This is a genomic window from Sphingopyxis sp. H053 (genome assembly GCF_001468225.1).
Classification (GTDB): Bacteria; Pseudomonadota; Alphaproteobacteria; order Sphingomonadales; family Sphingomonadaceae; genus Sphingopyxis.
This window is the reverse complement of record NZ_LNRU01000015.1, coordinates 55627-103342: the sequence shown is the minus strand read 5'-3', so window position 1 is coordinate 103342 and position 47716 is coordinate 55627. Positions and strand designations below refer to the sequence as shown.

Here is a 47716-nt window from a genome sequence, read left to right as displayed (position 1 = left end):
GCCGTTTGCCTTGCCACACGCTGCGGCCGAAATGCGCCGGTTGGGCAGCGCCCCCGCGCGCCGCCCCGGCCTCGTCCTCGGCGCTGCCCAACCGGCGCATTTCGGCCGCAGCGTGTGGCAAGGCAAACGGCAGTGAAGCAGTTTGGCGTTAGGGTGCTGAGCTAATGTTCCGACATTCGTCATTCCCGCGGACGTGGGAATGACGAAGGAAGAAAGAGCGCGGCCATGCCCGGTCTTGAGCGGCCGGACGGGTGCGCTTCCTTTGGGCCGAACGGCCGGATTCAGCCCGCCTGCGGCATTCCCTGACAGAAATATTGAATTGCAAATGACTCGCAATAACATATAAGCCCGCCGGCGCGGCTTGTCGCGCGCGCTGGAAAGGGAAGCGATGTACGCCTTTGTCGATCGCCGGGTGGACAGCCTTTGCAACAGCGGGCGATTCCTGCTCTGGGCGATGCGCGGGTGGGTTCACGCCGCCGAGCGCGGGCGATGTCCGCCGCACGTGCTCCATCGGGGCTTTGCTGCGGTCGGTGCCGCGGGCGCCCTGCCCGACTTTCACGTTGCGATGGCGCTGCTTGCCGGCGATGCGGTCGAAACCCTGCTGCTCGCGCCCCTGCCCTGTCTCCAGATTTCAGAGAATGAAGCAATTCTGCTTGGACTCTGGCGTGATTTTTCGCTTGAGAACGCCGCAAATGCCCATGCGACGCTGGCCTTGCTGGCCGAGGGAGAAAGCGCCGGCCCGATCGCCAAAGCGATGGGCGCCGCGATCGACCGGCTGGTCGCGACGGGATTCGATATGCCGGCCCTCGCGGCCGGCACCATGACACATCAGGAAAGTCCAAAGTGATGAGTGACCGTATTGCCGAAGCCGCCAAGCTGGCCCCCTCCGCCTCGCTGACCGTCGAGGAGGTGCGTTCGGTGCGCCACTGGAACGAGCATTTGTTCAGCTTCACGATCACGCGGCCGCCGAGCTTTCGCTTCCGGTCGGGCGAGTTCGTGATGATCGGCCTGCCCGGCGAAGGCCGCCCGCTGCTGCGCGCTTACTCGATCGCGAGCCCCGCCTATGCCGACGAGCTCGAATTCCTGTCGATCAAAGTGCCCGATGGCCCGCTGACCTCGCGCCTCCAGCTGATCCAACCGGGCGATCCCGTCTATCTCGGCCGCAAGCCGACGGGGACGCTCGTCGCCGACGCGCTGACCCCCGGGCGGCGTTTGTTCATGCTGTCGACCGGGACGGGGCTTGCCCCTTTCCTCAGCCTCGCCCGCGACCCCGACATTTACGAGCGTTTCAACCAGATCGTGATCGTGCATTGCGTGCGGCAGGTCAGCGACCTCGCCTTCCGCGACGAGCTCGAAAGCCAGCTTGCGGGCGATCCGCTTGTGCAGGATCAGGCGCTCCTCCAGTTCCACTATCTGCCGACGGTGACGCGCGAGCCCTTCCCCACGACGGGCCGCATCGACGCACTGATCGAAAACGGATTGCTCTTTGGCCATCCGCTGACCGGCCCGAGCGCCTTCGATCCCGCCACCGACCGCATCATGATGTGCGGCAGCATGGCGATGATCCGCGACCTCGAAGCGCGCTTCGAGGCGCTCGGCTTCAAGGAAGGCTCGAACACCGCGCCCGGCGACTTCGTCATCGAGCGCGCGTTCGTCGGCTAGGGCCAAATCCCGTCAAGGCTTGTCCGCGTAAGCCTTCACCAGATCGAACATATAATCGCGGCCGACATAGACCGAGCGCACTTCCATGCGTTCGTTGAGGCCGTGCGCGCCATTGCCGTCGGGGTCGCCCCACATGCCGGGGATGCCATAGGTCGGGATGCCGACCGCACCCAGAAAGGTCGCGTCGGTATAGCCGTTCGCCATCGACGGGATGACCTTCAGCCCCGGCCAATATTTGTCGACGAGTGTCTGCATCGGACCGAGGATCTTCGGGTCGAGCGGCGGCGCGGGCGGTGCGGGGCGTTTGGGCGGGAGCTGGGTGATCGTGACGCCCGGATCGCCGATCACACGTCCGAGTTCGTCCTTGATCGATTCGATGCTGTGCCCCGGGAAGATGCGGCAATTGATGTTCGCCCCCGCGCGCTGCGGCAGCGCGTTCGGGGCGTGGCCGCCGTCGAGCAAAGTCGCGACGCAGGTGGTGCGCAAATTGCTGTGGAGGAATGGATCCTTGTTTATGATCGCCTCGGCCGCCTTGTCGGTCGGGTTCGTCGCCAGCGCGACCATCGCCTTGCCCGTCTCGTCTCCGCGCGCGGCGCCGGCCTCGGCAAAGAAGCGGCGCGTCGTGTCGGTCATCTCGACCGGGAAATCATAATCCGCAACCTTGGTCAGCGCGCGCGAAAGTTCGTAGATCGCATTGCCGGGCACTGGCGCCGAGCTGTGACCGCCCGGATTGCGGGTTTCGAGGCGGAAGTTCGCGAAGGTCTTTTCGCCGACCTGCACCGACTGGCCGAGCACCTTGCCCTTGCCGTCGCTGTCGCCGCCGCCGCCTTCGTTGAGCGCAAATTCGGCGTCGATCAGGTCGCGCTTGTTCGCGGCAAGCCATTCGACGCCGTTGAACGCACCATTGGTTTCCTCGCCGCAGGTCAGCGCGACCTTGACCGTGCGCTTGGGCTTGTAGCCCGCCTGCTGGAAACGGATCAGCGTGTCGACCCACACCGCAGCCTGCGCCTTGTCGTCGGCGGTGCCGCGGCCATAGAAATAGCCATTCTCCTCGACCATGACGAACGGATCGCGTTCCCAGTCGGCGCGCTTCGCCTCGACGACGTCGATATGCGCGACGAGCAGGAGCGGCTTCGCGGTCTTGCTGGTACCCGGATAGACGGCGACGAGACCGCCTTCCTTGGGGTTTTCAGCGGTGGCGAACAGGGTCAGCTGGCTCGCCGGTATGCCCGCCGCCTTCAGCCGCGTGGCCATGCGCTCCGCAGCGAGCGTGCAGCTGCCCGACGAGAGCGTCGTGTTCGTCTCTACCAGCTCCTTGTAAAGGCCGCGGAACGCGAGCTGGTCGGGGCGCGGCTGCGCCTCGGCGGCGATCGCGGGCGCGGCAAGCAGTATGGCGGACGTCAGCAGCGCGGACAGCGTCTTCATCATTTTCTCCCCTGTTTTGCGGATGAAGGGAGCAGAAAGACGGCATCGCCGCAAGCCGCGATGCGCGCACCTCTTGCGCCGCGTGCGCCTTTCGCGCAATTCGGGCCATGGGAGAGGACCAAGCGTGACACGAATGAATGACGACCCGCCGGGGCTGGTGGCGCGCGCGGTGCGCAGCCTTCTGCTTTTGCTGTACCGGATGCGCGGATGGAAAGCCGTCGGCGAGGTGCCCGAACCGCGCCGCTTCATCCTGATCGCGGCGCCGCACACGAGCAATTGGGATTTCGTCAATTTCCTCGGGCTGACCGCCGACCTCAAGATCCGGCCCTTTTTCATGGGCAAATTATCGCTGTTCCGCTGGCCGCTCGGCGGCTTCATCCGCCAGATGGGCGGTGTCCCGGTCGATCGCCGCGGCGGCGGCAATGTCGTCCAGCAGATGGTCGATGAATTCGCGCGCCGCGCCGAATTCATGCTGACCGTCGCGCCCGAAGGCACACGCGGCAAGACGGCGAAATGGCGCACCGGCTTTTATCAGATCGCGATGGCCGCCAAGGTTCCGCTCGTCGTCGGCTTCATGGATTATGCCACCAAGACCGGCGGGCTCGGCCCGCTGATCTGGCCCACAGGCGACTTTCGCGCCGACATGATGAAGGTATTTGAGGTATATAAGAGCCATAGCGCTCGATTCCCCGAGCGGCAGGCGCGCTCGATCGATGACATCGTCGGCCGCGATGAGGAACGAGACATGCGCGCGTGAGTGACGCCCTTTTGCTGCTGACGATCAATTTCGGTGGATTGCTGGGCGCGATCCTGCTGCTCTGGGGCATCGCGACCCTGATCCGCGACGTGTCGTTCATCGACGCCTTCTGGGCATTCGGCATGGTGCTGCTCGCGTGGGGCACATGGTGGCAGGTCGGCGCGGAGGGCGCGCACGCCAAGCTGCTCCTCGGCCTGACCTCGCTATGGGGACTGCGGCTCGCGATCCATCTGACGATCCGCTGGGCGAGCCATGGTGAGGACCCGCGCTACAAGAAAATCTTCGCGTACTCGATGGAGAAGCGGAGGTGGAGCTGGGCGAAGACCGCGCTTGTCATGGTTTTCCTGACGCAAGCGCCCTTGCTGTTCATCACCTGCCTGCCCGCGCAAATCGGCATCTGGGCGAGCGCGCGCGACCCGGCCGCGAGCGTCGGCGTCATCGGCTGGATCGGCGCGGCGGCGGCGCTCGCCGGCATCGCGTTCGAAAGCATCGGCGACGCGCAGCTCGACGCCTTTCGGAAAAACCCCGCGAACAAGGGCAAGGTGCTCGACACGGGCCTCTGGCGCTACACGCGCCATCCCAATTATTTCGGCGACGCTTTGACCTGGTGGGGCCTCTGGCTGATCGTCGCCGACCTCGGCTGGGCGCCCGCGCTCGCGAGCGTGATCGGGCCGGTCTTCCTGACCTTCACGCTCACCAGATGGTCGGGCAAGGCACTTCTCGAAAAGGGGCTGCACAAGACGCGGCCCGATTATGCCGACTATGTCGCGCGCACCTCCGGATTCATCCCGTGGCCGCCAAAGACCAGGGTTTAGGCGGCGAGGAAAGCACGGCCGATGTGTCGGCGCTGGGCGACGCGCCGCGCATCCGCGCGATATTGATCGAGGCGGCGCGCGCGGGGCGGAGCGTCAGCTATTCCGAACTGCTCGGTGACCTCGGTTTCCGCTTCACCCGGCCCAAGATGCGCGCGGTGTGCCGGACGCTCGAGGAAGTCGACCGCCTGAGCGCGATGGACGGCGAACCCGATCTGGCGGTGCTGGTGGTGCGCGAGAGCGACCGGCTGCCGGGACAAGGCTGGTGGGTCGGCGGAACGGCTTTGCTGCTCGGTTATGACGGCCCGTGGGAGGGCGCAGCGGCGGCGCGGTTTATTCGCGAGCAGCAGCAGGCGGTGTTCGATTTTTGGGAGGGGCGGTAGGCTGATTTCGACCAGTTGCTGACATATCCATCATCGTCACCCCGAACTTGATCCGGGGTCCATGACTTCAACGCGGCGGTGGATCCCGGATCAAGTCCGGGATGACGAAAGGAGGGGATGGCAGCTAAGCACCCCGGAACCGTCATTCGCTTATTTCTTCAACCCGATCTCGCGCAGCCGCTCCTGCAGATACTCGTCCGCCGTGATCGGCGTCGGATATAAATTCGGGTGCGATGCATCGACGCAGCTTTCGAGCGTCTCGATCGGATAGTCCGAACGGAAGTGGAGGAAGAAGGGCATCGAATAGCGCGCGACGCTCGCGCGGCCCGCATCGGGGTTGCGGACGCGGTGCGTGGTCGAGGGCAGCTTGTTGTTGGTCAGCCGCTGGAGCATGTCGCCGACGTTGACCGCCATTGCGCCCGGAGGCGGCGAGACGGGGAGCCAGCTGCCGTCCTTATCGAGGATTTCGAGGCCCGCCTCTTCGGCGCCGAGCAGCAGCGTGATCGTGTTGATATCCTCATGCGCCTCGGCGCGGATTCCCTTCGCCGGGGCTTCGACGGGCGGATAATGGAGCAGGCGCATCACGCTGTTGCCGTCGGCGACGGTGTCGTCGAAGAAATCGGGCGCGAGGCCGAGGTAGCGCGCGATACCGGAGAGGAGACGCGCGCCGACGCGGTCGAATTCGGCGAAGAGCTTGTCATAGGCGGTACGAAAGCCGTCGACCTCGGCGGGCCAGACATTGTTTGGCTGCTGCGCGGCAAGGCGGTGCCCCGCGGGCAGGTCGCGGCCGACATGCCAGAATTCCTTGAGGTCGACTTCCTTCGCGCCCTTGGCGATCTCGGTCCCGAACGGAGTGTAGCCGCGCGCGCCACCGCCACCGGCGATATGATAGGCGCGCTTGGTTTCCTCGGGCAACGCGAAAAAGGCTTTCGCCTTGTCCCAGGCTTGGTCGATCAGCGCGGGGTCGATGCCGTGATCGGTGATCATCGCGAAACCGAAGCGTTCGAACGACGCGCCGAAATCCTTCGCGAACTGGTCGGCGGGGAGCGACATCGAAATGGTGGGAACTGCGGCAGTCATCTTATCATCCATATTGGGCGAAGCTTAGGCCTTCGCGACTCTGTTCCCGCATGTAGGACCGTCGACGAGGCAGGGAAAGAGGCTCGCTCTTTTCAAACCGGCGATGCTTGCTAAGAGAGCGCATGGCAAAATCATATTGGCTGATGAAATCCGAACCCGACGCCTATGCGTGGGAACAACTCGTCAAGGACGGCACGGGGATGTGGGACGGGGTACGCAACCACACCGCCAAACTCAATCTGATGGCGATGAAGGTCGGCGACGAGGCGCTCTTCTATCACAGCAATATCGGCAAGGAATGCGTCGGGATCATGGAGATCACCGAAGAAAGCTTTCCCGACCCGACCGCCGAAAAAGGCGCGCCGTGGGTCGTGGTGCGCGTCGCGCCGGTGCGTGCGCTTGCCAACCCGGTGACGCTGGCGGCGATCAAGGCCGATCCCAAGCTCGCCGACATGGATTTGATCCGCCAGTCGCGCCTGTCGGTCGGGCGCGTAACGTCCGCTGAGTGGAAGCATATCTTGAAGAAGTCCGAGAAGCCCGAGGGCTGAGCCGGCTTACTGGCCGCGCAGCTTGACCTGCAGATGCTTCGCCACCGACGGGTGAAGCGGGTTGACGAATTCGCAACCATAATTGTTGCCATCGGCGCGGCGGACGACGGCTTCCAAAGGCTGGAGCCCGGGCAGGTTCACCCAGATATGCTTGCCGATCTGCGGCCGGAAAAACGTCACCATGCGAAAGCCCGTCGACGACAGGTCGAACAGTTCGACGTCGAAGGGGTTTAGCCCCGGTTCGCGGAAACGCGCGCGTGCGGTCACGGGTGCGCGCTCGGCGCCGCGCCCGGCGGTGGGCGCTTTTCTGGTTTCGATGGTGCGATTCCCCAACACGGATTCGGTCCCTGCATGTCATTCTTGGTCGAACTGCTTTTAGGCAGCCGTTGGTTACCCCAAAGTGAAGCGATATGGTGAAAATCGGCTACACCGGCGGGGTGTCGCCAACCGCCATCAACTGGCTGGGAAAAGGGACCGCGAGCGCCACGGCGGCGCGCCATTCGCCGCTCAGCCAGGTGGCATAATCCTCAGGGTGAAGGATCACCGGCATACCCTTTGGCTGATGGTGCGCGACGAGCCGGTTCGGCTCGGTCGTAAGCATCGCGAAGCAGGGCCAGTCATCGCCCTGCCGATGGATTCCGGCAAAGGCGAAGACCGGCCGCGACGGCACCGAGAACCAGTGCTGGCGCCGCGCGCCCGCGCCGCCCGACCAATAGGCAAAGGCGGTCGCGGGGATCAGGCAGCGGAGTTCGGCATGGCGCAGCGTGCCGATCCAGAACGGGCTTTCAAGGTTGCGGACGCTGGTGACCGGCCGGTCGCCCTGCGGCGGCGGCGGAACACCCCAGAGTTTCGGACGCAGATAACGCCGCGATCCGCCGCGGCCGTCGCTGACGATCACTGGCGCGGGGCGGCCCGGCGCGACATAATCGCCGGTCCAAGGGTCATTGCCGGCGTCGGCGCCGAACGCCGCGGCAATCGTGCTGGCGGGGGCGTCGAGACGGTAGAGACTGGTCATCGCAAGCTTAGTCGGCTCCGCGCACCCGTCCGCGACCGGCCTTGACACTGCTGCGCGCTTTCTTGCTGTCGACGCGGCGTGCCTTGGCGGCCTTGCTCGGCTTGGTCTTGATCCGGCGTTCGGGGCGGACGAGCGCGGCGTCGATCAGTTCGGACAGGCGCTGCCGGGCGTCGGCGCGGTTCGCTTCCTGCGTGCGATAGCGGCGCGCGAGGATCACCAGTTCGCCCTCGGTCGTGAGCTTGCTTCCTGCGAGAACCTTCAGCCGGCGAAAGGCATCGGGGGCGAGGCCCAGCGCGTAGATATTGACGCGCAATTGGCACGCCGTCGCGACCTTGTTGACGTTCTGGCCGCCCGGGCCCGATCCCGCGAGGAACTTCTCGCTGATCGCGCTTTCGGGTATCTCAGCCACGGGTCGGCGAGGCGCCTTCGGGTGCAGCGAAGCCCAACGCGATGAAGCTGTCGGGGAACGGCGCCTCGGCAATTATCGACGGCTTGACGTCACGTTTTACGACGAGCCTTTCGGCGTGGAGCAAGGTGCGCGTTTTCGTGCCACCGCGGCCGTAAACGGGGTCGCCGACAAGCGGAAAGCCGAGCCCCTCGAGTGCGTGGACGCGCAGCTGGTGCGTGCGGCCGGTTTCGGGGCGAAAGCGAAGCAGGGCGCGTTCGCCCACAACGGCGATCTTCTCCCAATGCGAGACCGAGGGCTTGCCCTTGGGGTCGCCGACCATGCGCCAGCCCTCTTCGGCGGTCGACACCTTCGACAGCGGCAGGTCGATCGTGCCGCCGTCGCCGTCGGGCACGCCGTCGACGATCGCTAGATATTGCTTTTCGACTTCGCGGCTTTCGAACGCGCGGGTGAAACGGCCGTGCGCCTTGGGATTGCGCGCGAGGAGCAGGCAGCCCGACGTGTCGCGGTCGAGCCGGTGGACCGCGAGCGGCCAACGTTTGAAGCCGAACTTGAGCAGGTCGAGATGATTTTCGAGGCTGATACTGCCGTCGCGCGGCGCGTCGACGGGAAGGCCCGCGGGCTTGTCGATGACGAGAGCCTCGCCGTCGAGGAAGAGAACACGATCTGAAAGGAGCATGGCGCGCTATAGGCGGGCTGCTGCCTAGTCGAAAGCGTAAACGTCCATGGCGAGCAGGCCATAGGTTACACTGTGGTGCAGGCGTTCGGCCCTGAACGGTACTCCGCCTGCCCCCATCGCCACGAACAGGGGCAATATATGGTCGGGCGTCGGGTGATTGTCGCGGCCGTGCGGCGCCTGTTCGACGCTGTTCAGCACATCGTCGATGGCGCCTGCCGCCATGCTTTCGGCTACCCAGTCGGTGAAATCGGTCACCCACGCCGGCGCCGGGGCGTCGATCGGGAGGCGCGCCGAGAACAGCGCGCGCAGATTGTGCGTGATGCTGCCCGATCCGATGATCAGCACGCCCTCGTCGCGCAAGGGCGTCAGCGCCTGACCGAGCGCATAATGCCATTGGGGCGAGGCGTTCGAGGCGATCGAAAGCTGGACCACCGGAATATCGGCGTCGGGATAGATCAGCGACAGCGGCACCCATGCGCCGTGATCGAGGCCGCGGTCGGGATCGGCGGTGACGGACAGGCCGTGGTCCGCGAGCAGTTCGACCACACGCGCCGCGAGCGCCGGGTCGCCCGGCGCGGGATAGCGCATTGCGAAGAGCTCGTCGGGAAAGCCGCCGAAATCGTGGATCGTCGGCGGCGCGGGCGATGCGGTGACGGTCGCGCGGCCGCCCTGATACGCGGCGTCATGATGCGCCGACACGACGAGGATCGCCTGCGGGCGCGGCAGCTGGGAACCCAGCCCGGCGAGGAAGGTCCGCGCCGGGCTGGGCTCGAGCGCCATCATCGGCGAGCCATGCGAAAGGAAGAGGCTCGGGAGACGGCGCATCGGTTCAGGCAGCCTGCTTCAGTTCGCCGATCGCCGAGGTGGCGCGCGCGACCGCTTCGCCGTCCATCATATGGCCGTCGGCGGCGATGATCGTGACGTCGGTGATGCCGACGAAGCCGAGGATATGCTTCAGGTACCCGCTCGCGAAATCGACCTCGCTGCCGAGCGGTACGCCGCCCGAGGCGAAGACGATGAACGCGCGCTTGCCCGTCAGCAGCCCTTCGGGGCCGGCTTCGGTATAGCGGAAGGTGCGGCGCGCGCGGGCGATCAGGTCGACCCAGGCTTTGAGCGACGCGGGGATTGCGAAATTATAGATCGGCGCGGTGATGACGATCGTGTCGGCGGCTTCGAGTTCGGCGATCAGTTCGTCCGACCCCGCGAGCACGGCCTTTTGCTCGTCGCTGCGCGCCGCTTCGTCGGTGAAGTTGGCGCCGATCCAGCTTTCGGTGAGCAGCGCGGGCGGCGCGGCGTTGAGATCGCGGCGGGTTACGGTGGCGCCATAGCCCTGTTCGACGAGGCGATTGACCAATTGGTCGGCGAGCGGACGGGTGGTCGAACCTTCGTTGCGGGCGCTGGCGTCGATGCGAAGAATATGGGTCATGTCAAATACTCCTGTTTCACTTCGGGGAGAGGGGGGTGCCGCGAGCCGCCCGTGCTTTCGGGGAGAACTCGCGGCACCGGTTGGGCCGCCGTCAGGGAGGGGACGTCGGCGGCCCCGGGGGCTGGTTAGAGGCTGTCGACGAGCACCAGTTCGGCGTCGTCGAGCGCCTCGACCTCGATCGTGCCGACATCACGGAGCGCGATGCCGTCGCGGGGGTCGGCGTCCGTGCCATTGACGCGGATGCGGCCCTTCGCGGCGACCAGATAGGCGTGGCGTCCAGGTTCGAGGTCGTAGGAGACGCTCTCGCCGGCATTCACCGTCGCCGCGGCGACGCGGGCGTTGGCGCGGATCGGCAGGGCTTCATCGCCCTCGATCCCGCTTGCCAGCGTCACGAACTGACCCGACCGGTCGGCCTTGGGGAACTGGCGCGCCCCCCAGCCGGGATTGCCGCCGTCGCGGTCGGGCATGATCCAGATCTGGAACAGCGTCGTTTCCTCATCCTCGAGGTTGAATTCGCTGTGCGTCACGCCGGTGCCGGCGCTCATCACCTGGACATCGCCCGCCGCGGTGCGGCCGCTGTTGCCCATGCTGTCGCGGTGCGTGATCGCGCCGGTGCGGACATAGGTGATGATTTCCATGTCGCGGTGCGGGTGCGGGGGGAAACCCGACTGCGCCGCGATGGCATCGTCGTTCCAGACGCGCAGCGCGCCCCAGCCCATACGCTTCGGATCGTGATAGTTTGCGAACGAAAAATGATGACGGGCGTCGAGCCAGCCGTGGTTGGCGTGGCCGAGGCTGTCGAATTTACGAATGTCGATCATGGCCTTGTCCTTTCGTATCTTCTCAATCGTTGCGCACATCGGCGATGCGGATGCGCTGCTGTTGAGGACAAAATAGGCATTTCGATCGTTTCTAAAATAGCGTAGATGGAAAACCATCGTTTCCATTCAGGAGCTATTGCGTGGCACTTCCCGACTATGAAGGCTGGGCCTGTTTCGTCGCTGTCGCCGATGGCGGCAGCTTTACCGCGGCGGCGGCATCGCTCGGGCTGTCGAAGGCGAGCGTGTCGAAAGCGGTGACGCGGCTCGAGGCGTCGCTCGGCATCACCCTGCTGCACCGAAGCTCGCGCGTCGTCGCGGTCTCGACCGCCGGCGCGGGCCTGCTCGACGAGGCGCGCGCGATGGTCGCGGCAGCGACGGCGGCCACCGAAGCGGCGCGCGGCGACCGCGTCGACCTCGCGGGGCCGATCCGCCTCGCCGCGCCGATGAGCTTCGGGATCAAGGTGCTCGGCCCGCCGCTCGCGGTCTTTCTCGAGCGGCACCCCGCGGTCGAGATCGAAGTATTGCTGAGCGATGCGCGTAACGATCCGGTCGCCGAAGGCATCGACCTGACGCTGCGCATTTCGCCGCTCGCCGATTCGAGCCTGCTCGCGCGCACGATCGCGCCGGTCGCGGCGTCGGTGATCGCGAGCCCGGCCTATCTGGAAAAGCATGGCACCCCGAAACATCCGCTCGAACTCGCCGGCCACCGGCTGATCGGTTACGGCCATCGCCAGCGCGCGATGCCGCTGCATTTCCATCGCAAGGGCGAGGAGGCGACCGTGCTGCCGACGGGACCGCTGTTCGCGAACAATGGCGACGTCGCGGTGCCCTTGGTCGTCGCGGGGGTCGGAATCGCCTCGCTGCCTGACTTCATCGCCGCCGAAGCACTGGCATCGGGCGCGGTCGTCCCGATCCTGACCGACTGGTCGTTGCCGCAGTCGCACCTGCACCTGTTGTCGCCGCCATCGCGGCTGCGCCCGGCGCGCGTGCGCGCGCTTTCGGACCATCTGGTCGACACGCTGAAGATGTCCTGTACCGGCGCACATGATCGCTATGTGGCGCTTCACCATGATCCGAAAACGGCCTGAGCGACTGTTGCAAAATGGCCGCGACTCGCGGACTTCTGCGGGTTAAATCAAAATTAACCTTTTCCCTTCATTAGTTTCGTGGTTAATGTTCCGGCAGTCCTGCAACGGGGGTTTGGTCGGTGACATCCTTGATGGTCATGCGATCGGGTTCGCGGGATTATCGTGGGAAAAAGGGGTGCCCAATGCGCGTACTGCTGATCGAGGACGAGCCGACGACCGCGAAAGCGATCGATACGATGCTCACGACCGAGGGCTTCAACGTCTATACCACCGATCTTGGTGAGGAAGGCTTGGACCTGGGTAAGCTCTATGATTACGACATCATCCTGCTCGACCTGAACCTGCCCGACATGCACGGCTATGACGTGCTGAAGAAGCTGCGCACCGCCAAGGTGCAGACGCCGGTGCTGATCCTGTCGGGCATTTCGGAAATGGATTCGAAGGTGCGCTCGTTCGGCTTTGGCGCCGACGATTATGTCACCAAGCCGTTCCACCGCGACGAACTGGTCGCGCGCATCCATGCGGTCGTCCGCCGGTCGAAGGGCCACAGCCAGAGCGTCATCAAGACGGGCAAGCTGGCGGTCAACCTCGACACCAAGACGGTCGAGGTCGACACGACGCGCGTGCATCTGACCGGCAAGGAATATCAGATGCTCGAGCTGCTGAGCCTGCGCAAAGGCACGACGCTGACCAAGGAAATGTTCCTGAACCACCTGTATGGCGGGATGGACGAGCCCGAGCTGAAGATCATCGACGTCTTCATCTGCAAGCTGCGCAAGAAACTCGCGCTCGCCTGCCACGGCGAAAATTATATCGAGACGGTCTGGGGCCGTGGTTATGTCCTTCGCGATATCGACGACGAAGGCAATGAGGTGCGCCGCGTCGCCTGACGCGTAGCATTTCGCACGATTTACCGAGGGAGCCCGGCGCGGAGCGATCCGCGCCGGTTTTCTTTTTGGCGGTGCTGGCCATGGTGCGCGAGACGGCAGCGAGCGGCCGGAAGCGGGCGTATCACTCATCGTCACCCCGGGCTTGACCCGGGGCCTGCCTTGCCTTTTCATCGGGCGATGGAACGCCATCCTTGTGTCTACATTCTCGCGCGTTCATCGCACGGCACGCTTTACACCGGGGTTACGTCAAACCTCGTCCAACGCATCCACCAGCATCGTGAAGGGACGTTCGAAGGTTACACCAAGGACTATGGAATCAAACGCCTTGTCTGGTTTGAACGCCACGACACGATGGACTCTGCAATCCTTCGCGAAAAGCGGATTAAGCGGTGGCTGCGATCATGGAAATACGAACTGATCATCGCAACGAATCCGACGTGGCGCGATCTGGCCGAGGATTTGGGCTTTGATCCGTTACCATTGGGACGAAGGAAGGCGGGTCCCGGGTCAAGCCCGGGATGACGAAGAGGCTACGGCTGTTCTCCACCCCATGCCGGACCAACATCCACTGCCCGCCGCACATCATGCCCGCGACTGCGCCAGCCGATGGATTGGGCCGAATTGCGCAATTGCAGCGCCCACAAAGGGCAGAGCAACGAGCCAGAGGCGGACGCCGGTGACGCCGAGCGGGCTGGCGATGCTGATTGCGGCGGTGGCGCCGAGCCCGGCGCAGATGAGGAGCAGCCCGGTGATCAGGCGCCAGTGCGGCACCTCGCCGCTGTTCTTGCTCGCGCGTTCGTAGCGCGCGAAGAGCGTGATCAGCGGGAAGAGCGCCGCGATGTAGAGTAGGAACCAGACCGGTCGCGCGAGCCACCATGCGGCGCTGCCGGGCTGCACATCGAGCCCGATGCCGCCGAGCAGCCACGCCGCGACCATCACGAGCACGAAGGCGGTGAGGTGCCAGAGGTAGATCGTCATGATCATGCCGTTGACGAGCACGACGCCGGTCCAGATGCGGAGATTGTCGAGCATCCGCCGCGCCGCGGGTTCGAGCGCGAGCGCGAACCCCGCCTGTGCGATGCCGAGCGCGAGCAGCGCGAGCGTCGGGGGCATCGAGTTGCTGAGGCCGCTTCCCGGTACACCGATCATCGCGACCGGATAGGGGCCGAAGCCGACGAGCAACGCGAGCGCGACGAGCCCGCCGATGCCCCACAAGAGCGCCCTGCCCGGCGTCAGCCGCCCCTCGCTCCACGCGAAGCCGAGTTGGTGGATCGCAAGCCAGACGAAGGCGAAATTGAGGAAATTGACGTACGGCACGTCGAAGCGCAGCGCCGCGACGTCGATCGCCACCGCGCCCGCGACGAGCGCCCAGAAGGAGGCGAATCCCCAGCGTTTCCATGCCTTCCACGTCAGCGGCACGACCGCCGCAACCATCAGGTAAACCGACAGGAACCACACCGGGATCAGCGCGAGCTGCGCCGCCATCGCGACGATACCGCGATCGATCCCCGCGAGCGTCCCGAACATCGCGACGAGCGTCCAGATCAGGAATAGCGGGAGCACCGGGTTGATCAGCCGTTGCAGCCGCCCGCTATACCAGCTTTCGTAGCTGCCGCCCTTGCGCAGCGTCGCCGCCCACGACATGCCGTTCGAAAAACCGCCGACGAGGAAGAAGAGCGGCATCACCTGGAAACCCCAGGTCAGCCACTGCGTCCACGGCAGGATGCCGAGCAAATGCCCGCCCTCGACCGCGCCGTCCTTCATATAGGGCGCGGCGACGAGCCAGTGACCGACGACGACCGCGAGGATCGACAGCGCGCGGAGGAAATCGACGTAGCGGTTGCGCTCGGGCGGCGCCTGCTGCGCCATCTCCCTGGCCCGCGACCAGATGCTTTTGCGAGTTGCCGCAGCTCCCATTTCGGTCAAAAAAAATCCTCCCTCGTAAGCCCGGTTCTTTCTTCGTCATTCCCGCGAAGGCGGGAATCCCGCTTTCTTCATTGGAGCCAGAGAAGCGGGATTCCCGCCTTTGCGGGAATGACGGGTGTTGTTGACGTCGGAACCTAGTGCGGCTTCGCGTTGGCACAAGAGCGAAGACGCTTCGCCTTTGCCTTGGCGCGCCAGCCTTGCTATCGCGCCCAACAATGGCCAGCACGACAGACGACCTTCCGCCTTCAGAACCCGTCCCCGGCATGACCGATACCCCGTTCGACAGCGCGCTGTCCGAACGCTATCTCGTCTATGCGCTGTCGACGATCACCGCGCGTTCGCTTCCCGATCTGCGCGACGGATTGAAGCCCGTCCACCGCCGCCTGCTGTGGGCGATGCGCGCGATGCGGCTCGACCCGAGCCAAGGCTACAAGAAATCGGCGCGCGTCGTCGGCGACGTCATCGGTAAATTCCACCCGCATGGCGATGTTGCGGTCTATGACGCGATGGTCCGCCTCGCGCAGGATTTCTCGCTCCGCTATCCGCTCGTCGACGGCCAGGGCAATTTCGGCAACATCGACGGCGATAATGCCGCCGCCTACCGTTATACCGAGGCGCGGCTGACGCGCGTTGCCGTCGACCTGATGCAGGGGCTCGACGAGGGCACGGTCGATTTCAAGCCGACGTACAATGGCGAGGATGAAGAGCCCGAGATCATGCCCGGCCTCTTCCCGAACCTGCTCGCCAATGGCGCGAGCGGGATCGCGGTCGGCATGGCGACGAACATCCCGCCGCACAACGCCGCCGAGGTGATCGACGCCGCGCTGGTCCTGATCGAGAACCCGCGCGCCGAGCTGTCTGAGCTGCTCGAGCATGTCAAAGGCCCCGATTTTCCGACCGGCGGCATCGTCGTCGACAGCGCCGAGACGATCGCACACGCCTATGAGACCGGGCGCGGCGGCTTCCGCGTCCGCGCGCGCTTTTCGACCGGCAAGCTGGGCGATGGCAGCTGGGAAGACAGCGGGATCGAGAAGCAGCCCGGCGGCACCTGGCAGCTTGTCATCAGCGAAATTCCGTACGGGGTCGCGAAGGGCAAGCTGATCGAGCAGATCGCGCAGCTGATCGCCGACAAGAAACTCCCGATTCTCGAGGATGTTCGCGACGAAAGCGCCGAGGACCTGCGCATCGTCGTCGAACCCAAGAGCCGCAACGTCGACCCCGACATCCTCAAGGAAAGCCTGTACCGGCTGACCGACCTCGAGAACCGCTTCGCGCTCAACCTGAACGTTCTCGACGCGACGCGCACGCCCAAGGTGATGGGGCTGCACCAGCTGCTTACCGAATGGCTGCAACACCAGATCGTCGTGCTCGTCCGCCGCGCGCAGCACCGCATTGTCAAGATCGACGATCGGCTGGAGCTGGTCGCGGGCTATATCATCGCCTTCCTCAACCTCGACCGGATCATCGAGATCATCCGTACCGAGGACGAGCCGAAGCCGGTGATGATCGCAGAATTCATCCTGACCGACCGGCAGGCCGAGGCGATCCTCAACATGCGGCTGCGGAGCCTCCGCCGGCTCGAGGAAATGGAATTGAAGCGCGAGCAGGCCGACCTGACTGCCGAGCGCGAGGAGCTGGTCAAGCTGGTCGAGAGCCCGGCGCGGCAGAAGACGCGGCTGCGCAAGGATCTGGAGAAATTGCGCGCGGTTTACGGCCTCGACACCCTGCTCGGCGCGCGGCGCACGACGATATCCGAAGCGGCGCCGGCGCGCGACATACCGCTCGACGCGATGATCGAGAAGGAACCGGTGACGGTGATCCTGTCGAAACGCGGCTGGATCCGCGCCCAGCGCGGCCATGTCGCGGCGGACCAATGGGCCGAATTCAAGTTCAAGGAAGGCGACGAGCTGTTGTTCGCCGCGCACGCGCAGACGACCGACAAGCTGCTGATCGCGGCGAGCGACGGGCGTTTCTTCACCGTCGGCGCCGACAAGCTGCCCGGCGGGCGCGGATTCGGCGAGCCGCTGCGCCTGATGGTCGATATCGACCCCGAGGCGCGGATCGTCGCGATGATCCCGGCGAGCGCCGAAGGGCGGCTGCTGCTCGCCTCGACAAGCGGTCACGGCTTTGTCGCGCAGATGGCCGAGGTGGTCGCCGAAACGCGCAAGGGCCGCAACGTCGTCAACCTGAAGCCCAAGGCCGCGCTCGCCATCGTGCGGCCGGTTTCGGCGAGCGACGACAGCGTCGCGGTGGTCGGCGAAAATCGCAAGCTCGTCGTCTTCCCGCTCGCCGAGGTTCCGGTGATGGCGCGCGGGCAGGGCGTGATGCTGCAACGCTACCGCGACGGCGGGCTGTCCGACGCGGTCAGCTTCGCCTTTGCCGACGGATTGAGCTGGGCGATGGGCGGCGACACCGGCCGCACGCGCACCGAAACCGACCTGGCACCGTGGCGCGTCGCGCGCGGCGCCGCCGGACGGATGCCTCCGACCGGTTTTCCGAGGAACAATCGTTTCGGCTGAACGTATTTCGTTATTGCCGTAAATCCCTTCTTTACTTCCCGTGACCTAGGCATTGGGCAATGGGGAAAGGTCGCACAAAACCCTCTGTTATGCCTATCGATAGAACCGGCGAAGACCGGCCCTTATTGTTCGTCGGCTGGATCGACGCGTTGCCCGTTCCGGCCGCGCTGATCAGACCGATGGCGCGCGGCAATTTCCGGCTCCATGCAAGCAACGCCGCGTTCGACCGGTTGAGCCTGTCGCCCGCGGGCGTCGAGGCGCCGATCGAAATGCTGCGCGCGATCGAGCGCGCATCGCAATATACGGACGAAGCCCAGGAATTTTCCTGCCAGCTCGGCGAAGGGCCCGCGGCGCGCGACCTGCGCGGCTCGATCGGCCCGCTGCCCACCGAATCGGGCGATGACGGGCTGTTCCTGCTGACGCTGATCGACCGGACGCAGGAGATGATGACCGAGCGCAACCTGCGCCGCGAGCTGGTGTCCGACAGCCTGACGGGCCTTCCCAACCGCGCGGGGTTCGAGGAACTCGTCGAACAGCGCTCGATCACCGACGTCGGCGCCGCCGACCATGCGATCCTGCTGCTCGACCTCGCACGGTTCAGCCGCATCAACGAACATATCGGGCCGATGGCCGGCGACGAGCTGATCATCACCGTCGCGCGGCGGCTGAAATCGAGCCTGCGCAGCGGCGACATATTGGCGCGCACCGGCGGCGACGAATTCGCCATATCGACGCGCGTCGTGGGCGGCCGCGCCGATGTGCGCGAAATGGCGCGGCGCATCCGCGGTTGTTTCGACCACCCCTTCCGCATCGGCGAATTGAAGGTCAGCGTCGACTGCGCGCTCGGCTGCGCGATCCAGCCGGCAGCTGACACCGATGTCGCCGATCAGATCCGCCACGCGCAGATCGCGCTCAAACGCGCGAAGCAGACCGACCGCATCGAAATCTATGAACCCGAAGCCGCGATGCTGTCGGACAACCGGTTCGGGATGGAAACCGAGCTGCGCAACGCGATCGAGGAAGACCGGCTCCACCTCGCCTTCCAGCCGCTGATCGAACTGGCGAGCGGCCGCGTTGCCGGGTTCGAAGCGCTGGCGCGCTGGGACACAAGCAGCGGCCATTCGGTTTCGCCGACCGAGTTCATTCCGATTGCCGAGGATTCGGGTCTGATCGTCCCGCTCGGGCAATGGGCGATCGGCAAGGCCGCCGCGGTCCTCGCGGACTGGGACAAACAGAATGGCGGCGGAATCGTCGACTGCTATTTCTCGGTCAATGTTTCGGCGATCCAGCTGGTGCGCGACGATGTCGCCGCGGTGGTGCGGCAAGCGCTTGAAAGCCATAAGATCGGCGGCGAACGGCTGATGATCGAACTCACCGAAAGCGCGATCATCGGCGATCCCGACCTCGCGCTGTCGGTGCTCAGCGAGCTGAAGGCGCTCGACGCGCGCGTCGCGATGGACGATTTCGGCACCGGCTATTCGAACCTCGCCTATCTCCAGCGCCTGCCGATCGACGTGCTCAAGATCGACCGCAGCTTTGTCGAACATATGGTCGACGACCGCGACAAGGTGGCGATCGTCCGCACGATCCAGAGCCTGGCCGAAGTGCTGGGCATGCGCACGACGGCCGAAGGCGTCGAGACCGCCGATCAGGCGCGGTTGCTGTCGGCGCTCGGATGCGATTTCGGGCAGGGTTTCCTGTTCGCGCGGCCGATGGATGGCAAGGACGCGCTCGATTATTGGCGTCAGTCCCTGGTGCGGCCGATCTTCTGATCGACGAGCTGCGCGACGCGCGCCGCATCAGGAAAATCCTCCGCCACCCACGCGGCCTCGACCGCTTTCAGAATGCGCGCGACCTCGGGGCCGACGGCAATCCCGCGCGCGACGATATCGCCGCCCTTGAGCGGCATTTCGGGGACGGTCCAGCCCGATAGTGCTTCGACCGCCGTGCGTGCCGAAGCCGCATCGTCCGCGAGCAGATGCACGTCGCGCGCGGCGTCGACCCCGATCGCATGCGCCAGCTGGCGGACCGGCCTGACGGTATCGGCGCGGCGTCCGCCGAGCGCGGCGAGATGTTTGCGCTGGCGCGTCGACAGGCGAAGCCGGCTCGCGACCTGTTCGGCAATCGCGGCGTCGGCGGGCAGCAGCGCCGATAGGCGGCGCAAAGGCGCGACGGCCACGCCCGCGGCTTCCTCATTGGCCACCAGCCGGTCGAACGCGGCGGCGAAGCCGGCGTCGCGTTCGGGCAACAAGACCTCGAAAATCCCGTCGGCGGCCATTTGCCCGACAATCGCGCGCGGATCGGGCAGCGACAAGATCTTGAGCAGTTCGTCGGCAATGCGCTCACGCGACAGGCTTTTGAGCGACTGGCGCGCGGTCACCACGGCGGCGTGGCTCACGGCGTCGAGGTCGCCGCGCCCGAAACGCGCGGCGAAGCGATAGAAGCGCAGGATGCGCAAATGATCCTCGGCGATGCGCGTCGCGGGGTCGCCGATGAACGCAACGCGCCCCGCCTGCAGGTCGGCAAGGCCGCCGAACCAGTCATCGACCGTGCCGGTATCGGGGTCGGCATAGAGCGCGTTGATCGTGAAATCGCGCCGCGCGGCGTCGTCGCGCCAGTCGTCGGCGAAGGCGATCGTCGCGCGGCGTCCGTCGGTCTCCACATCGCGGCGCAATGTCGTGATTTCATGATGGTCGCCACTGGCGATCGCGGTGACGGTGCCGTGCGCGATGCCGGTCGGAATGACCTTGATATCGGCCGCCTCGAGCCGCCGCGTTACCTCCAGCGGCAGCAGCGGGGTTGCGAGGTCGATGTCGGTGACCGCAAGTCCGAGCAGCGTATCGCGCACCGCGCCGCCGACGATCTTCACCGCGCCGCCATCGGCGGCCAGCGCGGCGACGATGCGCCGCAATCCGGGCCGATCGCGCCACTCGGCGGCGGGCAGCGCGGTCACCGGTGCCACCCCGCCGGCATCCGCCGCGCCAGATTGATGATGATACCTGCCGTCACGCCCCAGATCCGTCGCCCCTGCCAGTCCATGTCATAATAATGGCGGTCGTGCCCCTGAAAATTCGCATGCTGGCGCGCATAATTGTCGGGATCGAAGAGGATATCGAGCGGCACTTCGAACCAGTCCTCGACTTCGTCGGGATTGGGATCGAGCGGCAGGTCGGGCGGGATGACGCCGAGCACCGGGGTGATGATATAGCCGCTGCCCGAACGATAGGGTTCGGTGACGCCGGCGACCATCACGTCGCGGCGGTTGAGGCCGATTTCCTCCTCGGCCTCGCGCAGCGCCGCGTCGACCGCATCGCGGTCGCCCGGATCGATCTTGCCGCCCGGAAAGGCGACCTGCCCCGCATGACTGCGCAGCCATTGCGGCCGCTGGGTCAGGATGACGCCAGGATCGGGCCGGTCGGTGAAGGCGATGAGCACCGCGGCATCGCGCAAGGTCGGGGCGCCGAGATAGGCTTCGTCCTCGCCGGCGTCGGGGAGCAGATTATCGAGCGCGGCGCGCAGCTTTTCGGAGAGCATCAGCCGTCGACCAACGGAAAGCGTACGCCGTTGGACCAGATCGCAGGAGGCCCTTCGCCCGCAGCCAGCGCCATTTCGACGATCTCATAATAGAGCGCGCGGTCGATCCGTGCATCGAGGCCGTTACCAATCGCCCCGCGCACATGCAGCCGCGGATCGGGGTTGTCGGCGTCGCTGCCAAAGCTGAGCGGATGGTCTGCATCGGCCATGACGAGATCGTCGGTATCGAGGCGGAACACGAGCCTCCGCGCGTCGCCCTCGCCTTCGCTTTTCATCTCGACCGCTCGGAAGGGCGTGTCTTCAACGACGATCGACAGCTTTTCGGCGGGGGTGACGAGGACATGGCTGCCATCGGCTTCGCGGCGCAGGATCGTCGAGAAGAGCTTGACCATGGCGGGGCGATTGATGCGGCCGCCTTCGTGATACCAGCTGCCGTCGGCGCGGATTTCCATGAAGCTGTCGCCCGCGCGTTCGGGATGCCATTGCTCGACCGGCGGCAGTTTGCGCGCCGCGAGCAGTTCGGCCGCCTCGGTCAGCGAAAGCTGCGAAAATTCCTTGGGAAGCGACGGCGCGGGGGTGACCATGTTTCCGACATAGGGGGAAGGATGGCGGGTGCAACCCCGGGGTTGCCTTCCCCCTTGATGGGGGAAGGATATGAAGCCTCATCCGCGTCAGCGGATTTAGGCGGAGTTGGATGGGGGTGATGGCGCGACCCTGCATCGTCGTTTCAGGCCGAGCGCACCCCCACCGCTGCGACTAGGCAGCAAGCTGCCAAGTCTCGCTGCCTCCCCCATCGAGGGGGAGGAACATCAGCGCGGTCCGATCATCCCCGCGCCCGTCGGCAGGCTGTGGCCGTTCACCGCCCGCGCGAGCAGGCGGCGTTTCTCGAACGGTCCTGGCAAATCCCATTCGCCCGTCGCATCGGCCGTAAAGCCGAAGAAGCGGCCATAATATTCGGGATCGCCAATCATCATCAGCGCGCCGTCGGCCTGGGTTTCTGCGGCATCGAGCATCTGCGCCATCAATGCGCGGCCATGGCCGCCGCGCTGAACGTCGGGGCGGATCGCGACCGGACCGACCATCACCAGCGGGGCTTCGCCGCCATCGGGCGCACGGAGCGCGACCGGCCAGCACTGGATCGTGCCGACCAGCGCGCCGTCCTCGACCAGCGCAAAGCTGAGTTCGGGCACCGCATCCACGCCTTCGCGGATGCGATAGGCGGTTCGTCCAAAGCGATCCGTTCCGAAAGCGGCGTCGAGGAGATCCTCGACGGCCTGCGGCTCGATATCGGACAATGGAAGTAACTCGACCAACGCGTACCCTTTCGCTAATGCGGCGGCGCTTTAGGGTCCGGCGTCGGTATTGCAAAGCCGAATGTCGCGCCGCTCGACAGGATGACCGTGTGACTGATAGTTTGTGGCTGGAAGTGGACGGGCTGACCGTCCAGGTGCTGACCGGCATTTATTCCGAAGAAACCCATCTGCCGCAGCCGCTGCGCATCTCGGTGCGCGCGAAGCTGGCAATGGCCGACCATTATGATCCGACGACGCCGCTGAGCGCGTCGAAAAACTATATGCACCTGAAATTCGCGGCGACCGAGGGCATCCCCAAGGATGTGCATTTCGTGCTGATCGAAAGCGTCGCCGACCATATCATCGACACTTTGTTCCTGCAGGACGACAAGGTCCACGAGGTCGAGGTCAAGATCGTCAAGCTCGCGATCGCCGAGGAAGGCGAAGAGATCGGCATCACGATGCGCCGAAGTCGTTTGGGGGTTCGGAAGTGACGCAAAAGCTCGCTCTCGTCACGGGCGGGCTGCACCGCGTCGGCGCGACGATTTCGGCGCGGCTGGCGCGCGAAGGCTATGCGCTGGCGATCCACAAGCGCAGCCCGGGCGAGGCCGACCCGGTGCTGGCCGAAGCGCTGGCCGAGACGGGCGCGCACAGCCACCGCTTCGCCGCCGACCTCGCCGATCCGGCGGCGGTCGACACGCTGATCCCCGCGGTGATCGAGAAATTCGGCCGCGCGCCCGACCTGCTCGTCAACAATGCGGCGCTGTTTGCCGAAGGCGAGTGGACAGACCTGTCGGCTGCGGCGCTCGCCGAGATGATGCAGGTCAATCATCATGCGCCGGTGATGCTGGCGAAGGCGCTCGTCGCGGCGAGCGACGGCAAGCGCCCGGCGATCGTCAATATCGTCGATCAGCGCGTTCTCCATCCAGTGCCCGACCAAGTCGCGTACAGCCTGTCGAAATCGGCGCTGTGGCAGGCGACGGCGACGCTCGCGGTCGCGTTCGGGAACCGCGCGCGGGTCAATGCCGTGGCACCGGGGCTGACGATGGCGACCGAGGATTATTCGGCGGCGCAGGTCGAGCGGCTGGCGAAGCTTATGCCGCTCGGCGCGCTGCCCACGCCGGCGCAGATCGCCGATGCGGTCGTCTATCTCGCGCGCGCGGAGGCGGTGACGGGACAGACGATCTTCGTCGACGGCGGCGCGCACCTAGCGCCGATGGCGCGCGATTTCGTGGCGCTGGAGCGGGATTGAAAATCCTCCCTGTCGCGAAGCGATGGGGAGGTGGCAGCGCGAAGCGCTGACGGAGGGGCTATGGCGCGGCCCCTCCACCACTCGCTTCGCGAGCGGTCCCCCTCCCCATGGCTTCGCCACAGGGAGGATTGGGTAGCTCAGTAAATATGCACCGCCTTGGTAACGAGATAGCCGTCGAGCCCCTCGGGCCCGCTTTCGCTGCCGAAGCCCGATTCCTTGATCCCGCCGAACGGCGTGTCGAGCGTCGAGATCATAAAGCTGTTCACCCCGACCATGCCGCTTTCGATCGTGTCCACGATGCGATTGATGCGGCGGCCATTTTCGGTGAACGCGAACGCCGCGAGGCCGTAGGGCAGCCGGTTCGCCTGTTCGAGCGCCTCATCCTCGGTGCCGAAGGGCCGGATCAGCGCCATCGGGCCGAAGGGTTCGTGGTTCATCGCATCGGCCTCAACCGGCACGTCGGCGATCGCGGTCGGCTGGAAGAAATAGCCGCCCCCCGTCGCCTCGCCGCCCGCGATGACGCGCGCGCCCTTGGCCTTGGCATCGGCGACCAGCGCTTCCAATGCGGGGATGCGGCGCGCGTTGGCGAGCGGGCCCATCTGCGTGTCGGCGTCGAGGCCGCTGCCGATCTTCACCTTCGCCGTCCGCTCGGCAAAGCCCTTCACGAACGCGTCGTAGATGCCCTGCTGGACATAGAAGCGCGTCGGCGAGATGCACACCTGCCCGGCGTTGCGGAATTTTTGCCACACGACCTTGTCGAGCGTGGCTTCGAGGTCGCAATCGTCGAAGATCAGCACCGGGGCATGGCCGCCGAGTTCCATCGTGATCCGCTTCACCCCGTCGGCGGCAAGCTTCATCAGATGCTTGCCGACCGCGGTCGAGCCGGTGAAGCTGACCTTGCGAATCACCGGGCTGGCGAGCAGGTGCCGACTGATCATGTCGGGGTCGCCATAAACGAGCTGCACAACGTCGCCGGGGATGCCCGCATCGGCGATGCAGCGCATGATCGCGCTGGTGCAGCCGGGGGTTTCCTCGGGCGCTTTCGCGATCACGACGCAGCCCGCGGCGAGCGCGGGGGCGATCTTCTTGACCATCAAATTGACCGGGAAGTTCCATGGGCTGAAGCCCGCGACCGGCCCGACCGGATGCTTGGTGACCATCGCGCGCTGCCCCGCCGGGCGCTGGAGCACGCGGCCCTCAATGCGTTTGCCCTGCTCGGCGAAATAGTCGAACAGCCCCGCCGCCGACAGCACCTCGCCGCGCGCCTCGGCGATCGGCTTGCCCTGTTCGAGCGTGAGCAGGGTCGCGATATGGTCGACGCGCTCGCGGATGATACCAGCGGCCTTGTGCATCAGCGCAGCGCGCTCGTCGGGGGTCTTGGCGCGCCAGACGGGCCAGCCGCGGTCCGCCGCGGCGAGTGCCTCGTCGAGGTCGGCCGCCGTCGCCACCGGCAGCTCGGCAATCGTGCCCGCGGTCGCGGGGTTATAGACCGGCCGCTCGTCGCGTCCCTCCCCGCTCCGCCAGGCGCCGTTGATGAAGAGCTGGAGGTCGGCGTCGTAGGTCGCGGTCATATTATATTCCTATCCGAACCGTTCGCATCGAGCGAAATCGAGATGCCCCTCGACCTCGCACCACGCCGATGGGTGTCTCGACTTCGCTCGACACGAACGGGAATGGGGTGGTCAGATGGCGCCCATATAGGACCGGCTCAGCGATAGTTAAAGCTGATGCTGATCCGTTCGCCCTTGCCCGAATGCGGCATCACTTCGTGGCGGAGCCAGCTTTCCCAGAGGAAGACGCGCCCCGCGGCGGGCTCGGCATAAATGAAGGGCAACAGATGCTCGGGCGCATCGTCGGTGCGGCCGGGTGCGGCCATCAACATCGCGAGGCGCGGGTCTTCGAGTTTCAGCGCGCCCGATCCCGCGGGGACGGCAACGTAGAAGGTTCCCGATACGATGCTGTGCGGATGGATATGGCCGCTGTGCGTGCCGCCGGACTTGAGGACATTGACCCACAGGCTGTCGAGCTTGAGCGGTTTCGCAAGGTCGAAGTGGCACGCCTTGGCGAACGCCTTCACTTCCTTGTCGAGCAGCTTCTTCAGATCATAGAAGGCAGGATCGCGCTCGGGCAGGTCGCCGAGGCTCGCGTAGCTCGTGTAACCCTTATAGCCGTGGTCGCGGCTCCAGCGCCGGCCGGCACCATCTTCTTCGGCGAACAGGCGGCTGCTTTCCTCCAGCTCTTCGAGCAGGTCGGGCGTGCCGATATCGGCCTCGTAGAAATTGGTGGCGAAGAGCGTGCGAACGGGCATGATGGCCGCAAAGCACAGCAAGTGCGGACACGCAAGGGAGATGGGGATGGCCGAGTTTGAACTGATCGCCGACGGATTGCGCTTTCCCGAGGCGCCGGTGGTGATGGACGACGGCAGCGTCATCGTCGTCGAGATCGAGGCGAAGCGCATCACGCGCTGCTGGCCGGGCGGGAAAAAGGAGGTCATCGCGACCCCCGGCGGCGGCCCCAACGGCCTCGCGATCGGCCCCGACGGCAAGCTTTATTGCTGCAACAACGGCGGCTTCAACTATGTCGAATCGAACGGCTATCTCGCCCCGCACGGGATCGCCGACGATTATTCGGGCGGGCGGATCGAGCGCATCGATATCGAGACGGGCGAAGTCGAGGTGCTGTACAAGTCGGGCGATCATGGCGTCGTTTTGCGCGGCCCGAACGACATCATGTTCGACGCGCATGGCGGCTTCTGGTTCACCGATCATGGCAAGGTCGATTATGCCGCGCGCTGCCACGACATCGTCGGCATCTTCTATGCCAAGGCCGACGGCAGTTTTATCGAGGAAGTGATCTTCCCGAGCTATAATCCCAACGGCATCGGCATCTCGCCCGACGGCAGCAAGCTTTACGCCGCCGAAACCTACACCTGCCGCCTGACCCAGTTCAACATCGTGGCGCCGGGCAAGGTCGACGACGCGGCAGGACCCGGCGGCCCCGGCATCCCGCTCTATCGCCCCGCAGGCTATAAATTCTTCGACAGCCTCGCGATGGAAGCGAACGGCAATATCTGCGTCGCGACGATCGGCGAGTGCGGGATCAGCGTCGTTTCGCCGGCGGGCGAGCTGGTCGAATTCGTCGCGACCGACGATATCTTCACGACCAATATCGCCTTTGGGGGCTCCGACCGGCAGGATGCTTATTTGACCCTGTCGGGCACCGGACGGCTTGTGAAGACGCGCTGGGCACGGCCGGGGCTGCAACTGCAATATTGAAGGGCTACGATGCACGAGGAAACCCACGCCGTCACGCGGATCGGCTGGCTGCGCGCCGCGATCCTCGGTGCCAACGACGGGATCGTGTCGACCGCGAGCCTGATCGCGGGTGTCGCGGCGGCGGGGGCGTCGCAGTCATCGATCCTCATCACCGGTACCGCGGGGCTGGTTGCCGGCGCGATGTCGATGGCGGCGGGCGAATATGTGTCGGTGAGCTCGCAAGGCGACGCCGAAAAGTCCGACGTCGAGCTGGAGAAACGCCATCTCGCCGCCGATCCCGAGTTCGAGCTCGAGGAGCTGACTTTAATCTATCAGGAACGCGGGCTCGACCGCGCGCTCGCCGAGCAGGTCGCGGTGCAGCTGACCGAACATAACGCGCTCGATACGCATCTGCGCGACGAACTGGGGATGACCGACGCGATGGCGGCGCGGCCGGTGCAGGCGGCGGCTGCCTCCGCGGCGAGTTTTGCGATCGGCGCGGCGTTGCCGCTTGCAACGGTGCTGATCGATCGGGGCGATACGCTGCCGCTCACCGTATCGGCGGCGTCATTGGTCTTTCTCGCGATCCTCGGCGCACTCGGCGCCTGGGCGGGCAATGCCCCAATGCTGCGTCCGGTCGTTCGCGTCACCTTCTGGGGTGCGATGGCGATGGCGGTGACGATTGCGATCGGATCGCTGCTCGGGACGACGGTGGGCTAGCGCCGTTCCAACCACTCACGCAACGCGACGGCGTTGTTTCGCTGCTCGCTCTTCGCGGCATAAAGCAAGGTCACCGGTCCGGCCTTCGCCGCGGCGTCGAGCGTGAAGAGCGCCGCCTTCACCTCCTCACCGCCCGCGTCGAGTTCGGCGAAATAGTCGAGGCGGAACGCATCCCATGCATCGTCCGAATCGGCGGTCTCGCCGTGGAAACGCTTGCGCAGGCCATCGCTCGGCGACAGCGGTTTGAGCCACGCCGCGAGCGCCGCCTTCTCCTTCGACACGCCGCGCGGCCACAGCCGGTCGACGAGGAAACGCGTCCCGTCGCCGGGACCGGCCGGTTCGTGGATGCGTTTGACCGTGATTGTCAGGGGCGGTGCCATCTGTATGACTATCGATCATCCCGCATTTGCGGGCAAGTCAATCGGAGGGGTCCGGAATGAGCGCAAAGAGCTGGGCGATCGACATCGATCGCGACGATATTACGCAAGCCCATTTGGTCGAGGACGCCGATGCGCCGCTCGCACCGGGACAGGTTCGCGTGCACCTCGACAGCTATGCGATGACCGCGAACAACATCACCTATGCGGTGTTCGGCAAGCCCGCCGGGTTGTTCGGAAATGATCAAGGCTATTGGGATTTCTTCGCCGAGCGCGATACGCCCGGCCGCCTGCCGGTCTGGGGCTTTGCGACGGTGACCGAAAGCGCCGCCGAGGGGGTGTCGGTCGGCGACCGCTTCTATGGCTATTATCCGATGGCGGAGGGCGCGGTGCTGACCGTTGGCAAGGCGGGGCCGGGCGGCTTCACCGATGTGACGCCGCGGCGCACCACCCTGCCCCCCATCTATAACAATTATCAGCGGATCGAGGCGCTGCCCGACTATCGCGCCGCCGACCATGATTATTGGCCGGTGTTCCGTCCGCTGTTCCTGACCGGCTGGCTGATCGCCGACCAGTTCGAGGATGAGGGCGATTATGGCGTCCAGCAGATTTTGATCGCCAGCGCGTCGAGCAAGACCGCGATCGGCCTCGGCTTCGCGCTCAAGCTGCGCACCGAGCGGCCCGAAACGATCGGGCTGACGAGCGCGGCCAATGTCGACGCCCTCGCCGCGCAGAGCATCTACGACCGCGTCATCAGCTATGACCAGATCATGACGCTGAACGCGACCACCCCCGCTGCGCTCGTCGATATGGCGGGCAATGGCGCCGTGACGCGAACCGTCCACAGCCATTTCGGAGGGCAGCTTCAGGCATCGATCGTCGTCGGCAAGTCGCACTGGGATGCGCAGGCCGATGGCGAAGGGCTGCCCGGCCCCGAGCGCCAGGGCTTTTTCGCCCCGGGGCGCAGCCAGAAGCGCATCGCCGACTGGGGCGGCGCAGCGTTCGGACAGAAGATCGCCGAAGCCTGGCTGGCCTTCATGGACGTTGCGCCGCGGCTGACTTCGGTCGATAAACGCCGCGGCGGCGAGGCGGCGCTTGCCGCCTATGGGGAGATGCTCTCGGGACAGGCCGACCCCGCGAAAGGGATCGTCGTCGTTCCATGAGGGTCGTGGGGAGCAGTCCCTTTCACCGCCGCACGAAAGGACCCGCCATGCTTCGTATCCTTGCTGTCGCCGCCTCGCTCGCCTTTTCGCTTCCAACCGGAGCGGCGCTTGCCGAACCGCCGAAGGCCGCACCCGCACACAAGGCCGACCTCGCCGATCGCGTTGCCGGCACGTACAAGGGCGCGGTGGCATCCGATGCGCGCGGATCGTCGCGGGACAATGTGACGATCACCGTCACGCGCACGGGGCCGAACAAGGTCGAGATCAAATCGGACTATCCGCGCATCCCGACCGTCACCATCCCGCTCGAGCAAGCGATGGACGCGATCCTCGCCGCGAGCGGGCCGTCGGTCTTCCTGCTCGATACGGTACGTTCGCCCGACCGGCTCGACCTGACTATCGACGACGCCAGCTGGTCGGGCAATCGCGTCGCCACCCCCGCCAAGAAATAAGGTTCTTTCTCCCGCATGACTTACACGACGGTGATATTCGACTTCGGCGGCGTCATCACGGCGTCGCCGTTCGAAGCCTTCAATCGCCTTGAAGAAGAACGCGGGCTGCCGCGCGATTTCGTGCGCCGCGTTAACAGCGCCGATCCCGACGATAACGCCTGGGCGAAGTTCGAGCGCGCCGAGATCGACGCCGCGACCTTCGACACATTGTTCGCCGAAGAAGCGCGCGCATTGGGGCATGACCTTGAAGGCGAAGCCGTGCTTGCCGTCATCGCGGGCGCGGTGCGTCCGGCGATGGTCGCGGCGCTCGACACGTTGAAGGATCGGGGTTTCACCATCGCGTGCATCACGAACAATGTCCCCGGCGGCAAGATGGGCGTTCTCGGCGCGGGGATGACACGCAGCGAAGAGGCCGCGATCGAGGTCGCCGACATCATGGCGCGCTTTGCGCATGTCATCGAATCGAGCAAGGCGGGGGTGCGCAAACCCGACCCGCGGATCTATCTGATGATGTGCGAGGCGCTTGGCGTCGAACCCGGCGAGTGCATCTATCTCGACGACCTTGGCATCAACTGCAAACCGGCGAGCGCGCTCGGCATGCATGCGATCAAGGTGACGAGCGGCGAGCAGGCGCTCGCCGACCTGTCGGCGGTGCTGGGGATGGAATTGCCCTGACCGGTCTTTCGATCACGCAATGAATGACGGTTTGGGGTGGTGAGTTGACGGCGAACTGCTCCACTTCGTCATCCCGGACTTGATCCGGGATCCACGACGACGGCGCAGCTATGGATCCCGGATCAAGTCCGGGATGACGATGAAAGGAAGGGCAGCTTCCGGTCGATCCTGCCGTCCGAATCAGACCACCGCCTCCGCAAGATTCAGCTTCGCCGCGCGCTCGAAGATTTGCGTCAGCACGGGCTCGGTGTCGGCGACGCGCATCGCGACCTGAAATTCGACCGGGGCCAAGGCCGGCATGCCGTCGATTGGGGCGAGCGCGCCGCTCGCGACCTCCCCGCGCACCATCGGTTGCGGAAAAATGCCGATCCCCCCGCCCGCCTTCGCGATGTCGATCATCGTGCGCGCATTGTTGCAGAGGTTGAGCGATTTTTGCGCGATGCGCGACGCCGCGATCGCCTCGCGCATCCGGCCGTGGATCGGCGAATGGCTGGCGAGCGACCAGACGGGAAGCGTCGCTTCGCCGCCGGCAAAGGCCGATGCGACCGCGGGGCTCGCGAGCCAGACGAGTTCGACCGCGCCGATCGGGCTCGTTTTCAGCGCCGGGTGCGCGATCGGTCCCGCGGCAAAGGCGATGTCGGTGCGCCCGGTGAGCAGCTGCTGGATCAGGTTCGCGGTGAGGTCGATTTCGATCTCGAGTCCGACACCCGGCATATCGGCCTTCAGGCCCGCGACGAAGGCGGGAAGACAGCTTGCCGCGGCGATTTCGCCCGCGCCGATGCGAACCACGCCGCTCGCCTCGCCATAGCCGCCGCTGCCGAGCAGCGCGACCTGCATGTCGCGGAGCAAGGGATCGCAGTCGCGCACGAGCTTGCGCCCCGCCGCGGTGAGCGACATCGCGCGGCCTTCGCGGCGGAACAGCGCGGTGCCGAGGCGCTGTTCGAGCTCGCGCATCCGCGCCGAAACCGTCGGCTGCGTCGTGTTGAGCCGCTCGGCCGCCGCCGAAAAGGTGCCGAGCCGGTCGATCCAGAGCAAAGTTTCGAGATGATAGAGCGAGACGCGATTGATAGACATCGTCTATGTATAATCCAAAAATCGAACAATTAGAATTGATGGATCAAATGCGCCAAGGTCGCGCGCGAAACCATTCAGGAGAGCCGTCCCATGGGGAAGAAGCAATATCCCGACGCCGCCGCCGCCCTCGAAGGCCTGCTGTTCGACGGCATGCAGATTTGCGCAGGCGGCTTCGGCCTTTGCGGCATTCCCGAACGGCTGATCGACGCGATTCGCGACGCGGGTACCAAGGATCTGACGATCGCCAGCAATAACGCCGGAATCGACGGCGAAGGGCTCGGCAAGCTGCTCCGCACCAAGCAGGTCAAGAAGATGATCTCGTCGTACGTCGGCGAGAATAAAGAGTTCGAGCGGCAATATCTGGCGGGCGAGCTCGAGGTCGAATTCTGCCCGCAGGGAACGCTGGCCGAGCGTTGCCGCGCGGGCGGCGCGGGCATTCCCGGCTTCTATACGAAGACCGGCGTCGGCACGCTGGTGGCCGAGGGCAAGGAAGTGAAGAATTTCGACGGGCAGGATTATATCCTCGAACGCGGCATCTTCGCCGACCTCGCGATCATCAAGGGGTGGAAGGCCGACGAGAGCGGCAATTTGATCTTCCGCAAGACCGCGCGCAACTTCAACCAGCCGATGGCGACCGCGGCGAAGATCTGCGTCGCCGAGGTCGAGGAGATCGTGCCGGTCGGCAGCCTCGATCCCGACGCGATCCATCTGCCCGGCATCTATGTGAAACGGCTCGTCCTCGGCGCGCCGTACGACAAGAAGATCGAATTCCGCACGACGCGTCCGCGCGAGACCGCGTGATGCGCAGCCTCGCCATCACGGCGACCCTGCTCCTTGCCGGGTGCGCCAGCGCACCGGTCGAGGTCGCGACGGCGCCGGCCCCGCCGCCCGCTACTGTGCCGGCCGAAGCCGGTAAACCCCCGGTCGCGCTGCAATATCTCTACGGCTCGCCCGAAGCCGCGGTCGCCGTGCGCGCGACCAATGCGCGGATCGCCGACTATGGCGTGGGACGGATCAAGCAGCGGCCGAAGGACAGCGTTGTGCTGGTCGCGGGTGCGACGATGGACGCGCCTGCGTTCGAGCCGTGCGGCACCAAACCCTTCGCCGCGGTGTTCGACGCCGATGAGACGTTGATCTGGAACCTCGGCCCGATGCGGCATTTCGCTGAAAAAGGCACCGGCTTCGACCTTAAGGTCTGGGACCAGTGGGAAAAGAGTGGCGCGGGCAAGGCGGTCGCGATGCCCGGCAGCGTCGATATGGTGAACAAGCTCCGCGCCGCGGGAATCACCGTGATCGCGAATACCAACCGCAGCGCCGCCAATGCCGCGGGCAGCGAGGACACGCTGCGCGCCGCCGGGCTCGGCGAATTCAAGCATGGCGAGACTTTGTTCCTGATGGGCGACGACGCCGGCGGGTCGAGCAAGGACGGACGCCGCGCGACGATCGCGTCGCGCTACTGCGTGATCATCCTTGGCGGCGACCAGCTCGGCGATTTCAGCCAGCAGTTCAACGTCAAGGACCTGCCCGCTGCGCAGCGCATGGCGCTCGCGACGAGCGCGGGCGCGACCGACCTCTGGGACAAGGGCTGGTTCCTTTTCCCCAACCCCGTCTACGGCCCGTGGGAAAAACTGGGCTGGGGCGATGCATTCCCCTCCGACAAGCAATGGGAGCCGAAATAATGGCCTGGACGCGTGATGACATGGCGGCGCGCGCCGCGAAGGAACTGCAGGACGGCTATTACGTCAATCTCGGCATCGGCATCCCGACGCTCGTTGCGAACCATATCCCCGCGGGGATGACGGTCACGCTGCAGTCGGAGAATGGCATGCTCGGCATCGGTCCCTTCCCTTTCGAGGGCGACGAGGATCCCGACCTGATCAACGCGGGCAAGCAGACGATCAGCGAACTGCCGCAATCGGCCTATTTTTCGTCGAGCGACAGTTTTGCGATGATCCGCGGCGGGCATATCGACCTCACCGTCTTGGGCGCGATGGAAATCGCCGAAAATGGCGACATCGCGAACTGGATGATCCCCGGCAAGATGATCAAGGGCATGGGCGGCGCGATGGACCTCGTCGCCGGGGTCAAGAAGATCATCGTCGTGATGGAACATAACGCCAAGGACGGCAGCCCGAAGTTCATCCCCGCATGCACGCTGCCGCTGACTGGCAAGAATGTCGTCGACATGATCATCACCGACCTCGCGGTGTTCAAGCGCGACGATCATGACAGCCCGTTCAGGCTGATCGAGCTGGCGCCGGGGGTGACGGCCGAGGACGTCGCCGCGAAAACGACGGCGCATTATATTGCATAATGTCGCGGCCAACCCCGGCTCCACCTGGCTGATCGTCGGCGGGTGGCTGTCGGTGCTGGCCGCACTGCTTCATATCGCGTGCATTTTCGGCGGCCCCGACTGGTATCGCTTTTTCGGCGCGGGCGAAGGCATGGCGCGTGCGGCGGCGCGCGGCGATCTGCGGCCGACGCTGATCACGCTCGCGATCGGCACGATCCTGCTGGTCTGGGCCGCCTATGCCTTTTCCGGCGCGGGCAGCTTACCGCGCCTGCCGCTGCTGCGGACTGGCCTGATCGTGATTACTGCTATCTACCTGCTTCGCGGACTAATCTTCGTGCCACTCCATCTGTGGCGCCCGCAACACACCGACAGTTTCGCGATCTGGTCTTCGCTGATCGTCTTTGTCTACGGTGCGGTTTATGCCGCCGGGACGTTCAAGGCGTGGGACCATCTCGCGCCCTGAGGGGTGACGGCGGCGGATGTCGCGGCTAAGACGGCGGCCAATTATGAGGTCGCAGTCTAAAAACAAATCCAGAAAACCGGTTTTCACCTATCTCATCGCGATCCTCGCTTTGGGGTTGGCGGGCTGGTTTGGCATTCACGCGCTCGGCGGGAAACACCCGCTCGCCAGCGTTCCGATCCCGATCAAGGCGCCGGAAAACCTGCCCGACACGCCCGCCGAATGGCGCGGCCGGATCGATTACCCGGCGCTCGACCGGCAACTCGCTGCCTTGTCGCAGCGGCCCGAAATGGCGGGGCTGGCAGTAGCGGTGGTCGAAGACGGCAAGCTCAGCTTTGTCCGCACCTATGGTGTCGCCGACAAGTCGACCGGCGCGCCGGTCACGCCGCAAACGCTGTTCCGCTGGGCGTCGGTGTCCAAGACCGCAACGGGGGCCTTGGCGGCGGCGCTGGCCAAGGATGGCAAGGTCGATCTGGACCGGTCGGTTGCCAGCTGGCGCACGTCGCTGCGCCTTCCCGGCGGCGCCGAGGAACGGATCACGGTGGGCGACCTGCTCGCTCAGCGGACCGGCCTCACCAAAAACGCCTATGACGAAAAGCTGGAGGAAGGGCAGAGCCCGCAGCTGCTACGCGCGAGCCTTGCCCTCGCACCGCTGCAATGCGAGCCCGGAACCTGCCACACTTACCAGAATGTCGCCTTCGACACGGCGAGCGAGATATTGGGCAAGGCCGCCAACGAGCTGTTCGCCGACGCGGTCGAAGACCGGTTTTTCCGCCCGCTCGGCATGGTCAGCGCGGGCTATGGGAAGGAGCGGCTGACGAGCGCCAAGGATTGGGCGAAACCGCACCGCGGCGCGCAGGTGCGCCCGATCAAGGAGGCCTATTGGCGCGTTCCCGCCGCCGCGGGGGTCGAAAGCGATATCGTCGATTTCGCGACCTGGATGCAGGCGATGATGGGCAGCCGTCCCGATGTGCTGCCGGGCGAGGTGCTGCAGATCGCGCATCGCCCGCGCGTCGGCACGGGGCGGCTCTATGGCGGCACCTTGCGGGCTGCCACGGGCGAGGCAGGTTATGGCCTTGGCTGGCGGAGCTTCACCTATGCCGGCGGCCGGCTCGAAGGCCATTCGGGTGCGGTCGAAGGTTACCGTGCAACGATGATTTTCGAACCGGCGACGCGGACGGGCGTCGTGGCATTGTGGAACAGCGATTGGGGATTTCCCTTCCGCATCCCGTTCACGGTGATCGACAGCTATCATAGGCGCGACGACGCGGGCTGGCTCGACCTCAGCGAACTGCCCCAGCCGGCCGGCGGCGCGGCGACCCGCCCGGTCGTCGCGAATCCGAAAGGCTAACCGCCTTTCCCCCTGTCCGCCGCCTGTGTATGAGGCGCGCGGACGAGACCGGGAGGAGATATAACGATGCGCGTACTGCTGACCGGATCATCGGGTTGGCTGGGGCGCTATCTGGCTCCGCTGCTCGTCCAAAGCGGTCATGACGTGACCGGGCTCGACGTCGTGCCCGGGACGCATACGCAGGTGGTCGGCACCGTTGCCGACCGCGCGCTGATCGAGCGGACGATGGGTGCGCATGGAATCGAGGCGGTGATCCATGGCGGCGCGCTGCACAAGCCCGACATCGTCCGTTATCCGCGGCAGGCATTCGTCGACGCCAATGTCGGCGGCACGCTCAATTTGATCGAAGCCGCGGTTGCGGCGGGCAACGACCGCTTTCTCTTCACCTCGACGACCTCGCTGATGATACGCGCCGATGTGCGCGAAGGCGCGGGCGAGGCGGGCGCGTGGTGGATGGACGAGGATTTCGGTCCGATCGAGCCGCGCAACATCTATGGCATCACCAAGCTCGCCGCCGAGCAGGCGGTGAAGCTGGTGCACCGCGAGCATGGCATCGCGGTGGCGATCCTGCGCACCGGGCGCTTCTTCCCCGAAGATGACGACACGCATGCCGTGCCGAGCGGACCGAACCTGAAAGCGAACGAACTGCTCAACAGGCGTTTGACGGTTGAGGATGCCGCCGCTGCGCATCTCGCCGCGCTCGAGGCCGCGCCCGCGATCGGCTGCGACACCTTCATTCTCTCGGCCCCGCCGCCCTTCGCGCGCGAGGAGGCCGAAGAACTGGCGCGCGATGCGCGCGCAGTGATCGCCCGGCATCATCCCGATGCGGCCGAGCTTTATGCCGCCAAAGGCTGGATGCTCCCCGAGATCATCGACCGCGTCTACGACCCCTCGCGCGCCGAGCGCCGTTTCGGCTGGCGCGCCACGACCGATTTCGGCAGCGTGCTCGCCGCGCTTCGCGACGGCACCGAACTGCCCTTCGCGCACGATCCCGATTACACTTCCCCCATCATCGCACAGGAGCGCCAGGCATGTATGTGCTGATCACCGCCAACCGCAATTATTCGAGCTGGTCGCTACGCCCGTGGGTGCTGATGCGCGCGCTCGGCATCGCGTTCGAGGACCAGATCGAACCCTTCACCAACCCGATCAACTATGACGAGTTTCGTAGCTTCTCACCGACCGGACAGGTGCCCGCGCTGCTCGACGAAGGACGGACGGTTTATGATTCGCTGGGCATCACGCTCTATCTCGCCGACCGGCACGAGAGTGTATGGCCGACCGACCCCGACGCGCGCGCCTGGGCGCAATGCGCGACGGCGGAAATGCACAGCGGCTTTTCGGCGCTGCGCAATGATTGCACGATGAATGTCGGGGTCCGTGTGACGCCGAAGCCGCCGTCGGGTGCGCTCCGACTCGACGTCGCGCGAATCCGCGAGTTGTTCGCCGAGGGCCTGTCGCGCTTCGGCGGCCCCTTCCTCGCGGGCGACCGCTTTACCGCGGTCGATGCTTTTTTCGCCCCGGTCGCCTTCCGTATCCGCACCTATGGACTCGACGCCGGCGCCGGACAGGCGTGGGTCGACCATATGCTTGCGCAGCCGGCGATGGTCGAATGGGAGCGGCAGGCGCTGCTCGAGGATTGGCGCGAGGAAAGCCATGAGGCGGAATTGATGGCGGCGGGCGTGATCACCGCTGATTACCGGACGGCCTAACTATATCGTCGCCCCCGCGAAGGCGGGGGCCGTTGTCGGTGTAGCGCAAGGTTGCCAGCGGCCCCCGCCTTCGCGGGGGCGACGGTTATTCTGCCAGCGCCTCGCGCACCACTGCGATCCCGGCCTCGCGCTGCGCTCTCAATTCGGCCTTCAGCTTCGCCGGATCGCGCGCGACGACGAAGCCGAAGCTGACCCCGCCCTCCTTGCCGACCGTGGCGTGATGGAGCTTGTGCGCCTGCACCAGCCGCTTCGCATAGCCGCGCCGCGGCACCCAGTGGAAATAGCGCTGGTGGACGAGCCCGTCGTGCACCAGCGTATAGATGATGCCGTAGAAGAGGACGCCGAGTCCGATCCACGTTCCGGGCTCCCACGCCGCGGCGCCCATGATCATCGGGCTGCCGACGACGAACATCGAAATGCTCAACGCGGCGCCGACGAGGCCGAACAGGTCGTTCTTTTCCAGCACCTTGTCGTGCGGCTCATGGTGGTCGCGGTGCCACGCCCAGCCGAAGCCGTGCATGATATATTTGTGGCTCGCCCAGGCGACGCCCTCCATCGCCGCGACGGTGGCGAGAATGAGCGCTATGATGGCGAGGGTCGGCATGGGCGGATTATAGACCAACTCGTCGCCCCTGCGAAGGCAGGGGCCGCTGTCGTTTTAAGCCGCCGCAGCGAATTGCCGATAGCGGCCCCCGCCTTCGCGGGGGCGACGTCTTTTGGCGACCGAAAATTGCGTTTTTGATCGCCACTCGCTTGCATTGTTGTCGCGCAGGCTTAAGTGAACCGCATGACCCGGCCCCGCACCCTTTACGAGAAAATCTGGGACGCGCATGTCGTCGAACAGCGCCCCGATGCCACTTGCCTGATCTTCATCGACCGTCACCTCGTCCATGAAGTCACCAGCCCGCAGGCGTTTGCCGGGCTTCGCGCGAGCGGCCGCACGGTGCGCCGCCCCGACCTTACGATTGCGGTGCCCGACCATAATGTGCCGACGACCGCGCGGCTCGATGCGGCGGGCAACAAGCTGCCGATCGCCGACCCCGAAAGCGCGGCGCAATTGGCGGCGCTCGAGAAGAACGCCCCCGAATTCGGCATCCGCTACATCGATGCGACGGCGCCCGAACAGGGCATCGTCCATGTCGTCGGCCCCGAGCAGGGCTTTTCGCTGCCCGGCACGACGATCGTCTGCGGCGACAGCCATACCGCGTGCCACGGCGGCATCGGCGCGCTCGCCTTCGGCATCGGGACGAGCGAGGTCGAGCATGTGCTCGCGACGCAGACGCTGCTGCTCCAGCCGTCGAAGACAATGGAAGTGCGCGTCGAGGGCGAGGTCGGCCCCGGCGTGTCGGCGAAAGACATCATCCTCCACATCACCGGCGTCATCGGCGCCGCGGGCGGCACCGGCCATGTCATCGAATATACCGGCAGCGCGATCCGTGCGCTGTCGGTCGAGGGCCGGCTGACGGTCAGCAATATGGCGATCGAAGGCGGCGCGCGCGCGGGCCTGATCGCGCCCGACGAGACGACATTCGAATATCTGAAGGGCCGCCCCTATGCGCCGAAGGGCGCCGATTGGGACGCCGCGGTCGCTTACTGGAAAAGCCTCGCGACCGATCCCGGCGCGACCTATGACAAGACCGTCGTCATCGACGCCGCCGACATCGCGCCGAGCGTCACCTGGGGCACCAGCCCCGAGGATGTCGTGCCGATCACCGGCATCGTCCCCGATCCGGCAAGTTTTGCCGACCCGTCGAAGCAAGCCGCCGCCGCCAAATCGCTCGCGTACATGGGCCTTGAACCCGGCACGCGGATGCAGGATGTGCCGGTCGAGAATATCTTCATCGGCAGCTGCACCAACAGCCGCATCGAGGACCTGCGCGCCGCCGCGGCGGTGATCAAGGGCCGCCACAAGGCCGATAATGTCAAATGGGCGATCGTCGTCCCCGGATCGGGCCTCGTGAAGGCGCAGGCCGAGGCCGAGGGGCTCGACCGCATCTTCACCGACGCGGGGCTCGAATGGCGCGAACCGGGCTGTTCGGCGTGCCTCGCGATGAACCCCGACAAGGTGCCCGCGGGCGAACGCTGCGCCTCGACGAGCAACCGCAATTTCGTCGGCCGCCAAGGGCCGGGCGCGCGCACGCACCTCGTCAGCCCCGCGATGGCGGCGGCGGCGGCGGTGACGGGCAAGCTCACCGACGTACGGGAATTGATGGCATGACCCCGCTCGACAAGGTCGAAGGCCGCGCGATTCCGTTCGGGCTCAAGAATGTCGACACCGACGTGATCATTCCCGCGCATTGGCTCAAGACGACGACGCGCGAGGGCATGGGCCGCGGCGCGTTCGAAAGCCTGCGCGCCGATCCCGACAATCTGTTCGACAGCGCCGATTTCAAGGGCGCGCCGATCCTGATCGCGGGCGACAATTTCGGCTGCGGGTCGAGCCGCGAGCATGCGGCGTGGGCGCTCGGCGACCTTGGCATCCGCGTCGTGATTGCTCCGTCTTACTCGGACATTTTCTCGGGCAATGCGGTGAAGAACGGCATCCTGCCCGTGGTGTTGCCGCAAGCCGCTATCGACCGGTTGATGGAGGTCGCGACGACCGATCCGGTCTTCGTCGACCTCGAGCATCAGACGGTGACGACGCAGTTCCAGGACCGTTTCAGCTTCGAGATCGACCCGTTCCGCAAGATGTGCCTGCTCGAAGGGCTCGACGAGATTTCGCTGACCGAAAAGAGCGACGCGGCGATAGGCGCTTATGAGAAAAAGCTCGACGCAGATCGGCCGTGGATGCGTCCTGCCGCATAATATCGCACGAACATCATAAGAGGAGAAGATGATGAAGGCTCTCTTGTCGACCGCAACCGGCGGCCCCGAAACGCTCACATTGGGCGAACTGCCGCGCCCGACCGCGGGCAAGGGCCAGATCGTGATCGACGTGAAGGCCTGCGCGGTCAACTTCCCCGACGTGCTGATCATCGAGGATAAATATCAGTTCCGCCCCGAGCGCCCCTTCGCCCCCGGCGGCGAAGTCGCGGGGCTGGTCGCCGAGGTCGGCGAGGGCGTCACCGAGTTCAAGGTCGGCGACCGCGTGATCGCGGGCTGCGGCAATGGCGGCATGTCCGAAGCCGTCGCGGTATCGGTGCACAATGTCTATCACCTGCCCGAGGCGCATGATTTCGCCGCGGGCGCGTCGCTGTTGATGACCTATGGCACCAGCATCCATGCGCTCGTCGACCGCGGGCATATCGAGGAAGGCGACACCTTGCTCGTGCTCGGCGCATCGGGCGGCGTCGGCATTGCCGCGGTCGAGCTGGGCAAGGCGTTCGGCGCGCGCGTCGTCGCCGGCGTGTCGAGCGAGGAAAAGGCCGACATCGCTCGGGCTGCGGGCGCCGACGAGGTCGTCGTCTATGGCCGCCAGCCGTTCGACAAGGACCAGTCGAAGGAGCTTGCGAACAAGTTCAAGGAAGCCGTTGGCCCGAATGGCGCCAACGTCATCTATGACGCGGTCGGCGGCGATTATGCCGAGCCCGCGCTGCGTTCGATCGCATGGGAGGGCCGCTACCTCGTCGTCGGCTTCCCCGCGGGCATTCCGCGCCTGCCGCTCAACCTCACTTTGCTCAAGAGCTGCGACGTCGCGGGCGTGTTCTGGGGTGCATTTGTAGCGCGCGAACCGCTGCGCAACCGCGCCAATATCGCGCGGCTGTTCCAGCTGTGGGAGCAGGGCAAGATCCAGCCGCGGGTGACCGAGAGCTTCGCCCTCGCCGACGGCGGCAAGGCGATCGCCAAGCTCGGCGACCGGACGGCGGTCGGCAAGCTGGTCGTCACCGTCTGAAATATCGGCCCGACCCGGCGCTGACCGAGGCGCTCAGCGCACTCGCCGCGTCGGGACGGATTGCAGTGCGGGTCACGCCCGGTGCGCGTCACGACGAGATCCGGGTCGAGGACGAAACCGTGCATGTCCGTGTGACTTCCCCGCCCGCCGACGGCGCCGCGAACGACGCGGTGCTGCGCCTGCTCGCCGCGGCGCTCGGCCGCCCGCCGCGCGATTTGACGCTGCTTCGCGGGGCGAGCGCGCGCGCCAAATTGATCGGGATTGCGACGAGCCGATAGCGCCGGGTTAACCAATTGGCAGGAGCTGGGCGCTATAGCTATGAACAGGACTAGCTGGGCCAAGGTGGATCATGGCAAAACGCCGATCGACAAGCGAAGAGGGAGACGCGAGTATCGCGAATATTTCGCGTACCCGCCGCGCACAGCTTGTCGCCGAATTCGAAGGCGAGCTGGGCATCGACTATAAGGCCCGCGCCAGGGCCGAAGAGGCCGAGCGCCGCTGGATCGCCCGCAAGACCTTCATCGTCTGGACGATCGCGGTGATGTTCTTTGCCATCGCGTGCCAGAAGCTGTGGATCATGGGCAACGACGTCGATGTGCCCTTTTCCGACATCAACCCGGTGCGCAGCCTGTTCGGCGAGTAGCGAAGCCGATAATCAAGCGAACGGGGCCGCGATCGCTCGCGACCCCGCTTATCCGCTAAAACCGATCAGTAAACCCGCGCCTTCGGCTTGATATATTCGACGTCGTCCGACAGCGTATATTCGTGGACCGGGCGGTAATCGAGGCGGACGCCGCCGCCCTTGCCGCCCCAGCCGTCGAACCAGCTGATCGTGTGCTTCATCCAGTTCGCGTCGTCGCGGTTCGGGAAATCCTCGTGCGCGTGGGCGCCGCGGCTTTCCTTGCGGTTGAACGCCGAATGCATCGTCACCGTCGCCTGCGCGATGAGGTTGTCGAGCTCGAGCGTTTCGATGAGGTCGGTGTTCCAGATCAGGCTGCGGTCGGTGACATGAACGTCGTTCATCCGCTGATAGGTCTTGGTGAGCTTTTCCTTGCCCTCGGCCATCAGTTCGTCGGTGCGGAACACCGCGGCGTGCGCCGACATCGCGCGCTGCATCTCGGTACGGATCTCGGCCGTTGGCGACCCGCCATTGGCGTTGCGGAAATGGTCGAGGCGGCCCAATGCGAGGTCGGCGCTGTCCTTCGGCAGCGGCTGCTGCGCCGCGCCGGGGGTCAGGATTTCCTTGAGGCGATGCCCGGTCGCGCGACCGAAGACCACGAGGTCGATCAGGCTGTTCGAGCCGAGGCGGTTCGCGCCGTGAACCGACACGCAGGCGGCCTCGCCGACCGCAAACAGGCCGGGGACGACGGTGTCGGGACCGTCCTTGCCCAAGGTCACGACTTCGCCATGATAGTTACAGGGGATGCCGCCCATATTGTAGTGGACCGTCGGCACGACGGGGAGCGGCTGGCGCGTCAGGTCGACGCCGGCGAAAATCTTGCCGCTCTCGGTAATCCCGGGCAGGCGCTCGGCGAGCACCGCGGGGTCGATATGGTCGAGGTGCAGATAGATGTGGTCGTTGTGCGGCCCGACGCCGCGGCCTTCGCGGATTTCGAGCGCCATCGAGCGCGACACGACATCGCGTGAGGCGAGGTCTTTCGCCGACGGGGCATAGCGTTCCATGAAACGCTCGCCTTCGGAATTGGTGAGGTAGCCGCCCTCGCCGCGCGCACCCTCGGTGATGAGCACGCCGGCGCCATAGATGCCGGTCGGGTGGAACTGGACGAATTCCATGTCCTGCAAAGGCAGGCCGGCGCGCAGCACCATGCCGCCGCCGTCGCCGGTGCAGGTGTGGGCTGACGTGGCGGTGAAATAGCAGCGCCCGTAGCCGCCCGTCGCGAGCACGACGGCCTGCGAACGGAAGCGGTGGATGCTGCCATCTTCGAGGCACATCGCGATGACGCCCCGGCAGGCGCCATTTTCCATGATCAGGTCGAGCGCGAAATATTCGACGAAGAAGTCGGCGTCATATTTCAGCGACTGCTGGTAGAGCGCGTGCAGCATCGCATGGCCGGTACGGTCGGCCGCGGCGGCGGTGCGCTGCACCGGCGGGCCTTCGCCCATATTCTGCATGTGGCCACCAAAGGGGCGCTGGTAGATGGTGCCGTCGGCGTTGCGCGAAAACGGCACACCGGCGTGTTCGAGTTCGTAGACCGCGTTCGGTGCCTCGCGCACCATATATTCGATCGCGTCCTGGTCGCCGAGCCAGTCGGAGCCCTTGACGGTGTCGTACATATGCCATTGCCAATGGTCGGGCGAATTGTTGCCGAGGCTGGCGGCGATGCCGCCCTGCGCCGCGACGGTGTGGCTGCGCGTCGGGAACACCTTGGTGATGCAGGCGGTCTTGAGCCCCGCTTCGGCGCTGCCCATCGTGGCGCGCAGGCCCGAGCCGCCGGCGCCGACGACGACGGTGTCATAGATATGGTCGATGATCTTGTAGGCGTCGGTCATCTTACATGCCCCCCGGAGCGAGCCCGGCGGCGGGCGCAAGCACGATACGGACAATGGCAAAAATGCCGTAGGCGGCGCCGCCGATCGCGTAGAAGTTGAGAAGGACGAGCGACAGCAGACGCGTCGCCTCGCCATGGACATAGTCCTCGATCAGCACCGTCAGGCCAAGCCGCAGGTGCCAGAAGACGCTGACCACCATCAGGATCAGCGCGAGCGCGACGGTGGGATTCGATGCCCAGCGCAACACCGCAGCATGATCGCCGAGCGGCAGACGGACCAGCGAAACGAACAGGAAGCCGACGAGGAGGATATTGGCGAGCGCGGTCAGCCGCTGTTGCAGCCAATGCTGCGAGCCATGCCCCGACGAGCCGAGGCCGCGGACCTTGCCCAGATGCGTGCCATTGCCCATCAGAGTGCCTCCGCCATGATATAGAGCCAGGTCGCGGCGGTCGCGAGGACGCCCCCGGTGATCACGGCGATCGACCAGAGCTTGTTGGTCTTCAGTTCGTAACCGGCGCCCGTATCGAGCACGAAGTGGCGCAGCCCCGAAAAGAGATGCTGGAAAAAGGCCCAGGTCAGGCCGACAAGCACGACCTTGCCGACGATATTGGTGATCTGGTGAACGATGCCGACGTCGGGGCTGGGATCGTGCCAGACGCAGGCGAGGAATGCGGCATACGCGTCGGGACCGGCCGCGAGCGCGCCAAGCCACCAGAGGAACATGCACGCACCAACAATCGCGAGACCGTCACCGCTCGCGCGATGAAGGATCGAGACCGCCATCGCGGGGGTCCATTTATATACCTGCAAATGCGGGGAGCGCGGACGCGCACTCGGTTCGTTGCCAGCCATATCAGCCCTGTCTTGACTCTAAACGGTCGATGCGGTGCCGGTTAAGCCTTCCCGCCGCGATATGCAATTGCTTAGGAGCATAGGCAAAAAAATCGCCGCCTTCCGCGATATTCAGCGCGTCACATACCCGTTGAGCGCGAGCCAGCTGGCAAGAACGGCGATATATTCGGACGAATCCGGCCGTTCGGTGCCGTCGTGCTTGGGATCGAGCGAGATTTTCTGATCGGCCGACATCTGCATCGCGTGATCGGCGCCCGCGATGCTGTGCACCGTCAGTTTCGGCATCTGCGCGGCGGCGGCCTGCAAGCGCTCGACCGAGACGGCGACCGGCACCACCGCATCGTCGGCGCCATACAGGACGAGCGTCGGCACGCTGACCGCCGACAGATTCTTCAGCGGATCATTCTCGATCTCGCGGCGCCAACCCGAAACGGCGCGGTCGCGGATCGTTTCGCCCATATAGGTATATTTGAACCACGGCTGGGTCTTTGCCGCATCGATCATTTTCTGCGCGGCCTCGCGGCTCGCCGTTCCGCGCATATAGTCGTCGACCGCCTTTCGCGTCGCGGTCATCTGATCGATCTCGGCCTGCGAATGGCCGTTCGCCCTCAGGTGGTTGGTCGAGGAGAAGAGCATCTGCACGTCGGCGGTGACGACCGGCGCCGACACCGCGATCACAAAGGCGATATCGGGGCTTCGCGACGCCGCCAGCGGCGATATCCAGCCGCCCTGGCTCAGCCCCCAGGTGCCGATGCGCTTCGGGTCGATGCGCGGATCGGCCTTCAGGCTCTGCGCCGCGGCAATGGCATCGTCGGCAAGGACGGCAAAGTCGCCGCCGGCCGTCTTCGTGCCCGACTGGCCCGAACCGCGCCGGTCATAGACGAAGACCGCGATGCCGAGCGCAGGCAGGGCGGTCTTGAGATGATCGTAAAGCGACGCGCCGCGGAGCGGCGACGACGCGCTGTGCGTTACGACGACGACCGCCACCGGCCTGGTGCTCCGCGGCAGGATCAGCGTCCCCGAAAGCTCGGTGTCGCCGCTCATAAAACGGCGGTCCTCGGTGACGACTTGCGTCGTCGCGGGCGCGGTCCACGGGAAAGCGGACGCGCCCGGCGCCGCGAGCGCAGGCTGAAACGCCGCGAGCCCGGCCGCGACGGCCCAAAGGGCGGCGATCCTGCGCATCAAAGAGCCCCCGGCCCGGTCACGGGCGCGGACACGGGGACATGCCTCACTTGATCTTGCCGCGGTTCGCGTAGAGCAAGGCCGCGATCACCGCAGCCGAGCCGATGCCGAGGCCAGCGGCGGCCGCGGTCTTCCAGCCGCGCTTGCCCTTGGCCTCTTCCTCATCGGCCGCCTGCGCCGCCTCGGCGGCTTCGCGCTGCTGCTGGCGCTCGCGCGCGGCGCGCAGCACTTCGTTTTCCTCTTCTTCGGGCGGGGGAGGTGCCACTGGATCGGTCATCGTCTCTCTATGTCCTTTTGTCTTTTGTCAGGCGAGCGCCTGTTCGACAGGCACATAATCGGTTCCGATCGCTTCGGCTACGGCTTCGAACGTCACCTTACCATTCCAAACGTTCAAACCCTGCGCAAGATGCACGTCGCGTTTCAAAGCGTCTTTCCACCCCAGATCGGCGATGCGCAGCGCGTGCGGCAGCGTGACGTTGTTGAGCGCATAGGTGCTGGTGCGCGCGACCGCGCCCGGCATGTTCGCGACGGCATAATGGACGATGCCGTCGACGACATAGGTCGGATCGGCGTGGGTGGTCGCGTGGCTCGTCTCGAAGCAGCCGCCCTGGTCGATCGCGACGTCGACGAGCACCGAGCCGGGGCGCATCGTGCCAAGCATCTCGCGCGTGACAAGCTTCGGCGCTTCGGCGCCGGGGATCAGCACCGCGCCGATCACAAGGTCGGCCTCGGCGACGCATTCGGCGAGATTCGCGCGGTTCGAGAAGCGCGTCTTGGCGCGCGCCTCGAAGAAGGTGCCGACGCGTTCGAGCACTTCGGGATCGCGGTCGAGGATCGTGACGTCGGCGCCGAGGCCCGCCGCCATCTGCGCCGCGTTGAAACCGACGACGCCGCCGCCGATGACGCAAATCTTGCCCGGTGCGACGCCGGGAACGCCGCCGAGCAGCACGCCACGGCCGCCATGCGCCTTTTCGAGCGCGGTCGCGCCGGCCTGGATCGACATGCGCCCCGCGACCTGGCTCATCGGTTTCAGCAGCGGCAGGCCGCCGTGCGGGCTGGTGACGGTTTCATAAGCGATGCACACCGCGCCCGATGCCATCAGATCGCGCGTCTGGTCGGGATCGGGGGCGAGGTGGAGATAGGTGTAGAGGATCTGCCCGGGGCGCAGCATCGCGCGCTCGACGGGCTGCGGTTCCTTGACCTTCACGACCATTTCGCAGGTCGCGAAAATCTCTTCGGCGGTCTGCACGATCTCGGCGCCCGCCTCGACATAATAGCGGTCGTGCGCGCCGATCCCCTCGCCCGCGCCGGTCTGCACCAGCACGCGGTGGCCGTGGACGACGAGTTCGCGCGCGCTCTCGGGGGTCAGGCCGACGCGATATTCGTGATTCTTGATTTCCTTGGGGGTGCCGATGATCATGGTCGCTCTCCGGATATGGGTGTCATCGGCGATCGACTATCGCCGCCGAAAACTTGTCGGCGCTTTTAGCAGAAATGGCTCGCGAGGTGCTTGCATATCCATTGCGGATTCGCGACATACTTGCACGATTTTGGCGTAGAATGGATCGATGGCGCACAATGATTGACCGGATCGACGTCAAGCTGCTCGACTTGCTGCAACGGCAAGGCCCGCGCCCTGCCGCCGAGCTGGGGGAGATCGTCGGGCTGTCGGCATCGGCGTGCCACCGGCGCATCCGCGCGCTGGAGGCAGCGGGGATCATCACCGGCTATAGCGCGCGACTGAACCCCGAAAGCATCGGGCTCGGGCTCGATGTGTTCGTCGACATCAGCCTGACATCGCAGAGCGAAGAAGCGCTGACCGCGTTCGAGAGCGCGGTGAAGAGTTTCGACGAGATTCTCGAATGCCAATTGCTGTCGGGGGCGTCGGATTACCGGCTGCGCGTCGCGGCGCGCAACGTCGCCGATTTCGACCGGCTGCACCGCCACTGCCTGTCGCGCCTGCCCGGGGTCGCGGCGATGCACAGCGCCTTTGCCCTGCGCACGATCAAGGCGTTCGAGGGCTATCCAGTGCCGGCAGCGGGTTAACACCGCTTTTACCATTTCCAGCGCATATCCCGTTCACCAGTTTCATGGGACGCATGCGGGCGACAGACCCGCGCGCCTTTTGGGTCGATCAGGGAAGCCAAGATCATGGTGAAGGAAAATCCGATTCATAAGCAGCAGATCGATCCGGTGCCGATGGCCGATCGCTTTCCCTATTACGATCTCGACGGGCGCCTTGCCGCCAATGCGACGGAAATTCACGCCATCATCGCCGGCCGCGAGGAAGCGA

At 65.6% G+C, this 47716-nt stretch carries 57 protein-coding genes (1 of these 57 cut by a window edge); 32 read left to right on the top strand and 25 right to left on the bottom strand.

Going from position 1 to position 47716, the window contains the following annotated elements; translation table 11 throughout:
- Positions 1-565: 565 nt before the first annotated feature.
- Positions 566-847, top strand: a complete 282-nt coding sequence (locus ATE70_RS24995) for a hypothetical protein (protein WP_156419670.1) — start codon at positions 566-568, stop codon at positions 845-847.
- Positions 847-1662, top strand: coding sequence for a ferredoxin--NADP reductase (locus tag ATE70_RS22085; RefSeq protein WP_058539691.1), 816 nt, complete (start codon positions 847-849; stop codon positions 1660-1662). The genes ATE70_RS24995 and ATE70_RS22085 overlap by 1 nt, the downstream gene beginning before the upstream one ends.
- Positions 1663-1674: 12 nt before the next feature.
- On the opposite strand, the gene ATE70_RS22080 is transcribed toward ATE70_RS22085, so the two are convergent.
- Positions 1675-3087: a M20/M25/M40 family metallo-hydrolase gene (locus tag ATE70_RS22080; RefSeq protein WP_058539690.1), complete on the bottom strand. Its 1413-nt coding sequence runs from the start codon at positions 3085-3087 to the stop codon at positions 1675-1677.
- 133 nt (positions 3088-3220) lie between these two features.
- Here ATE70_RS22080 and ATE70_RS22075 point away from each other — a divergent pair, with 133 nt between their 5' ends.
- From ATE70_RS22075 to ATE70_RS22065, 3 genes are read left to right on the top strand one after another with little or no spacing between them, the layout of a single operon-like run.
- Positions 3221-3844: a lysophospholipid acyltransferase family protein gene (locus tag ATE70_RS22075; RefSeq protein ID WP_058539689.1), complete on the top strand. Its 624-nt coding sequence runs from the start codon at positions 3221-3223 to the stop codon at positions 3842-3844.
- Positions 3841-4659: a DUF1295 domain-containing protein gene (locus tag ATE70_RS22070; protein WP_058539688.1), complete on the top strand. Its 819-nt coding sequence runs from the start codon at positions 3841-3843 to the stop codon at positions 4657-4659. The genes ATE70_RS22075 and ATE70_RS22070 overlap by 4 nt, the downstream gene beginning before the upstream one ends.
- Positions 4635-5039, top strand: coding sequence for a hypothetical protein (locus tag ATE70_RS22065; RefSeq protein WP_058539687.1), 405 nt, complete (start codon positions 4635-4637; stop codon positions 5037-5039). The genes ATE70_RS22070 and ATE70_RS22065 overlap by 25 nt, the downstream gene beginning before the upstream one ends.
- A gap of 150 nt (positions 5040-5189) precedes the next feature.
- On the opposite strand, the gene ATE70_RS22060 is transcribed toward ATE70_RS22065, so the two are convergent.
- Positions 5190-6119, bottom strand: coding sequence for an isopenicillin N synthase family dioxygenase (locus ATE70_RS22060; protein WP_058539704.1), 930 nt, complete (start codon positions 6117-6119; stop codon positions 5190-5192).
- Positions 6120-6241: 122 nt separating this feature from the next.
- On the opposite strand from ATE70_RS22060, the gene ATE70_RS22055 reads away from it, so the two are divergent.
- Positions 6242-6667, top strand: a complete 426-nt coding sequence (locus ATE70_RS22055) for an EVE domain-containing protein (protein WP_058539686.1) — start codon at positions 6242-6244, stop codon at positions 6665-6667.
- Between the two features lie 6 nt (positions 6668-6673).
- Here ATE70_RS22055 and ATE70_RS22050 read toward each other — a convergent pair whose 3' ends face one another.
- The 7 genes from ATE70_RS22050 to ATE70_RS22020 all read right to left on the bottom strand — a co-directional run bounded on the left by ATE70_RS22050 (position 6674) and on the right by ATE70_RS22020 (position 11014).
- Positions 6674-7003: a PilZ domain-containing protein gene (locus tag ATE70_RS22050; protein WP_056368603.1), complete on the bottom strand. Its 330-nt coding sequence runs from the start codon at positions 7001-7003 to the stop codon at positions 6674-6676.
- 88 nt (positions 7004-7091) lie between these two features.
- Positions 7092-7682 carry an SOS response-associated peptidase gene (locus ATE70_RS22045; protein ID WP_058539685.1) on the bottom strand — a complete coding sequence of 197 codons (591 nt, stop codon included), beginning with the start codon at positions 7680-7682 and terminating at the stop codon, positions 7092-7094.
- A gap of 7 nt (positions 7683-7689) precedes the next feature.
- Complete coding sequence (gene arfB, locus ATE70_RS22040; RefSeq protein WP_058539684.1) at positions 7690-8091, bottom strand: alternative ribosome rescue aminoacyl-tRNA hydrolase ArfB; 402 nt, start codon at positions 8089-8091, stop codon at positions 7690-7692.
- A complete protein-coding gene (locus ATE70_RS22035; protein ID WP_058539683.1) occupies positions 8084-8767 on the bottom strand; it encodes an RluA family pseudouridine synthase in 684 nt (227 codons plus the stop codon). The genes arfB and ATE70_RS22035 overlap by 8 nt, the downstream gene beginning before the upstream one ends.
- A 24-nt stretch (positions 8768-8791) precedes the next feature.
- Positions 8792-9592 carry a DODA-type extradiol aromatic ring-opening family dioxygenase gene (locus ATE70_RS22030; protein ID WP_058539682.1) on the bottom strand — a complete coding sequence of 267 codons (801 nt, stop codon included), beginning with the start codon at positions 9590-9592 and terminating at the stop codon, positions 8792-8794.
- A 4-nt stretch (positions 9593-9596) separates the two neighbouring features.
- Positions 9597-10193, bottom strand: a complete 597-nt coding sequence (locus ATE70_RS22025; RefSeq protein WP_058539681.1) for an FMN-dependent NADH-azoreductase — start codon at positions 10191-10193, stop codon at positions 9597-9599.
- 125 nt (positions 10194-10318) lie between these two features.
- Entirely contained in the window at positions 10319-11014 is a 696-nt protein-coding gene (locus tag ATE70_RS22020; protein WP_058539703.1) for a pirin family protein, read from the bottom strand.
- Between the two features lie 140 nt (positions 11015-11154).
- Between ATE70_RS22020 and ATE70_RS22015 the strand changes: the two genes are divergently transcribed.
- From ATE70_RS22015 to ATE70_RS24570, 3 genes are all read left to right on the top strand, one after another.
- Positions 11155-12102 (top strand): LysR family transcriptional regulator, encoded by a 948-nt coding sequence (locus ATE70_RS22015; RefSeq protein ID WP_058539680.1) that lies wholly within the window; start codon positions 11155-11157, stop codon positions 12100-12102.
- A gap of 182 nt (positions 12103-12284) precedes the next feature.
- A complete protein-coding gene (ctrA, locus tag ATE70_RS22010) occupies positions 12285-12992 on the top strand; it encodes a response regulator transcription factor CtrA (protein WP_037513859.1) in 708 nt (235 codons plus the stop codon).
- A gap of 177 nt (positions 12993-13169) precedes the next feature.
- Positions 13170-13514 (top strand): GIY-YIG nuclease family protein, encoded by a 345-nt coding sequence (locus ATE70_RS24570; protein WP_082639913.1) that lies wholly within the window; start codon positions 13170-13172, stop codon positions 13512-13514.
- Positions 13515-13574: 60 nt separating this feature from the next.
- On the opposite strand, the gene ATE70_RS22005 is transcribed toward ATE70_RS24570, so the two are convergent.
- Positions 13575-14909 (bottom strand): acyltransferase family protein, encoded by a 1335-nt coding sequence (locus ATE70_RS22005; protein ID WP_082639912.1) that lies wholly within the window; start codon positions 14907-14909, stop codon positions 13575-13577.
- A 224-nt stretch (positions 14910-15133) separates the two neighbouring features.
- Here ATE70_RS22005 and parC point away from each other — a divergent pair, with 224 nt between their 5' ends.
- Together parC and ATE70_RS21995 are read left to right on the top strand one after the other, a co-directional pair.
- Complete coding sequence (gene parC, locus ATE70_RS22000) at positions 15134-17437, top strand: DNA topoisomerase IV subunit A (protein ID WP_058539678.1); 2304 nt, start codon at positions 15134-15136, stop codon at positions 17435-17437.
- 89 nt (positions 17438-17526) lie between these two features.
- Entirely contained in the window at positions 17527-19209 is a 1683-nt protein-coding gene (locus tag ATE70_RS21995) for a putative bifunctional diguanylate cyclase/phosphodiesterase (RefSeq protein WP_231732793.1), read from the top strand.
- Here the strand turns inward: ATE70_RS21995 and ATE70_RS21990 are convergent.
- The 4 genes from ATE70_RS21990 to ATE70_RS21975 all read right to left on the bottom strand — a co-directional run bounded on the left by ATE70_RS21990 (position 19182) and on the right by ATE70_RS21975 (position 22284).
- Positions 19182-20390, bottom strand: a complete 1209-nt coding sequence (locus tag ATE70_RS21990) for a CCA tRNA nucleotidyltransferase (protein WP_058539702.1) — start codon at positions 20388-20390, stop codon at positions 19182-19184. The genes ATE70_RS21995 and ATE70_RS21990 overlap by 28 nt on opposite strands.
- Positions 20387-20971 carry a CoA pyrophosphatase gene (locus tag ATE70_RS21985; RefSeq protein ID WP_156419669.1) on the bottom strand — a complete coding sequence of 195 codons (585 nt, stop codon included), beginning with the start codon at positions 20969-20971 and terminating at the stop codon, positions 20387-20389. The genes ATE70_RS21990 and ATE70_RS21985 overlap by 4 nt, the downstream gene beginning before the upstream one ends.
- On the bottom strand, positions 20971-21555 hold the full coding sequence (locus ATE70_RS21980) for a DUF1285 domain-containing protein (protein ID WP_058539675.1): 585 nt from the start codon (positions 21553-21555) through the stop codon (positions 20971-20973). Before ATE70_RS21980 ends, ATE70_RS21985 begins: the two co-directional genes overlap by 1 nt.
- 225 nt (positions 21556-21780) lie before the next feature.
- Positions 21781-22284 carry a GNAT family N-acetyltransferase gene (locus ATE70_RS21975; protein ID WP_058539674.1) on the bottom strand — a complete coding sequence of 168 codons (504 nt, stop codon included), beginning with the start codon at positions 22282-22284 and terminating at the stop codon, positions 21781-21783.
- An 89-nt stretch (positions 22285-22373) separates the two neighbouring features.
- Here ATE70_RS21975 and ATE70_RS21970 point away from each other — a divergent pair, with 89 nt between their 5' ends.
- Both ATE70_RS21970 and ATE70_RS21965 read left to right on the top strand, forming a co-directional pair.
- Entirely contained in the window at positions 22374-22757 is a 384-nt protein-coding gene (locus ATE70_RS21970; RefSeq protein ID WP_058539673.1) for a dihydroneopterin aldolase, read from the top strand.
- Entirely contained in the window at positions 22754-23515 is a 762-nt protein-coding gene (locus tag ATE70_RS21965; RefSeq protein WP_058539672.1) for an SDR family oxidoreductase, read from the top strand. Before ATE70_RS21970 ends, ATE70_RS21965 begins: the two co-directional genes overlap by 4 nt.
- Positions 23516-23652: 137 nt before the next feature.
- On the opposite strand, the gene ATE70_RS21960 is transcribed toward ATE70_RS21965, so the two are convergent.
- The gene (locus ATE70_RS21960) at positions 23653-25086 is read right to left on the bottom strand and encodes an NAD-dependent succinate-semialdehyde dehydrogenase (RefSeq protein WP_058539671.1); all 1434 of its coding nucleotides are present in this window, start codon (positions 25084-25086) and stop codon (positions 23653-23655) included.
- A 137-nt stretch (positions 25087-25223) separates the two neighbouring features.
- Positions 25224-25823: a TIGR02466 family protein gene (locus ATE70_RS21955; RefSeq protein ID WP_058539701.1), complete on the bottom strand. Its 600-nt coding sequence runs from the start codon at positions 25821-25823 to the stop codon at positions 25224-25226.
- Positions 25824-25869: 46 nt separating this feature from the next.
- Here ATE70_RS21955 and ATE70_RS21950 point away from each other — a divergent pair, with 46 nt between their 5' ends.
- Together ATE70_RS21950 and ATE70_RS21945 are read left to right on the top strand one after the other, a co-directional pair.
- Positions 25870-26790 (top strand): SMP-30/gluconolactonase/LRE family protein, encoded by a 921-nt coding sequence (locus tag ATE70_RS21950; RefSeq protein WP_058539670.1) that lies wholly within the window; start codon positions 25870-25872, stop codon positions 26788-26790.
- Between the two features lie 9 nt (positions 26791-26799).
- A complete protein-coding gene (locus tag ATE70_RS21945; RefSeq protein WP_058539669.1) occupies positions 26800-27489 on the top strand; it encodes a VIT1/CCC1 transporter family protein in 690 nt (229 codons plus the stop codon).
- On the opposite strand, the gene ATE70_RS21940 is transcribed toward ATE70_RS21945, so the two are convergent.
- Entirely contained in the window at positions 27486-27869 is a 384-nt protein-coding gene (locus tag ATE70_RS21940; RefSeq protein WP_058539668.1) for a DUF488 domain-containing protein, read from the bottom strand. The two genes, ATE70_RS21945 and ATE70_RS21940, sit on opposite strands and share 4 nt — an antisense overlap.
- A gap of 56 nt (positions 27870-27925) precedes the next feature.
- On the opposite strand from ATE70_RS21940, the gene ATE70_RS21935 reads away from it, so the two are divergent.
- From ATE70_RS21935 to ATE70_RS21925, 3 genes are read left to right on the top strand one after another with little or no spacing between them, the layout of a single operon-like run.
- On the top strand, positions 27926-29029 hold the full coding sequence (locus tag ATE70_RS21935; RefSeq protein ID WP_058539667.1) for a DUF2855 family protein: 1104 nt from the start codon (positions 27926-27928) through the stop codon (positions 29027-29029).
- Positions 29030-29076: 47 nt separating this feature from the next.
- Positions 29077-29481, top strand: coding sequence for a hypothetical protein (locus tag ATE70_RS21930; protein ID WP_058539666.1), 405 nt, complete (start codon positions 29077-29079; stop codon positions 29479-29481).
- A 15-nt stretch (positions 29482-29496) separates the two neighbouring features.
- On the top strand, positions 29497-30156 hold the full coding sequence (locus ATE70_RS21925) for an HAD-IA family hydrolase (protein ID WP_058539665.1): 660 nt from the start codon (positions 29497-29499) through the stop codon (positions 30154-30156).
- Between the two features lie 180 nt (positions 30157-30336).
- Here ATE70_RS21925 and ATE70_RS21920 read toward each other — a convergent pair whose 3' ends face one another.
- Entirely contained in the window at positions 30337-31230 is an 894-nt protein-coding gene (locus ATE70_RS21920) for a LysR family transcriptional regulator (RefSeq protein ID WP_058539664.1), read from the bottom strand.
- 90 nt (positions 31231-31320) lie between these two features.
- Here ATE70_RS21920 and ATE70_RS21915 point away from each other — a divergent pair, with 90 nt between their 5' ends.
- From ATE70_RS21915 to ATE70_RS21885, 7 genes are all read left to right on the top strand, one after another.
- Entirely contained in the window at positions 31321-32031 is a 711-nt protein-coding gene (locus ATE70_RS21915) for a CoA transferase subunit A (RefSeq protein ID WP_056368554.1), read from the top strand.
- Positions 32031-32909 (top strand): HAD family acid phosphatase, encoded by an 879-nt coding sequence (locus ATE70_RS21910; RefSeq protein WP_058539663.1) that lies wholly within the window; start codon positions 32031-32033, stop codon positions 32907-32909. Before ATE70_RS21915 ends, ATE70_RS21910 begins: the two co-directional genes overlap by 1 nt.
- Positions 32909-33544, top strand: a complete 636-nt coding sequence (locus ATE70_RS21905; protein WP_058539662.1) for a CoA transferase subunit B — start codon at positions 32909-32911, stop codon at positions 33542-33544. Before ATE70_RS21910 ends, ATE70_RS21905 begins: the two co-directional genes overlap by 1 nt.
- Positions 33537-33986 (top strand): hypothetical protein, encoded by a 450-nt coding sequence (locus ATE70_RS21900; RefSeq protein ID WP_058539661.1) that lies wholly within the window; start codon positions 33537-33539, stop codon positions 33984-33986. The genes ATE70_RS21905 and ATE70_RS21900 overlap by 8 nt, the downstream gene beginning before the upstream one ends.
- Before the next feature lie 43 nt (positions 33987-34029).
- Positions 34030-35334 (top strand): serine hydrolase domain-containing protein, encoded by a 1305-nt coding sequence (locus ATE70_RS21895; RefSeq protein ID WP_058539660.1) that lies wholly within the window; start codon positions 34030-34032, stop codon positions 35332-35334.
- A gap of 66 nt (positions 35335-35400) precedes the next feature.
- A complete protein-coding gene (locus tag ATE70_RS21890; protein WP_058539659.1) occupies positions 35401-36378 on the top strand; it encodes an NAD-dependent epimerase/dehydratase family protein in 978 nt (325 codons plus the stop codon).
- Entirely contained in the window at positions 36366-37046 is a 681-nt protein-coding gene (locus ATE70_RS21885) for a glutathione S-transferase family protein (RefSeq protein WP_058539658.1), read from the top strand. Before ATE70_RS21890 ends, ATE70_RS21885 begins: the two co-directional genes overlap by 13 nt.
- 85 nt (positions 37047-37131) lie before the next feature.
- Here ATE70_RS21885 and ATE70_RS21880 read toward each other — a convergent pair whose 3' ends face one another.
- Positions 37132-37650 (bottom strand): sterol desaturase family protein, encoded by a 519-nt coding sequence (locus tag ATE70_RS21880; protein WP_058539700.1) that lies wholly within the window; start codon positions 37648-37650, stop codon positions 37132-37134.
- 183 nt (positions 37651-37833) lie between these two features.
- On the opposite strand from ATE70_RS21880, the gene leuC reads away from it, so the two are divergent.
- From leuC to ATE70_RS21855, 5 genes are all read left to right on the top strand, one after another.
- Positions 37834-39264 (top strand): 3-isopropylmalate dehydratase large subunit, encoded by a 1431-nt coding sequence (leuC, locus tag ATE70_RS21875; protein ID WP_058539657.1) that lies wholly within the window; start codon positions 37834-37836, stop codon positions 39262-39264.
- Positions 39261-39851, top strand: a complete 591-nt coding sequence (gene leuD, locus ATE70_RS21870; protein ID WP_058539656.1) for a 3-isopropylmalate dehydratase small subunit — start codon at positions 39261-39263, stop codon at positions 39849-39851. The genes leuC and leuD overlap by 4 nt, the downstream gene beginning before the upstream one ends.
- 31 nt (positions 39852-39882) lie before the next feature.
- Positions 39883-40878, top strand: a complete 996-nt coding sequence (locus ATE70_RS21865; protein ID WP_058539655.1) for an NADPH:quinone oxidoreductase family protein — start codon at positions 39883-39885, stop codon at positions 40876-40878.
- A gap of 65 nt (positions 40879-40943) precedes the next feature.
- Complete coding sequence (locus ATE70_RS21860; protein WP_231732794.1) at positions 40944-41156, top strand: DUF167 domain-containing protein; 213 nt, start codon at positions 40944-40946, stop codon at positions 41154-41156.
- A 71-nt stretch (positions 41157-41227) separates the two neighbouring features.
- On the top strand, positions 41228-41521 hold the full coding sequence (locus ATE70_RS21855) for a hypothetical protein (protein WP_058539654.1): 294 nt from the start codon (positions 41228-41230) through the stop codon (positions 41519-41521).
- A gap of 65 nt (positions 41522-41586) precedes the next feature.
- Here ATE70_RS21855 and sdhA read toward each other — a convergent pair whose 3' ends face one another.
- From sdhA to ald, 6 genes are all read right to left on the bottom strand, one after another.
- Complete coding sequence (sdhA, locus tag ATE70_RS21850; RefSeq protein ID WP_058539653.1) at positions 41587-43389, bottom strand: succinate dehydrogenase flavoprotein subunit; 1803 nt, start codon at positions 43387-43389, stop codon at positions 41587-41589.
- Between the two features lies 1 nt (position 43390).
- Positions 43391-43798 carry a succinate dehydrogenase, hydrophobic membrane anchor protein gene (gene sdhD / locus ATE70_RS21845; RefSeq protein ID WP_058539652.1) on the bottom strand — a complete coding sequence of 136 codons (408 nt, stop codon included), beginning with the start codon at positions 43796-43798 and terminating at the stop codon, positions 43391-43393.
- Positions 43798-44172: a succinate dehydrogenase, cytochrome b556 subunit gene (gene sdhC, locus ATE70_RS21840; protein WP_443028790.1), complete on the bottom strand. Its 375-nt coding sequence runs from the start codon at positions 44170-44172 to the stop codon at positions 43798-43800. The genes sdhD and sdhC overlap by 1 nt, the downstream gene beginning before the upstream one ends.
- 180 nt (positions 44173-44352) lie before the next feature.
- Entirely contained in the window at positions 44353-45423 is a 1071-nt protein-coding gene (locus ATE70_RS21835; protein WP_058539650.1) for an alpha/beta hydrolase family protein, read from the bottom strand.
- Positions 45424-45469: 46 nt separating this feature from the next.
- Entirely contained in the window at positions 45470-45700 is a 231-nt protein-coding gene (locus ATE70_RS21830; RefSeq protein WP_058539649.1) for a hypothetical protein, read from the bottom strand.
- A gap of 27 nt (positions 45701-45727) precedes the next feature.
- The gene (gene ald / locus ATE70_RS21825; RefSeq protein ID WP_058539648.1) at positions 45728-46843 is read right to left on the bottom strand and encodes an alanine dehydrogenase; all 1116 of its coding nucleotides are present in this window, start codon (positions 46841-46843) and stop codon (positions 45728-45730) included.
- Positions 46844-47001: 158 nt separating this feature from the next.
- On the opposite strand from ald, the gene ATE70_RS21820 reads away from it, so the two are divergent.
- Both ATE70_RS21820 and ATE70_RS21815 read left to right on the top strand, forming a co-directional pair.
- A complete protein-coding gene (locus tag ATE70_RS21820) occupies positions 47002-47469 on the top strand; it encodes an Lrp/AsnC family transcriptional regulator (RefSeq protein ID WP_197411541.1) in 468 nt (155 codons plus the stop codon).
- Between the two features lie 105 nt (positions 47470-47574).
- A protein-coding gene (locus ATE70_RS21815; protein WP_058539647.1) for a methyl-accepting chemotaxis protein crosses the window boundary here: on the top strand, positions 47575-47716 show its start. Its footprint extends 1211 nt past the window's final position; the window shows 142 of its 1353 coding nt (coding positions 1-142); its start codon is at positions 47575-47577; its stop codon lies beyond the right edge, outside the window.

Bases quoted from the DNA above. Each gene is read 5' to 3' on its own strand.
- ATE70_RS21820 (WP_197411541.1), top strand. From the start codon at position 47,002: ATGATTGACCGGATCGACGTCAAGCTGCTCGACTTGCTGCAACGGCAA.
- ATE70_RS21915 (WP_056368554.1), top strand. From the start codon at position 31,321: ATGGGGAAGAAGCAATATCCCGACGCCGCCGCCGCCCTCGAAGGCCTG.
- ATE70_RS21890 (WP_058539659.1), top strand. From the start codon at position 35,401: ATGCGCGTACTGCTGACCGGATCATCGGGTTGGCTGGGGCGCTATCTG.
- ATE70_RS21950 (WP_058539670.1), top strand. From the start codon at position 25,870: ATGGCCGAGTTTGAACTGATCGCCGACGGATTGCGCTTTCCCGAGGCG.
- ATE70_RS21995 (WP_231732793.1), top strand. From the start codon at position 17,527: ATGCCTATCGATAGAACCGGCGAAGACCGGCCCTTATTGTTCGTCGGC.
- ATE70_RS21945 (WP_058539669.1), top strand. From the start codon at position 26,800: ATGCACGAGGAAACCCACGCCGTCACGCGGATCGGCTGGCTGCGCGCC.
- ctrA (WP_037513859.1), top strand. From the start codon at position 12,285: ATGCGCGTACTGCTGATCGAGGACGAGCCGACGACCGCGAAAGCGATC.
- ATE70_RS21830 (WP_058539649.1), bottom strand. From the start codon at position 45,700: ATGACCGATCCAGTGGCACCTCCCCCGCCCGAAGAAGAGGAAAACGAA.
- leuC (WP_058539657.1), top strand. From the start codon at position 37,834: ATGACCCGGCCCCGCACCCTTTACGAGAAAATCTGGGACGCGCATGTC.
- ATE70_RS22085 (WP_058539691.1), top strand. From the start codon at position 847: ATGAGTGACCGTATTGCCGAAGCCGCCAAGCTGGCCCCCTCCGCCTCG.
- ATE70_RS22020 (WP_058539703.1), bottom strand. From the start codon at position 11,014: ATGATCGACATTCGTAAATTCGACAGCCTCGGCCACGCCAACCACGGC.
- ATE70_RS21865 (WP_058539655.1), top strand. From the start codon at position 39,883: ATGAAGGCTCTCTTGTCGACCGCAACCGGCGGCCCCGAAACGCTCACA.
- ATE70_RS22045 (WP_058539685.1), bottom strand. From the start codon at position 7,682: ATGACCAGTCTCTACCGTCTCGACGCCCCCGCCAGCACGATTGCCGCG.
- ATE70_RS21880 (WP_058539700.1), bottom strand. From the start codon at position 37,650: ATGCCGACCCTCGCCATCATAGCGCTCATTCTCGCCACCGTCGCGGCG.
- ATE70_RS22055 (WP_058539686.1), top strand. From the start codon at position 6,242: ATGGCAAAATCATATTGGCTGATGAAATCCGAACCCGACGCCTATGCG.
- ATE70_RS21960 (WP_058539671.1), bottom strand. From the start codon at position 25,086: ATGACCGCGACCTACGACGCCGACCTCCAGCTCTTCATCAACGGCGCC.
- ATE70_RS21920 (WP_058539664.1), bottom strand. From the start codon at position 31,230: ATGTCTATCAATCGCGTCTCGCTCTATCATCTCGAAACTTTGCTCTGG.
- ATE70_RS22075 (WP_058539689.1), top strand. From the start codon at position 3,221: ATGAATGACGACCCGCCGGGGCTGGTGGCGCGCGCGGTGCGCAGCCTT.
- ATE70_RS22005 (WP_082639912.1), bottom strand. From the start codon at position 14,909: ATGGGAGCTGCGGCAACTCGCAAAAGCATCTGGTCGCGGGCCAGGGAG.
- sdhA (WP_058539653.1), bottom strand. From the start codon at position 43,389: ATGACCGACGCCTACAAGATCATCGACCATATCTATGACACCGTCGTC.
- ATE70_RS22080 (WP_058539690.1), bottom strand. From the start codon at position 3,087: ATGAAGACGCTGTCCGCGCTGCTGACGTCCGCCATACTGCTTGCCGCG.
- leuD (WP_058539656.1), top strand. From the start codon at position 39,261: ATGACCCCGCTCGACAAGGTCGAAGGCCGCGCGATTCCGTTCGGGCTC.
- ATE70_RS21930 (WP_058539666.1), top strand. From the start codon at position 29,077: ATGCTTCGTATCCTTGCTGTCGCCGCCTCGCTCGCCTTTTCGCTTCCA.
- ATE70_RS21905 (WP_058539662.1), top strand. From the start codon at position 32,909: ATGGCCTGGACGCGTGATGACATGGCGGCGCGCGCCGCGAAGGAACTG.
- ATE70_RS21895 (WP_058539660.1), top strand. From the start codon at position 34,030: ATGAGGTCGCAGTCTAAAAACAAATCCAGAAAACCGGTTTTCACCTAT.
- ATE70_RS21910 (WP_058539663.1), top strand. From the start codon at position 32,031: ATGCGCAGCCTCGCCATCACGGCGACCCTGCTCCTTGCCGGGTGCGCC.
- ATE70_RS24995 (WP_156419670.1), top strand. From the start codon at position 566: ATGGCGCTGCTTGCCGGCGATGCGGTCGAAACCCTGCTGCTCGCGCCC.
- ATE70_RS24570 (WP_082639913.1), top strand. From the start codon at position 13,170: ATGGAACGCCATCCTTGTGTCTACATTCTCGCGCGTTCATCGCACGGC.
- ATE70_RS21855 (WP_058539654.1), top strand. From the start codon at position 41,228: ATGGCAAAACGCCGATCGACAAGCGAAGAGGGAGACGCGAGTATCGCG.
- parC (WP_058539678.1), top strand. From the start codon at position 15,134: ATGGCCAGCACGACAGACGACCTTCCGCCTTCAGAACCCGTCCCCGGC.
- ATE70_RS21885 (WP_058539658.1), top strand. From the start codon at position 36,366: ATGTATGTGCTGATCACCGCCAACCGCAATTATTCGAGCTGGTCGCTA.
- ATE70_RS22030 (WP_058539682.1), bottom strand. From the start codon at position 9,592: ATGCGCCGTCTCCCGAGCCTCTTCCTTTCGCATGGCTCGCCGATGATG.
- ATE70_RS21955 (WP_058539701.1), bottom strand. From the start codon at position 25,823: ATGCCCGTTCGCACGCTCTTCGCCACCAATTTCTACGAGGCCGATATC.
- ATE70_RS21940 (WP_058539668.1), bottom strand. From the start codon at position 27,869: ATGGCACCGCCCCTGACAATCACGGTCAAACGCATCCACGAACCGGCC.
- ATE70_RS22035 (WP_058539683.1), bottom strand. From the start codon at position 8,767: ATGCTCCTTTCAGATCGTGTTCTCTTCCTCGACGGCGAGGCTCTCGTC.
- ATE70_RS21925 (WP_058539665.1), top strand. From the start codon at position 29,497: ATGACTTACACGACGGTGATATTCGACTTCGGCGGCGTCATCACGGCG.
- ATE70_RS22060 (WP_058539704.1), bottom strand. From the start codon at position 6,119: ATGACTGCCGCAGTTCCCACCATTTCGATGTCGCTCCCCGCCGACCAG.
- ATE70_RS21835 (WP_058539650.1), bottom strand. From the start codon at position 45,423: ATGCGCAGGATCGCCGCCCTTTGGGCCGTCGCGGCCGGGCTCGCGGCG.
- ATE70_RS21980 (WP_058539675.1), bottom strand. From the start codon at position 21,555: ATGGTCACCCCCGCGCCGTCGCTTCCCAAGGAATTTTCGCAGCTTTCG.
- sdhC (WP_443028790.1), bottom strand. From the start codon at position 44,172: ATGGCGGTCTCGATCCTTCATCGCGCGAGCGGTGACGGTCTCGCGATT.
- ATE70_RS21985 (WP_156419669.1), bottom strand. From the start codon at position 20,971: ATGCTCTCCGAAAAGCTGCGCGCCGCGCTCGATAATCTGCTCCCCGAC.
- ald (WP_058539648.1), bottom strand. From the start codon at position 46,843: ATGATCATCGGCACCCCCAAGGAAATCAAGAATCACGAATATCGCGTC.
- ATE70_RS22025 (WP_058539681.1), bottom strand. From the start codon at position 10,193: ATGACCCATATTCTTCGCATCGACGCCAGCGCCCGCAACGAAGGTTCG.
- ATE70_RS21935 (WP_058539667.1), top strand. From the start codon at position 27,926: ATGAGCGCAAAGAGCTGGGCGATCGACATCGATCGCGACGATATTACG.
- sdhD (WP_058539652.1), bottom strand. From the start codon at position 43,798: ATGGGCAATGGCACGCATCTGGGCAAGGTCCGCGGCCTCGGCTCGTCG.